Below are 43,738 nucleotides of genomic sequence, written 5' to 3'. Positions count from 1 at the left end.
CGCTGCTGCGGCGGCTGCGGCGGGCGCTGGCGGGCGTGCTCGGGGCCCTGGGCAGCCCGGCCGGGGACCTGACCGTTAGGGACCTGGCCGTTGGGGACCTGGTTGCTGCTGACGTCGCGGCGGTGGTCCATCTCGTCCTCTTCTTCTTCCTCGTCGTCGACGGGGACCGAGCGGTCCGCGCCGAACCAGATGAGTCCGGCGGCCGCCGCCATCCCGACGACCTTGAGCAGCCCCGGCAGGAACCCGGCGGCCACGACGTCCAGGACGCCCGCGCCGGCCGCGATCGCGATCGGCTGCGGCTCGAGCTCCTTGCGGTTCAGCACCAGGACGGTACCGACCAGCAAGGTCAGGATGACGACGCCACTCGCGGCGTTCAACAAGGCGCCCGGCAGGCTGCCGTACATGTCGCCCGGGTTGGGGAGGGTCTTGCCGAGTTTGCCGGTGAGCGGATCCCAGGCCAGGACGACCACCGCGACCAGCGTGAAGGAGATCCCGATCAGCCGTCCGGCGAACCGCGCCTGCACCGACTTGGCGATCAGTTCGACCGCGCCCATCGCCAACGCGACGGGTGCCAGCAGCGCCGCGCCGATCATGGTGACCCGGAAGGTGAGGGGGCCGAACCCCGCGAGCAGGCCCACCCCGGCGGACGCCAGCGCCAGGCCGAGCGCCCCGACCGACACCGCCCAGAGCCAGAGATGGAGTTTGCGCTGGTGGAGGGCGGCCTGAACCAGCAACCCGGCGCCCACCAGGGCTGCCAGGGTCGCTACGAGAGCCACCATTCCTTCCACCATCGCGCCCCCATGGTGCCTGATGAAGCGGAGTGAGTCGTACCGCCGGGGTAACTTCTCACGGTTTTCCGACCAAATCCCTATTGTCCCGCTTCTTTGCGGATACCTAGAGTGAGGCTCCGTGCCCTAGGTCACACCCCTCCGCGGGAGGCCCCATGCCATCGGCGAACGCCCCCGAAGCCGCGCTCCTCGTCGAACGCGCCCGGGCGGGCTGCCGTGAGGCCTTCGGAGAGTTGTACGCGCAGCACGCCGGATCGGTTTACCGCTACCTCCACGTCAAGACCGGCTCCCCCACCCTCGCCGAAGACCTCACCAGCGAGACCTTCCTGCGGGCCCTGCGCAGGATCGAGCACTTCACCTGGACGGGCCGCGACTTCGGCGCCTGGCTGGTGACCATCGCCAGGAACCTGGCCGCCGACCACTACCGGTCGAGCCGGTTCCGGCTGGAGACGATCACCGCGAGCCCGCCCGAAGAGGCCGTGGACGGGCCCGAGCACGACGTCCTGAACGCGCAGCGGCGGCTGCTGGTCGTCCTGGCCGTCCGGGAACTGGGCGAGGAGCAGCGGCGCTGCCTGGAACTGCGGTTCTTCCAGGAGCGGACCGTCGCCGAGACCGCGACCCTGATGGGACGGCGGGCCGGGGCCGTCAAAGCGCTCCAGCACCGGGCCGTCCGTTCACTGGCCCGCCTTCTGGCCGCCGATCCGCGTTCCGTCGCGTAACCGAAAATGACCGGACGGCCACTGTGAGAACGGTCGCGATTCGCGGCGAATCGGGAGATCGTGGCCCTGTGAAGATTAGGCTCGTACCATGCGTCGATTCTGGCAACGGCAGGCGGAGGACCCGGTGAGCGCCGGAAAGGCGGCCGCCGAGGCGGCCCAATCACGGCCCTGGCCCGAGCACGACACGACGGCCGCGGCCTTCTTCGACGTCGACAACACCATGATGCGCGGCGCGTCGATCTACTACTTCGCGCGCGGCCTGGCCAAGCGGAAGCTGTTCACGACCCGCGATCTGACCATGTTCGCGCTCGGGCAGGCCGCCTTCCGGGTCCGCGGCACCGAGAACGCCGACCACATCGGCACGGCACGCGAAGCGGCCCTGTCGTTCGTGGCGGGCAAGAGCGTCGACGAGCTCGTCCGGCTCTGCGAAGAGATCTACGACGACGTCATGGAAGACCGGATCTGGCACGGCACCCGCACCATCGCCCAGGCCCACATCGACGCGGGCCAGCAGGTCTGGCTGGTCACCGCCACGCCCGTCGAGATCGCCAGGGTGATGGCCAGCCGGCTCGGGCTGACCGGCGCGCTCGGCACCGTCGCCGAGACCGTCGACGGGCACTACACGGGCCGGCTCGTCGGCAATCTGCTGCACGGGCCCGCGAAGGCCGAGGCCGTCCGGGCGCTCGCCGAACGCGAAGGGCTGTCGTTGGAGCGGTGCAGCGCCTACAGCGACTCCGCCAACGACCTGCCGATGCTGTCGATCGTCGGGCATCCGAACGCCGTCAACCCCGACGGCGAGCTCCGCGAGCACGCCAGGTCCAACAGCTGGCCGATCCACGACTTCCGGACGGGCCGGAAGGTCGCGATCGTGGCGCTGCCCGCGGCGGCGGGCGCGGGCGCCCTGGCCGGCGGGGTCGCGGCGGGGATCGCGCTGCGCCGCCACTACCGCGGCGCGTCCTGAGCCGGACCGGAAGCTAGAAGAAGGCCGGGCCGCGGCGGAGCAGCAGGTCGTAGAGCATCTGCTGGATGGTCTCGCGGACCTGGTCGGTCAGGTTGAAGACCGTCATCGGGTCGTCGGCGTGGTCGGCGGAGTACTCGTCCAGGGTGATCGGCTCGCCGAACTGGATCATCCATTTGGACGGCAGCGGAACCAGGCCCAGCGGGCCGAACAGCGGCCAGGTGGGAGTCACCGGGAAGTACGGCAGGCCCAGCAGCCGGGCCAGCGGCTGAAGGTCGGCGATCTTGGGGTAGATCTCCTCGGCGCCGACGATCGCGCACGGGATGATCGGCACACCCGCCTCCAGGGCGGTGGCGACGAACCCGCCGCGGCCGAACCGCTGGAGCCGGTAGCGCTCGGCGAACGGCTTGCCGACCCCCTTGAAGCCCTCGGGGAAGACGCCGACGAGCTCGCCCTTCTCCAGCAGGCGCTGCGCGTCGGAGTTGCAGGCGAGCGTGTGGCCCGACCGGCGGGACAGCTCGCCCAGGAACGGCACCTGGTAGACCAGATCGGCGCCCAGCAGCCGCAGATCGCGGCCCAGCGCGTCGTGTACGCCGACCTGCAGCATCCCGGCGTCCATCGGGATCGTGCCCGAATGGTTCGCCACGACCAGCGCCCCGCCCCGCTCGGGAAGGTTGTCCAGACCGTGCAGCTCCACCCGGAACCAGTGCTGGTAGAGCAGCCGGGCGACCGGCATGACGACCGACTCGACCAGATCGCGGTCGAAACCGAACTCGTCGATCTCGTACTCGCCCGACAGCCGCCGCCGCAGGAACGCCAGCCCCGACGCGACCACCCGCTCGACGGGGTTGCGCTCCGGCTCCATGACGCGGGGGGCGTTGAGCGGGATGACCTGCGCGAAGCTCTCGTAGTCGTCGCGCCCGGCGTTCATCAACGCAGACCTCCGGTCAACCGGTCGAAGACGGCCAGCGGAAGGCTGTTGCCGAGGCCGTGGGCGTGGAGGAACTCGGTGTAGGCGGCCTCGGTGGAGTACTTGGGCCGCCACGACAGCTCGTCGACGAGCCGTGCGGTGTCCAGGGCGCGGCCGTAGGTCAGCCAGCGCTGGAGTTCGCTGGAGAAGCCGGGCAGGCCGCCGAACCGTTTGCCGGTGTCACCGAGCGTCGAGAACGCCGGTGCGGGCAGCCGCAGCGCCGGACGGCCCGCACGGCGGACGCACTGGCTGAGCAGGAGCACGCCGTCACCGGCCACGTTGAAGACGCCCGGATGATCCTCGACGGTCATCCGGCGCAGCACCTCGACCCCGTCGTCACTGTGGACGAACTGGAGCCGCGGATCGAACCCGAGGACGGTCGGCACCACCGGCATCCGCAGATACCGGGTGACCGGCGAGTCGACGTCGGGCCCGAGGAAGTTCGCGAAGCGCAGCACCGACACCGTCAGATCGGAGCGGCGGCGCTTCAGCCCCCGCACGTACCCCTCGACCTCGACGGCGTCCTTGGCGTAGCCGGAGGTCGGGGGTTCGGCGGGCTCGTCGTCCTCCGCGAAGACGGCGGGATCCATCGCTGAAGAGCCGTAGACGGCGGCGGAGGACCGCACCACCAGCTTCCGCATGTGCGGCGAGCGCTGGCAGGCGCCGAGCAACTGCATCGTCCCGATGACGTTGATCTCCTTCATCGGGACCCGGCCACCGCTCGAGGCGGTCACCAGGTTGAGATGCACGACGGTGTCGACCTCGGCAGAGGCGATCACCTTCGCGATGCTCGGGGTGCGGATGTCCACCCGCACGAACTCCGTGCGTCCGAGGGGAACGGTCGGCGGGACGGTGTCCACGCCGATGACCCGTTCGATTCCCGGATCCGCCTGAAGGGTGTTCGCGACCCGTGCGCCGAGAAACCGGGACACCCCGGTGACCAGCACGACACGGGCCGCGCTTGCGGAGGCGCGCATAGAAGACACTGTGCGGCCCACCCCTTACGGCTACTAGAGCAACGTGTTTACTTCTTGTTACGCCGCTGAACGCGCGTCTTCTTGAGCAGCTTGCGGTGCTTCTTCTTGGCCATACGCTTACGGCGCTTCTTGATGACGGAGCCCACGAAACCTCACTATTACGATCCCCGGCCACCACGGGGATGACCGTCAAAGGGCGTGCACGAAAACGGGCTCATAACGCAGCCCAGCGGCTAAGACTACCGCCGCCCGCCCCATGACGAGTACCGGCGGCCTTCCGGCCGCCGGTGTGGATCTCGTTCACCTTCGGGAGGCAGACCCCGATGCCGGGCTACCCGGCCTCGATGTAGGCCTCTCGGAGGTAGTCGTGCACGGCCTGCTCGGGAACCCGGAACGAACGGCCGACCCGGATGGCCGGAAGTTCGCCCGAATGCACGAGCCGGTAGACGGTCATCTTGGAGACCCGCATTACCGAAGCCACCTCGGCGACGGTCAGGAACCTCACCTCGCTGAGAGGTCGCTCACCTGAGCCCATGGGACGCCCTCTTCCACACGCGATGCGCCACCTGCCCTTTGGGTGACTTTGATCACCGGCGTGTACTTCATCCAGCGTAAATCGTGTCCCCAGAGTCGCAAGAGGGTTCTTTACGCCAACAGGCCCGCACGACCCAGCAGGTAGCCCGTCAGCGGCGTGTAGTGCCGCGGCAGCACGTTGTCGTCCAGGGGCACGGCGACCTCGATTTTCCCCACGACATGCCCGGCGAACAGGGCGGGGTCGTTGCAGTCGGCGAATCCGACCGTCGGGATTCCGGCCTCTCCGGCGGCTCCGGCCCAGCCGTGGTCGGCGATGACCAGATCCGGCCGATGCCGGGATTCGGCTGCGAGGTTTGCCAGCATCGCCTCCATCGGCGCGCTGTCGTGGGTGTGGTGGAGCGACCCACCACCGGACAGGACGGCGACGTCCTCGAAGTACCGGACGCTGCGTTTCTTCGGCCCGTCGTAGGTGTCGACCTCGTAGGACCAGCCCTCGGCCGGGGTGAGGACGGTGCAGCCGGCGGCCTTCAGGGCGGCCGCCAGGGCGACGTGGACGGGCAGCAGGCCCGTCGGGTGGCCCGTCGCCAGCAGGACGCTGCCCTTCGCCTCCGCGGTGCGGGCGACGCGGTCGGCCATGGCGTCGAGGCCGTCGAGGGTGAGGTCGACGTCGATGGTGTCGTCGCCGTAGAAGTGGTTCGGGTCGGGGTTGACGCCGACGAGGCGGTGCATCATGGCCAGGCCGCGGTCGAACGTCCACTCGCCCAGGTCCAGGCCGAACTGGTAGTACGGGTCGCCCGAGACCATCTTGCGGAGATTGCGGAGGTTCGACTGGCGGGGCGTCGCGACCTCGCCGGCGATCGCCGTCGCCAGCAGGTGGTCGCGGAGCGCTAGTCGAGCAGCGGGTCCAGGCCGTGCTCCGGGAAGACCGCCCGGCGGGTCGCCAGGATCGCCTGATCGATCGGATTGGCCGGGTCGAATCCCTTGTCCCATGTCCGCACCTCCGCGCTCGAACCGTCCGTCATGACTTTGGGGGCGATCTCGCCGGTCCGGTTCCTGGCGAAGTCGCGCCATTTCTCGGGGCAGGGGGTCGGGGGGTCGATCGGACGGTGCGCGGCGATCGCCAGCAGATGCGTCCAGGCCCTGGGAACCACCTGGACGAGCTCGTAGCCGCCACCCCCGGTCAGCACCCACTTGCCGTCGCAGAGCTCGTGGGCGAGGTCGTGGAGGGCCGCGTAGGCGGCGCGCTGGCCGTCGATCGTCAGGGAGAGGTGGGCGAGCGGGTCGTCGCGGTGGCCGTCACAGCCCTGCTGGGTGACCAGGATCTGCGGGCGGAACGCGCGCAGCAGCGGCGGGACCACGCCGTTGAAGGCGCGCAGCCAGGCGTCGTCGGTGGTGCCGGGGGGCAGGGCGACGTTCACGGCGGTGCCCTCGGCGCCCGTCTCGTGCGGGTAGCCGGTGCCGGGGAACAGGGTGCGCGGCGACTCGTGGAGGCTGATCGTCAGGACGCGCGGGTCGTCGTAGAACGCCTCCTGGACTCCGTCGCCGTGGTGGACGTCCACATCGACGTAGGCGACGCGCTGGGCGCCGTGGTCGAGCAGCCAGGCGATCGCCACGGCCGGATCGTTGTAGATGCAGAAACCGGCGGCCGAAGCCGGCATGGCGTGGTGGAGGCCGCCCGCGATGTTGGCGGCGTGCTCGGTCTCGCCCGCCCAGACGGCCTTCGCGGCGGCGACGCTCGCGCCGACCACGAGGGCGGCGGCGTCGTGCATCCCGGTGAACAGCGGGTCGTCGGCGGTGCCGAGGCCGTGGCCGTGATCGGGGCGCAGGGACTCCCCCGCCCGTTTGACGGCCTCGAGGTAGGAGCGGTCGTGGACCAGCTCCAGCAGCCCGTCGCCGGCGGCTTCGAACGAGCTGAGCTCGACCTCGTCCAGGACGCCCAGTTCGCGCGCCAGCTCCATGGTCAGCTCGACCCGCACCGGATTGAGGGGGTGCGAGGGCCCGAAGTCGTAGGACAGGAGCTTGTCATCCCAGTAGACCCGCATAGATCAACCGTAGCGCGTCACTCAGAGTCACATGGAACGTACTAGATTGACCCCTTTTGTGATGTGAACCACTAGGGCAATCTGGGCATCTAGTTAACAGAGCAGAAACACACGGGGTATCCCCCGGAGCTCAGTGACCCCGAGGGGTGGCCATGATCGAGGACAGTGCGGCGGCTTCACTGGCGACGGCGCTCCTGCCGTCGGCGCCCAGCCCCTGGGAGCGGAACCCCTCCTGGCAGAGCCTTGTCGTGGGCCTGGCCCTGCGGCACACCGTCCGGCCGATCCTGCACCGGGTGCCGGGGCGTCCGCTGCCGATCCGCGCGGCCCGCACCGCGATCGACCGGGCGGCGTCGCTGCTGCCGTCGGACAAGCGGGTCCGGATCGAACGGGTCCGCGACCCGCATCTCGCGACGGGCAAGGTGCTGAAGGGCGAGTGGATCCTGCCCGAGGCGCCCGCGGACGGCGCGATCCTCTACCTGCACGGCGGCGGCTACGTGGTCTGCTCCCCCGCCACCCACCGCCCCATCACCACCCGGCTGGCCCTGGACACCAGCCTCCCCGTCCTTGCGCCGAAGTACCGGCTGGCGCCCGAGCACCCCTTCCCGGCGGCTCTGGAAGATGCCCTGGACGCCTACCGCTGGCTCCTCGCCAAGGGCATCACCCGGATCATCGTCGCCGGCGACTCGGCGGGCGGCCATCTCGCCGCCTCACTGGCCGGCGAGATCTCCCGCACGGGCCTGCCCGCGCCCCTGGGCATCGTCCTGTACTCCCCTTGGGCGGACCTGACCTGCGAACTGTCCACCCAGATCGACCGCGTCACCCGCGACCCCTACATCTCCCCGTACACGGCGCGCCGGGTCGGCCGTCTCGTCGCCGGCAAGGACATCGACCCCCGCCTGGCCCTCCTGTCCTGCGACTGGGGCGCTCTCCCCCCGGTCCTCATCCAGGTCGGCGGCGCGGAGGTCCTCCGCCCCGACTCCGAAGCCCTCGCCTCCATCCTCGCCGACGCGGGCGCCGACGTCCGCCTCCAAGTCTGGCCAGGCCAAATGCACGTCTTCCAAATCCTCAACCGCCTCCTCCCCGACGCCAACGAAGCCATGCACGAAACCACCGCCTTCATCACCGAAGCCCTCTCCCCCACCCACCCCACCCTCACCGTCGTCGCCTAACCGGCTCCGAACCAGGCGATCGCGGCGAGCGCGGCCTCGGCGGCGGCGCGGTGGGCCGTGCCGTGGCCCGCGCCGCCGAACAGCAGCAGCTCGGCGGCCGGCCACCCTTGGGCCAGCCGGTAGGCGGTCTCGGCCGGGGAACTGACGTCCAGCGCGCCATGGATCAGCACGGCCGGGACATGCGCGATCCGGTGGACGCCGTCCAGCAGCGGCCTGCCCTCCCCGAGGAACCCGGCGTTCGCCCAGTAGTGCGTGACGAGCCGGGCGAAGACCAGCCGGAATGCCGGATCGTCGAACGCGGGATCGGGCTCATGGCCCGGCACGGTCGCGACATGCGTGTCCTCCCACCGGCACCACTCCCGTGCGGCGGCCGCGACCACGGCGGGGTCGGGATCGTGGAGGAGCCGCGCGTACCCGGCCGCCAGATCGCCGTCGCGGTCCGCGGCCGGAAGATGGTTCCGGAACCGGTCCCAAGCCTCGGGGAAGACCCGCCCCATCGCGCGGGTGACCCAGGCGACCTCCTCCCGCGAGGTCGTCACGATGCTGTGCAGCACCAGCTCGGTGACGCGCTCCGGGTGCGCCTGCGCGTAGGCCAGGGCGAGGGTCGCGCCCCAGGAGCCGCCGAACAGCAACCACGCGTCGACGCCCAGTAGCTCACGGAGCCGCTCCAGGTCGCCGATCAGATGCGGTGTCGTGTTCGCCGACAGGTCGACGGCCGGTTCCGCGGCGCTCGGCAGGCTCCGCCCGCAGTTCCGCTGATCGAACAGCACGACCCGGTACACCTCCGGATCGAAGAACCGCCGCCACCCCTCGTCACAGCCCGAACCAGGCCCGCCGTGCACGCAGACCGCGGGCTTCCCGTCCGGGTTCCCGCAGACCTCCCAGTACACGCGGTGCCCGTCTCCCACGTCGAGGAAGCCCTGATCGTCAGGCTCTGCCGGGGGGAACATCAGGCGCCGGTGGTGCCGTCTAGGGATTCGCGGAGGAGGTCGGCGTGGCCGTTGTGGCGGGCGTATTCGTGGATGAGGTGGAGCATGATCATGCGGAGGTTGACGTCGGAGTGGGTGCGGGGGTTGTGGAAGATGGCGTCTAGGGAGGGGGTGGCGGCTTCGATGCGGCGGGAGTGCTCGATCTCTGCTTGCCAGGCGGTGAAGGCTTCGGCGCGGGTGGAGGCGGAGGCGTCGTAGGCGGTCTGGTAGTCGTCGGCGTGGGACCAGACGTTGGGGAGGTCGCGTTCGGCGGCGGCCGTCTTACGGAACCAGGTGCGCTCCACCTCCGCCATATGGCGGACCAGGGCCAGCAGCGACAGCGTCGACGGGGGTGAAGCCTGGCGGCGGAGCTGCTCGTCGTCCAGGCCGTCGCACTTCCACGCGAGGGTCGCCCGATGGTGGTCGAGGTGGGCGCGGAGCGAAGTCCGCTCGTCGGCGATCAGCGGCACCCCAGGCCGTTCAGTAGACATCACAAAACCCTAGCCGTCGCCACACCGTCCGCACGCTGGGACCGATCGGCACCCGCCTGACCGCAGGCCCCGACCACATCGAGCTGGACACTTCCCTCGGCGAGTGGCCGATGCCGACGACACCATCTCGCCGCACCTGCTGACCTCACCCAGGCCGCGTGATCATGGTCCGATCCCCGGGATAGATCTCCCGGTCCCCACCCGCCCGCTCCACGACGGGCACCCCAGGCGGAACGTCCAAGCGCCGCTGCTCTTCCTGAGTGGCGGCGCGCGCCCGCACACTGTCCCCCGGATACAGCGCGATGACCGTCACGGGCATCTGCGACCGCTTGAACGTCCCCAGCCCATGCTCGGTGAGGATCAACCCCTCCCCCCGCAGCACCCCGGTGCCTGTCGCACCAAACTCACGTCCACCCCGTACTCGTCAGCGAGCCGTCGCGACGGCGGCAACAACTCCCCGTAAATCAACATCACAAGCCGCTCCCGCAACTCATCCGCGATCCAGAGGTACTTAAGCCCTCGGGCCCTCTCCGGACCCCCGCACCGTCGCACACCCACCACCAACTGTTCCCCACAAGCGTTCGACCCAGTTCGGGTCCCTCCTAAGCGTCGGCACACCACGCGCCTATACCGCTACCGAAGTAGTGCTTTCTGAAGATCCGGGCGGCGGAGGATGTTCACGATGTCGGGCTCGAAGATCAGATCGGCGTTGACGTTGTGCGCCTGTCGGAGCATGGACTGACACACATCAGCGAGCGGCTGGTCCTGGACTCGTCTAACCAGAGTGTTCTTGGCAGCGTGGTCGGCCCGCAGATCGGCTCTTGCCCAGTCCCGGAGCATTGTTTGCAGGTGGTAGACGGCGTCTGCCCTGCCGCGCGCGAGCAGTTCATTGTTGAGATCACAGATCTCGATCGTGGCCTGACCCTTATCGGTAAGCGCGTCGTACTCACCAAGGGTGAAAGTCAGCATCAGGTGCTCGAAAGGATCTTCAGCGGTCGGGTCGATCAGCAGTGGTCTGCCAGCGGCGTCGAGTGGGAACCTGCCCCGCTTCTGATGGCTGTTGCAGCCCGAACAGGCGAGAAGGTGGTTAAGCCAGTCGAAGGTCCGCAGCGGGTTCCGGGCGACAGGTTCGAAATGATCGATATCGGTGCCACGATTGTCCCCGCAGTACATGCAGTACTCGCGGCCGGGCGCCATCCTACGAAGCGCCTCGTCGAGCTGCGAGCGCACTCGCCTGCGGACCGTGCTGTGCTTCCAGAGCCCTTGAGCGTGCTTCTGCCGCTCAGCGGACGCGCTGATCTCCGCGGTGTACTTGACCATCTCGGCCGTGACCGCTTCGGGCAAGGGCTCCCGAACGATCCGGATCATTCCTCGCGCGCCCCCCGGTCCAACAGACCAGCACCGATCTCCCGGCTCCGTGTGATCGCGGAGCTGGTCAGTTTGTCCTTGAGCTCCCGATAACGCGCGATCTCCGCCGCGTCGGCGGTCCCCTTCATGACCTTCACCTCGAGCGCCACCAGCTCCCCACGCAGCCGTCGCGCGGCGTCTGAAAACGTGGTCTCGATCCCGAACAGCTCCGACACGACCGCGTCATCACCACTCCCGTAGACCACACGCTCCCACAAGTCCTCGGCAACAACATGGGGTTTCATTTGCTCTGCGGGGCCAGGCAGCCGGACTAGCCCACCAGGGTCAGCATCCTGACAGATGTACGGGCTGTGCGTGGTGACGATGAACTGGACACGAGGGAAACGAGCCTTGAGCCAGGAACCGATCCGCTTCTGCCACGCGATGTGCAGGTGCGCCTCAACCTCGTCGATCATGACGACGCCCGGTGCGGTGACGACGGTCCGGCCTTCAGCGTCCTCGGCACAGGGAAGGCTCCCGTAGGCGGCGACCATCTGGCGCAGAATGTCAACGACGAGCGCGGAGACCGTCCGATATCCGTCGCTCATCTCGCGCAGCGGGAACTCCCTGCCCTGGCTGACGACCCAGAGACCGTCGGAATCCACTCTGCTGAGCACGTGGTCGTCGGGGAGCAGGCCGTCCGAGAGGACTTGCAGCACGGTCTGCTTCAACTCGGCGGCCCCGGGCTCCCCTTCCAGCTCGCGCAGATGCTGTTCGATCAACCAGCCGACACCCTCGGTGAGCGGGACGTCCTCATGGAAGAGGCTCGCCATCCGGTCCTCGAGACGCGGATTACGCGCCGGACCCAACCTCCCGGCAGCGGCGCCGGGGAGCCTGCGGAAAGCCCCATACGCCGCACAGAACCAACCTCGTCGATTCAGATACCAGGGCCCGCTCGCGGCTCCGACGCGGATGGACATCCTCGCCTCCTCGTCATCAAGGTGAAGATTCGATTGAAACCGATCTCCCGTCATGCGAGGTTGGACCTCCCGAGGCCACTGCGAGGAAGTCGCCAAGTGCGGCGGGATCGACCAAGACAGACCTAGGTCGATCTCCACCAGGCCCCGTGCCGCCAGACGTGAGGCATATCTGTCCGGGAGGTGCCAAATGTCCTCGGGCTCCGTCCCGATACTGACCATGGCACGGGCCGAGCCGCTGTCCGAACTCACCCAGTTACCGAAGTCGAGCATGAGATTGCGTGCCACCTCAGGCCCCGCGACCGCGAGAGCGATGGCGCGGAGCATGGTCGTCTTACCCGAACCATTACGACCCGCCAGAACCGTCCAACCAGCGTGAGAGCCGTCGGGACGGGTGAGACTCAGCTCGACGGTGCGCTCCCCGGAGAACCCCTTGATGTTGCTCAACCGCACCCGGGTGATGTACATGAGGCGACTCTACGAGACGTCTCGATAGGCTGACGGTATGGACGGGCAGGATGGTGTGACCCTCGGAGAGTTCGACAACGGGATCCTCGTCGAGGTGGAGGACGACGTCCTCACCTACGGCGTCGAACTCGAACCGCTTCCTCCCGTCACGACCGTGCCGTTCAACCCGGCGGACGTGCGGATCCACACCGAGCCGCGAAGCGTGGGCCCGCTTCTCCGCAAGCTCAAGCGAGATGAACTCGATCTCCAGCCCGACTTCCAACGGGCGGCGGGCATCTGGGACGTCCCCCGGCAGAGCCGCCTTATCGAGTCCCTGCTGCTGAAGATCCCGATTCCGACCTTCTACATGGCGGAGATGCCCGGAGGCCGTCTCGCGGTCGTGGACGGCGTCCAGCGGCTCACCACTATCGCGCGCTTCGTCTACCCGGAGTACATCGGCGCCGACCCCCTCAAGCTGAACGGCCTCCAGTATCTCCACCATCTGAACGGCAGAACCTTCCCCGAGCTGCCCGAGGACGATCAAGATCAGATCCTTGACTCGCCTCTCACGGTGAACTTCATTCTCGACGGCACGCCCGAAGCGGTGATGTTCGAGATCTTCACGAGGATCAACACCGGTGGCCAACCCCTCAGCCCACAGGAGTTGCGGCACGCACTCATCCCCGGGCAGTCACGCGAGCTACTGAAGAAGCTGGCGTCTAGCAAGCCCTTTCTGGACGCCACCCTCCGCACGGTTAACCCGCTCCGCATGGCTGACCGGGAGATGGTCCTGCGGTTCCTCGCCTTCCGCATCACCGATCCGAACGACTACAAGAGCGATGATCTCGACGCGTTCCTACGGCTCTCCACGCGTAAGGTCAATGACCTTGACCCCGCTGAGATCGAGCGGCTCACGGTGGAGTTCACCCGTGCGATGAACGCGGCGAGCGCGATCTTCGGTGAGCACGCCTTCCGGAAGGTCGTCCGTGATCAAACCCGGCGGCTGCCCATCAACAAGGCGATCTTCGAGGCCACTGCCGTGAGCCTGGCGAAGCTCGACGACGACGATCTGTACGACCTCATCGACCTGCGCTTCGAGGTCCAAGAGCGCTACCTGGACCTGCTGGGAGACATCGAGTTCTTCCAGTCTGTATCCGTGGGCATCGGCGACGTGGCCCGCGTCCACCGCCGCTTCAACGCCATGTACGCCATGCTACGGAATGTAGCGGACGACGCCGGAGCGACGATCGACTGAGGGACGTGGTCGAACCTCGCCCGCTGGAAGCAGCGGTCGGGACAGCGGAGAGGCTGACGTTGTCGGAGCCCGGGAACGGGTGGGGCTAGTCGGTGCGCAGGGCCGTGACGGGGTCGAGCCGGCCGGCGCGGCGGGCCGGGACGACGCCGAAGAAGACGCCGACGCCCGCCGAGACGAAGAACGCCAGGAGCGGCGACCACCAGGAGACGACGGCGGGGACCGGGGTGATCTGGGCGATGGCGACGGCCGTCCCGACGCCCAGGGCGATGCCGATGACACCGCCGATCGTCGTCAGCAGGATCGCCTCGACCAGGAACTGGACGAGGATGTCGCGCTGCCGCGCCCCCATCGCCTTGCGGAGCCCGATCTCCTTGGTCCGCTCCCGGACGCTGACCAGCATGATGTTCGAGACCCCCACCCCGCCCACCAGCAGCGAGATCGCCGCGATCGCCGCCAGCACCCCGGTGAGCGCGCCGAGCACCTTGCCGATGGTGCCGAGGAGCTGGGTCTGGGTGACGGCCGAGAACTTGTCCTCGGGATGCCGGGCCGACAGGGTGTCGACGAGGGAGGTCTGCAGCCCGTCCACGGCGGCGGCGGTCGGCGCCCGGACGGCCATGAAGTCGACCCGTCCGGTGTTGAGGAGCCGCTGCGCGGTCGTCAACGGGATCTGCACCTCGGTGTCGCGCGACTGCCCGAACGTCTGCCCGACCTGCGCGTACACGCCGACGACCCGGAACCGGCCGCCGGAGATCGCGACCTGCCGGCCGAGCGGGTCGACGTCGCCGAACAGGTTCTCGGCGGTCTGCGAGCCGAGCACCACGACCCGCCGCCGCGTCTCCACGTCGATCTTCGACAGGTAGCGGCCTCGGGCGAGGGGCCGCGCGAACACCTTCGCGACGTTCTCGTCGGTTCCGGCGAGGGTCGCGTACACCTCTTCGCGGCCGGCCCGGACGGTGGCGCTGGACGTCAGGGTCGAGGTGACCCGAGTGTCGCCGACGAGCCGCCGGAGCGCGGCGGCGTCGTCGAGGTCCATCGTGCTGACGGCCGGAGCCGAGCCGAATCCGATCTCGCCCGGCACCACGAAGATGATGTTGGAGCCGAGCCCTTCGATCTCGTCCTGCACCATCTGCTTGGCGCCGCCGCCGATGGAGACCAGCGCGACCACCGCCCAGACCCCGATGATCACGCCGAGCATGGTGAGCAGGGACCGCATCCGGTTGACGCGGAGCGCTTCGGCGGCGATCCGGAAGAGTTCGGCGGGTTTCACCCGGTCACGTCCCGTTCGATCAGTCCGTCGCGGATGTGGATCTGGCGCCGGGCCCGTTCGGCGACGTCCGGTTCGTGGGTCACCAGGATGATCGCCACGCCTTCTTCGCCGTTGAGCCGTTCGAGGAGGTCCATCACCTCGTGTCCGGTCTTGGTGTCGAGGTTGCCGGTCGGTTCGTCGGCGAGCACCACTTTCGGTTCGCCGACGAGCGCCCGCGCGATGGCGACGCGCTGCTGCTCGCCGCCGGACATCTGGTTGGGCCGGTGGTCGAGCCGGTGCCCGAGCCCGACGGTCTCCAGCGCCGCGACGGCGCGTTCGCGGCATTCGGCGCGGCCGAGCCCCCGGTACTGCAGCGGCATCGCGACGTTCCCGACCGCCGAGGTGCGCGCCAGCAGGTGGAACGACTGGAACACGAACCCGATGTGGGCGTTGCGGAGTTCGGCGAGCTCGGCGTCGTTGAGCTCGGCGACGTCGCGGCCGCCGACGAGCAGGGTGCCGGTGCTGGGCCGGTCGAGCGCCCCCAGCAGATGCATCAGGGTGGATTTGCCGGAGCCGGACGGCCCGAGGATCGCCGCGTACTCGCCGTCGCCGATGATCAGGCTGACGCCTTTCAACGCCGTGACCTCGACCCCTTCCATCCGGTAGGTCCTGGTGACGTCGACGGCCTGGAGCGCCGTCATTTCAGTTCCTGGCCCGTCTCGACGGAGTCGGCGTTGGCGATGACGATCCGGTCGCCGTCCTTGAGCCCCGACTTGATCTCGACGGTGCTGTCGCCTTCGGCGCCGGTCTGCACGGTGCGCCGTTCGGCTCTGCCGCCGACGAGCACCCAGACGGTGCTGTCCTGCCCGCTGGTGACGATCGCGGCGACGGGCACGGTCAGTACGCCCGTCACCTCCCTGACCTTGATCCGTACGACGGCGCTCATCCCGGGCTTGGGGGTGGGCGCGGCCGAACCGTCGCCGAATTCGCCCTGCTTGAGGGTGAGTTGCACCCGGTAGGTGACGCCGCCGCCGGTCGCCTGCCCGGGGGTCACCCCGACGCTGTAGACGACGGCGTCGTAGCGGGCTTCGGGCAGCGCGTCGAAGTCGGCTTCGGCGGAGGCGCCCCGCCGGATCTGGAGGATGTCCGATTCGTCGATGTCGGCGGAGAGCCGGAGCTGCGACACGTCGGTGACGGTCACGATCGCGGTGCCCGCGCTGACGGGCGCGCCGACGGCGATCTGCGCGGCTTCGCTGGCGGCGCCCGGCAGGCTCGCGCCGCTGCCGACCAGATTCTGGAGCTGGGCGGGGAGCGCGCCGGTGGCGCTGCCGCCGGCCGGTCCGCCGAGCGAGACCACCCCGTCGAACGGGGCTTTGATCACCAGGGCGTCGACGGTCCGCTGGGCGGTCTTCACCGCGGCCCTGGTCTGGACGCGGCTGGCCGCGCCGATCGACGCCATCGCGCTGGAGATGCTGCCGATCCCGGCGTTGAGCCTGCTCACGGCGGCGACGGCGGCGTTGGCCGCGCTGTTGTACTGGCCTTCGGCCTTCGTGATCTCGGCGAGGACCCGGGCGCGGTCCTTCTTGTCGGGGATCTTCTTGGCGATCTCCCGCGCCTTCTTGAACCCCGACTTGGCGATCTTGTCGGACTGGGAGCGGAACGAGCCCAGCGAGATCCCCGACGGGACCGCGCCGCCGCCCGCGGCGGCCTGCCGGTCGGCGTCCTTGGCCTGGGCGAGCTGCTCTCTGGCCACGGGAGCGGAGATCGTCGCCAGGACGTCGCCCTGCTCGACCTCGTCGCCGTCGCGCACCTTGAGCTGCTTGATCACGCCTTCGGCGGGGCTGCGGAGGGTGGCGTCGGCGCGGGCGGCGAGGGTCGCGGGGGCCTCCACCACCTCCGCGACGCTCCCGATCGAGACCGTGCCGAGCCTGGCCTTGTCCTTGCCGTCGCCGCCTGAGCAGGCGCTCAGCAGGACCGAGACCAGGATGAGGGCGAGCGCTGGGGGGGTATAACGCCTTATAGCCACCTGGGCATAGTAGGAGCCGACCTAGCCGCCCGACAGTGACACCTGTCACCTCCTGTGACATTTCAGCCAAAGGTCGGACGGGCCTCTCCCCCGCGGGTATGACTCAGCCGCCGGCCAGTTCCCTGCCCCGGTTGCGGGCCGCTTCGATCGCCTCCAGGACGGCCGCCCGCACCCCGTGCCGCTCCAGTTCACGGATCGCGGCGATGGTCGTCCCGGCCGGTGAGGTGACGGCCTCGCGCAGCAGCACCGGGTGCTCGCCGGAGTCGCGCAGCATGACGGCCGCGCCGACCGCCGACTGGATGACCATGTCGAGGGCGGCGGCGCGCGGCATCCCGAGCAGGATCCCGGCGTCGACCATGGCCTCGACCAGGTAGTAGAAGTAGGCGGGGCCCGAGCCGGACAGCGCGGTGGCGGCGTCCTGGAGCGATTCGGGGATCCGCGACACCTTCCCGACGGGCGTCAGCAGCTCCTCGGTGAGCTTCAGATGCGCTTCGGCGGCGTGCGACCCCGCCGAGATCACGCTCATCGCCTCGTCGACGAGGACGGGCGTGTTCGACATGACCCGGACGACCGGAACGTCCGCGTTCAGGCGTTCCTCGATGAACCCGGTGGTGATGCCCGCCGCCATCGAGATGACCAGGGTGTCGGCCTTGATGTGCGGCCCGACCTCGGCGAGCAGCTTCGCCATGTCCTGCGGCTTCACCGCGAGCACCAGCACCGACGCCCGCTCGGCCGCCTCGACGTTCCCGGCGACCTCGACGCCGTACCGGTCGCGCAGCAGCGCCGCCCGGTCCTCGCGCCGCGCCGTCACCAGCAGCTCGCCGGGACGCCGCCCGGCCCGCAGCACGCCCGACAGCAGCGCCTCGCCCATCTTCCCGGCACCGAGAATCGCGATCATCACACACACCTTGACCTGGTAGGAGGGTGCTCAGCCTACGACGCGAGCGCGCGGAGGAAGAACAGCAGGTTGGCGGGGCGCTCGGCCAGCCGCCGCACCAGATAGCCGTACCATTCGCCCCCGTACGGGACATAGATCCGGACCTGGGCGCCGGTCGCGGCCAGCCGGTGCTGCTCGTCCACGCGGACCCCGAACAGCATCTGGTACTCGAACGAGCCGAGCTCGCGTCCGTGGATCAGCCGCAGCGCCTCGGCGATCTCGATCAGCCGCGGGTCGTGGGTGGCGAACATCGGGTAGCCGGCGCCCGCCATCAGCACCTTCATACAGCGGACGTACGCCTTGTCGACCTCGGCCGGGGCCGGGAACGCGACGTCCGGCGGCGCCGCGTACGCCCCCTTGCAGAGCCGGACCCGCGATCCCGCGTACGCCAGCTCCGCGCAGTACTCCTCGGACCGCCGCAGCGACGCCTGGATCACCGCGCCCGTCTCGGGGTACTCGGCGCGCAGCTCGGCGAGGATCCGCAGCGTCGAGGCGACGGTCGTGTGGTCCTCCATATCGAGGGTAACCGTGGTCCCGGCCAGCAGCGCCGCCGCGCAGATCCGGCGGGCGCAGGCCAGGGCCAGCGCCTCGTCGAAGGACTGGCCGAGCGCCGTCAGCTTGACGCTCACCTCGGCGCCCGGTTCGAGCCGGGCGATCAGCTCCTCGTACGCCTGGACGGTCCGTTCGGCCTGGCGGACGTCCAGGGTGTCCTCGCCGAGATGGTCTAGCGTGACGAGCAGCCCGTCGGCCAGCAGGTTCCGGGCGACGGCCAGGGCGTCGTCGGTGGTCTCCCCGGCGACGAAGCGCCGGACCACCCCGCGGGTGACCGGCGCCGACTCGATGAGCCCGCGCAGCCCCGCGCTGCGCGAGGCGGCCAGAAGTGTTCGGCGAAGCATCGTTGATCCCCTCCCACCTCCAGAGTAGAACTCAGGGGGTTCGCCTTGGGAGGGTGGCCGCCCCGAGGACCAGCGCGGCGACCGTGCAGCCTACGATGATCAGCATGTCGGCGGCCAGCGCGCCGCCTGCTCCGGCGGTCGTGGTGAGGCGCTGCATGGCGTCGACGGCGTAGGAGAGCGGCAGGACGTCGGAGATCCACGACAGCACCCCGGCCATGCTGTCGCGGGGCGTGAACAGCCCGCAGAGCAGGAGCTGCGGCAGCACGACCAGCGGCAGGAGCTGGACGGCCTGGAACTCGGTCTTGGCGAACGCGCTGCCCAGCAGGCCGAGCGCCACCCCGAGCAGGGCGTCCAGCAGCGCGACCAGGACCAGCCCCCAGACCGGTCCCTGGACGTCCAGCCCCAGCCAGGTCAGGGAGATCGCCAGGATCAGCGCGACCTGCGCGAGGGCGGTCAGCCCGAAGGCCAGGGCGTAGCCGAGCAGCAGGTCGAGCTTGCCGAGCGGGGTGGTCATCAGCCGTTCCAGGGTGCCGCCGGTCCGTTCTCTGAGCGTCCCGATGCTGGTCACCAGGAACATGATCACGAAGGGGAAGATCCCGAGGAGCATCGGGCCGATCCGGTCGAACATCCGCGCGTCGTCGAACACGTAGCGGAGCAGGACCATCAGCACGGTCGGCACGACGACGATCAGCGCGATGGTCCGCTTGTCGTGCCGGAGCTGGTCGAGGATCCGTCGTGCGGTCGCCAGGGTCACCCGGGGGTTCATGCCGCCACCTCCGTGATCAGTCGCAGGAACGCCGTTTCGAGGTCGTCGGTGCCGGTCCGTTCGCGCAGCTCGTCGGGGCTCTGGTCGGCGAGGAGCCGGCCGTCCCGCAGGAGCAGCAGCCGTTCGCACCGGGCCGCCTCGTCCATCACATGACTGGACACGATCATGGTGGTGCCGTCGGCGGCCAGCTCGTGGAAGAGCTTCCACAGCTCCTGCCGCAGCACCGGGTCGAGCCCCACGGTCGGCTCGTCCAGGACCACCAGCTCCGGCTTCCCGAGCAGCGCCACAGCCAGGTTCAGCCGGTTCTTCTGCCCGCCGGACAGCGATCCGGCCACCTGCCCCGCCTGCCCGCCGAGGTCCACCCGCTCGATCACCCGTGCGACGTCGTCCTCCGACGCCCCGATGACCGCCGCGAAGTACCGCAGGTTCTCCCGGACGGTCAGATCCAGGTACACGGCCGGGTTCTGGGTGGCGTACCCGACCTTCCGGCGCAGCCCCTTGCTCCCGGCGGGCTCGCCGAGCACGGTCACCTCGCCGCTCGCGACGGTCTGCACCCCGACCAGCGCCCGCATCAGGGTCGTCTTCCCGCATCCGCTGGGCCCGAGGAGGCCCACCACCCGTCCGGGCGGCAGGTCGAACGACAGGCCGTGCAGCACCTCCCGCCGTCCCCGCACCACCCTCAGCTCCCGTACGCTCACCGCAAAATTCATCATGTGATGAATTTATGTCGGCGCGCGAGCACGGTCAAGGAGGCCGCGAGACCGGAGGGGATAAGGGACCGCCGAAAACCGTCAGCCGAGGTACTGCTGGAGCGTGGGGGCCAGCAGGGCGATCAGCTCCTCGTCCGAGGCGGCCACGAGATCGTCGACCTCGATGACGTAGCGCAGCAGGACCAGCCCGACCATCTGGGCGGCGGCGGCGACCATGTTGAGGCGGGGGACGTCCAGGGCGTCCGCGATCCTGGTCAGCAGGGCCGCGGTGACGAACTCGCGGAGCATCGCGGCGCCCTGGTCCGTGGTGACGGCCGAACGGACGATCGCCAGCAGGCGCGGCCGCATCTCCGGATGCGACCAGACCCCCAGAAAAGTGCGGGCCAGGCGCTCGCCGAGCTCGTCACGGGGGCCGTCGAGGATCGCGGCGACCAGCAGCGACGGATCGACGGGAAACTCCATCGCCTCGACGAACAGGGCTTCCTTGCCGTCGAAGAAATGGTGGACGAGGGCCGGATCGACCCCGGCGGAGCGGGCGATCGCCCGCAGCGAAGTCCCGGCGAAGCCCTTCTCGGCGAACAGCTCACGCGCCGCCTTCAAGATCAGCGGACGGGTCTCCGACGGGCCCCTGCGACGGCCCGGACGTGCGGTCTCGGCCACGGCGTCAGTGGCCGCGCTGCCGGGTGACCTCGCCCGACGTGGTGACCTCCCAGGTGCGGCTGGCCGCCAGATGGAGCCGCGCGAACGCCAGCGCCTCGGCCAGATCCTCGACCCGCTCCGACCGCGAAGTGGCCTTCCGGGTGTTCACCTCCAGCACCACATGGCCGCTGAACCCCTGCGTGGCGAGGCGTTCCAGCATCTCGGCGCACGGCTGGGTGCCCCGGCCCGGCACGAGGTGCTCGTCCTTGTTGGGGATGCCGTTGCCGTCGGCCAGATGGAGGTGGCGAAGGCGTTCGCCCATCCCGTCGGCCATCAGCAGGGCGTCGCTGCCGGAGACGGCCGTGTGCGACAGGTCGAGGGTGAGGTGCGGGAAGTCGTAGCCGGTCGGGTCCCAGTTGGGGGAGTACATCCCCAGTTCGGTGCCGCGGGCCTTGGCAGGGAACATGTTCTCGACCGCGAAGATCACGTCGGTCTCGTCCTGCATCCGGGCGAGGCCGCGCTCGAACTCGCGGGCGTACTCGCGCTGCCAGCGGAACGGCGGGTGCACCACCACGACGTCCGCGCCCAGCTCCTCGGCGACCTCCTTGGAGCGGAGCAGCTTCCCCCACGGGTCACGGCCCCAGACCATCTGGGTGAAGATCAGGCAGGGCGCGTGGATCGACTTGATCGGCATCTGGTGGTAGTCGGAGAGCCGGCGCAGCACATTGAGGTCCTGCGACGCCGCGTCGAGCGCGACCATCACCTCGACGCCGTCGTAACCCAGCCAGGCGGCCATCTCGAACGCGCTCGGCACCTTCTCGGGGTAGACCGACGCGGTCGAGAGGGTGATCGGGGCGTCCGGCACCCTGATCGACCGGGCGACATCGTTGCGGGACAAGGCTCCTCGCTCTCTGGCCGTACTACCCGGAAAGCCTATGCGTTCCGCATCGTGACGCGAGCAGTCGACGGGCAGAAAAGAGCGATTCAGGCACGGGGTTGGTTACCCTTTGTGATGTGGTCGAAGTAGCCCCCGGCGCCATCCCGAGCCCGAACATCTGGCGCACCCCGCAGATCTATGAGCTGGAGAACCGCGCCGTCGACCCCGACGGCCTGATCGCCGAGGCGATGCGGGCGATCCGTCCGTGGGACGGCCAGACCGTCCTGGACGTCGGCTGCGGGACGGGCTTCCACCTCCCGTTCTTCGCCGAGAAGGCCGAACGGGTGATCGGTGCGGAACCCCATGCCGGGCTGGCCGCGACAGCCCGCCGCCGCTGCGCCGGCCTGCCGAACGTGACGGTCCGTACGGCGGCCGCGCAGGCGTTGCCGCTTCCGGACTCCTCGGTGGACTTCGTGCATGCTCGGTGGGCGTATTTCTTCGGTCCTGGCTGCGAACCGGGGCTGCGTGAGATTGGTCGCGTTCTGCGGCGCGGCGGCACGATGGTCGTGATCGACAACGACGCGACCCGTTCGACGTTCGGCCGCTGGTTCCGCGAATGGCTGCCCAAGTACGATCCGCAGTCCGTCGAACGGTTCTGGGCGTCCCAGGGGTTCAGCCGGGAACCGTTGACCATCCGCTGGTCGTTCCCTGACCGGACGGCCCTGGCGAGCGTGTTGAAGATCGAGTTTCCGGCGGCGCTGGCGGAGCGTTTCTTGGCCGAGACGCGCGGAACCGAGGTCGACTATGCCGTCTCGCTCTGGTACAAGACCTTTCGCTAGCTGGACATTTTGTATAACAATGCCGGGAACAGGAGGTTACTCATGAGTCGTCGCAATCTGGTCCTGGCCGCCACCGCACTCGGCCTCAGCGCCGCGGGCGCGGGTGTGGCGGGTGTCGCCGCCCAGCGGCACGCCGTCCGGCGTCTGGACCTGCGCCCCGATCCGCACGCCGGCGAGGCGTTCGGTTCGCTGCGCGGCCGTCCCACCCCGGTCTTCGCCGAAGACGGCACCCGCCTCTACGCCGAGATCGACAACGACGACCGCTCCGACCTGGCCATTGTCTTCTGCCACGGCTGGACCTGCACCCAGGACACCTGGCACTTCCAGCGCAAGGCGCTGCGCGGCCTCGGCCGGCTCGTCTTCTGGGACCAGCGCGGCCACGGCAGGTCCGACTCGGCCAAGCGCCACTCCTACGGGCTGCCGACCCTGTCGCACGACCTCAAGGCCGTCATCGACCAGACCGTCCCCGAGGGCACCCCGGTGATCCTCGTCGGGCACTCCATGGGCGGTATGACGATCATGCGGTTCGCGGACGACTACCCCGAACTGATCGGCACCAAGGTCATCGCCGCGGCCCTGCTCAACACCAGCAGCGGCGCGCTCGACGAGGTCACCCTCGGGCTGCCCGCCGCGATCGCCCGGATCAACAAGAAGGTGCTGCCGCGCGGGATCAAGGCCGCCGGGTTCGGCGCCGGCTACCTGGAGCGGCTCCGCCACCTCAGCAAGGAGACCAGCCTCCTCATCGAGGACCTGATCGCCTTCGGCCCGGACGCCAGCCCCGCCGCCGTCCGGTTCGCCGGGGAGATGCTGGAATCGACCAGGCTGGAAGCGCTCACCGACTTCTTCCTGTCGATGATCACCCACCCGGAGATCGCGACGTGCGCGCCGCTCACCGGGATCGAGACCCTGATCATCGCCGCGGAGAACGACACCCTCACCCCCGTCGACCACAGCCTGACGATCGCGACGCGCTGCCCGCAGGCCAGGCTCGAAGTGATCCCGACCGCCGGGCACATGGCGATGCTGGAACGTCCGTCGCTCGTCTCCGACCACCTCGGCGACCTCATCGAACGCACCCGCAAGAACCTCTGACGCGACCGGGCCGTGATCGCGGGGCGTTAGGCTGCCGCGCGACGCCCCCGGCTTCTCGTGAGGTCCCCCTGTGCGAGTACTGCGTTCGACAGCGGCCGTTCTCGTCGCCGCCGCTGCCCTGGCCGGCTGTTCCGACGGCCCGCCGCCGCCGACGGCCACCCCTTCCGGTCCGTCGGCGGGCCCGGTCGCGACCCCGCAGGAGACTCCGGGCGCGGCCGCCGGCGGCTCGGACGGGTTCTACGTCCGGTCCGATTACCGGCCTGTCCGGATCAGGACCGAGATGGTGCGGGTCGAGCGGTACGCCGACCACGCGGTGCTGCGGATCGGGTTTCTGAGCCTGGAGCCGGAACCCGTCACCACGGTGTTCCTGTTCGGCTCCGGGCTGCTGGACGCCGGGATGGGCGGGTTCCGGCTGGTCGATCCGGTGGGCCGCAAGTACTATCCGCCGCTCCAGGAGCACGGCGACACGTTCGGCAGCAGGCAGAACGGCGAGTTCCGGCCGGGCGTCCGGTATCTGGGGGCCGTCTACTATCCGCCGATCCCGCCGGAGGTGTCGGTGGTGACGGTCGTCAGCTCCGGGAACAGCCCCGGGCTGTACGCGGGCGTCCCCGTCGTGGACGGCACGGAGCCCGCCGCGGCCGTCCCGCGCCCGACCGGCATGCCCGCGCCCGGCGACACCGTCGAACTGGAGGCGGACACCCCGCCGCCCGGTTTCCCGGGGAGCGCCGTCGACCTGTTCGGCATCGCTGAGTCGCCTGAGCGGGAGACGTCGTCGAGCTCGACCGAGGAGCGGATCGGGCTGCGCACCGACGTCCTGTTCGCCTTCGACAAGGCCACCCTGACCGCGAAGGCCGCCGCGATCCTCGACCAGGTCGCGCAGGAGACCCGCGCCAAGGCCGATCCGGCGAAGCCGCCGATCCGGATCGTCGGGCACACCGACTCCCACGGCGCCGACGCCTACAACCTGGCGTTGTCCCGGCGCCGCGCCGCGACCATCCACCGGGAGCTGGCGCGCCGGCTCGGCACCGGCTACCGCTATGCGCCGTCCGGGGTGGGCGAGGCCCACCCGATCGCGAAGGAGGGCGGCGCGGGCGACGCCCAGGCTCGTGCCCGCAACCGTCGCGTCGAGATCTCCTACCGGCTCAAACAGACCACGACCACGACCTCTGCGACGGCCGCGCCCGGCACGGCCCGTCCCGTCGCGGGCCCGGACGGCCCCGCGGCCACCCCGCATCCCGATCCCGAGTTCGTCGCCGAGCGCACCGCGACGGTCGAGGGCGTCGGCTACCGGCTGCGGGTCGCCGCGCCGTTCCGCGACGGCGCGTTCCTGGTCCTGCCGCTGGAGTTCACCCGCGACAAGAAACTGTCCGCTTCGGCCTTGGCCTTCAGCCGTTTCAGCACCACCCGCTGGTCCTGCCTCGGCAACTACAACGACTTCACCCTCCACGACCCGGCGACCGCCACCACCTACCTGACGGCCCGCATCGCCCCCACCTCGCCCGCCACCGGATCCACCCCACGCTGCCTGGACGGCACCACCGGCGGCAGCCAACCGAACCTCCCGGTCCTCACCTACCTCTACCTGACCGCCCCACCCCGCACCACGACGACCGCCACCCTCTCCGCCGGCCCCTTCGGCCCCCTCCCCAACCTCCCCCTGCCCCCCTGACCTTCTCGGGGCTCGGGTGGGGTGGGTTAGACGTAGCGTTCGAGGATGCTGGATTCGGCTAGGCGGGAGAGGCCCTCGCGGACGGAGCGGGCTCGGGATTCGCCGACGCCGCCTACGGCCTGGAGGTCGTCGATGGAGGCGGCGAGGAGTTTCTGCAGGCCGCCGAAGTGGTCGACGAGGCGGTCGACGACCAGGCCCGGCAGGCGCGGGACCTTCGCCAGGAGGCGGTAGCCCTTCGGGCTGACGGGCAGGTCGAGGGAGTCGGCGCCGCTGAAGTCCATGGTGCGGGCGACGGCGCCCAGATCGAGCAGGCCGGTCGCGGTGAGCTCGTCCAGCGCCGCGAGCACCGACTCGGCGGGACGCTCGCCCGCCTGGTAGTCGCGGACGATCAGCTCGCGCTCCTCCTCGACCCCCGACACCAGCTCGTCGAGCTGCAGCGACAGCAGCCGCCCGTCGGTGCCCAGCTCGACCACGTACCCGTCGATCTCGTCGGCGATCCGCCGGACCATCTCGAGCCGCTGGACGACGGCCGTGACATCGCGGACCGTCACCAGATCCTCGATCTCGAGCGCCGAGAGCGTGCCCGACACCTCGTCCAGCCGGAGCTTGTACCGCTCCAGCGTGGCGAGCGCCTGGTTGGCCTTGGACAGTATGGCCGCCGAGTCCTCGAGGACGTACCGGCCGTCCACGTACAGCGCGATGATCCGCATCGACTGGCTGACCGAGATGACCGGGTAGCCCGTCTGCTTGGCGACCCGTTCGGCCGTCCGATGCCGGGTGCCGGACTCCTCGGTGGGGATCCCCGGATCGGGCACGAGGTGCACCGCCGCCCGGAGGATCTTGGTGGCGTTGCCGTCGAGGACGATCGCGCCGTCCATCTTGGCGAGCTCCCGCAGCCGGGTGGCCGAGAACTCGACGTCGAGTTCGAACCCGCCGCTGCAGAGCTCCTCGACGGTCGCGTCATAGCCGAGGACGATCAGCCCGCCGGTGTGGCCTCGCAGAATGCGTTCCAGACCGTCGCGCAGATGGGTGCCCGGCGCCACCGCTGCCAGGGTGGCGCGGCGTCGCTCATCGACGGTTTTCTCCTGTGCTGGCACATGACCCCCGCAGGTCGCCGGTGTTGACTACAAGCACTCCCCGAACAAACGAAAGCGCCCCGGAACCTCAAATTCAGGCGCCCCCAGCTTACCGAGCCCATCTCCTTCCTCGTTCGGACGCTCCGCGCGCGCCCGCAGTTCCCGTGCGACGGCCGTTCCCGTCAGGGAGCGACGAAGGCGACACGGGACGCTTCCTCCAATGTGTCCACTTCGATGACCTTCATTCCTTCGAACTCGACCGCCCCGAGCTTCTTGAGCGGCCCGCTCTTGCCCAGCTCCAGCGCACCGCGCGGCACGACGGCGCTGCGGAACCCGAGCCGTGCGGCCTCGCTGAGCCGCCGCTGCGCGCCCGGCACGGCCCGCACCTCCCCCGCCAGCCCGACCTCGCCGACCGCGATGAGGGTCGGCGACAGCGACTGCTCCAGGTTCGATCCGGCGACGGCCAGCGCCACCGCCAGGTCGACGGAGGTCTCGGTGAGCCGCACCCCGCCGACGGTCGACACGTACACGTCGCGTTCGTGCATCTTCACTCCGGCACGCTGCTGGAGCACCGCCAGCACCATCGCCACGCGCGCTGAATCGAGCCCGGAGGTCGCCCGCCGCGGCGACGGCAGGAACGACTGCGCCACCAGCGCCTGCACCTCGGCGACCAGCGGCCGCCGCCCCTCCAGCGTGACCGTCACACAGGTGCCGGGGACGGGCTCCTCGCGCCGGGTCAAGAACAGCCCGGACGGGTCGGCGAGCCCGACGATCCCGACCTCGGACAGGTCGAAGCAGCCCAGTTCGTCGGTCGGCCCGTACCGGTTCTTCACGGCGCGGATCATCCGCAGCCTGCTGTGCCGATCGCCCTCGAAGTACAGCACCACGTCGACGAGGTGCTCGAGCAGCCGCGGCCCGGCGATCGCGCCCTCCTTGGTGACATGGCCCACCAGGACGGTCGTGATCCCCTTCTCCTTCGCCACCCGGATCAGGTTGGCCGTCACCTCGCGGATCTGGGTGATCCCGCCGGGCGCCCCGTCGGCCTCGGCGGAGGCGACGGTCTGGATCGAGTCGACGATCAGCAGTTTCGGTTCGACGGCCTCGATCTGGCCGAGGATCACCGACAGCTCGGTCTCGGCGGCCAGATACAGCTCGTCGGCGACCGCGCCCACCCGGTCGGCCCGCAGCCGCACCTGCTCGGCCGACTCCTCGCCCGTCACATAGAGCACCCGGCCGCGCTGCGCGGCGAGCGCCGCGACCTCCAGCAGCAGGGTGGACTTGCCGACGCCGGGCTCCCCCGACACCAGCAGCACCGCGTCCGGCACCAGCCCGCCGCCGAGGACGCGGTCGAGCTCGTCCATCCCGGTCGGCTTGGTCTGCGACGACCGCACGTCGACCTGGCCGATGGGCCGCGCGGGCGACTGCACCGGCGAAGCCGCGACGGTACGCGCCGGCGCGGCCACGCCCGCCTCACCGACGGTGCCCCACGCCTGACACTCACCGCAGCGCCCCACCCATTTGGAGGTCTGCCATCCGCACTCGCCGCATCGGAACGCGGCCTTCACAGCCCTTGCCATGCCCGCCAAGCTAACGGCCCCCACCGACAGAATCGAATGAGCTGCGGACAGTATCGATCCGGCCGCGCATCCCGACCCGTGTCGGCTGACACACTCAGCGCAGCACGAAAACGGACTTCTCAGTCCGGACTCCGCCGCCCTCGGTCTGCACGGTGTAGGTGCCGGGCCGCGCCTTGGCCCGCGGCTCCTGGCAGCCCTGCGCGGACCGCCTGCGGTCCCAGCCGACGGCCGTGCTGAACGGCACCCCGCGCCGCAGGAGCTGGATCGAGGTGGCGGGCGCGCAGTGCGCCGACGACCACACCCGGTCGGAGCCCGAGCGCACCTTGGTGACGAAGGTCGCGCCGCCGGCGTCGAACGTGCAGTCCAGTTTTCCGGTGTTGACCACGGTGAGCTGGAACTGCGGCGCGTCGCCCTTCGCGAATTCGGGCCGGACGGGTGTGAGCGTCGCGACGACGTCGGCGGGCGCACACGCGTCGCCGGGACGTCGCGGCGCGGGGACCGTCACCTGCTGGGTGACGGTCGCGGTGACCGTGGGCAGCGGAGGGGGCGGGGCGAAGGTCGTGGCCAGCGCGGTCGGGGTGGGCGTCGCGGACGCGGTGGACGTCGCGACGACCGCCGCGTTCTCGATCGGGGTCTTGTCGTCGCCGCCGCTGCACGCGTAGACGACCCCGCCGACGGCCAGCAGCGCCGCGCCCAGCGCGATCGCCCGCCGCCGCCAGTAGGTGTCGTCGAAGTCCTCGTCCTCGTAACCAACCGTGCCCGAATCCATGCGCACAGTATGCGTTTTGGATCTCGCTGGAGCGGGCAGACACGCGGGCCCCTACCCTGGACGTGTGCCGATCCGACCCATCCTCGACTGGTATGCCGAACATCAGCGTGACCTGCCGTGGCGTACCCCCGAAGCGTCTCCCTGGTCGATCCTGGTCAGCGAGATCATGCTGCAGCAGACCCCGGTCGTCCGGGTCCTCCCGGTCTGGCGGGAGTGGATGGAGCGCTGGCCGACCGCGGCCGCTCTGGCGAAGGAACCGTCCGGTGAGGCGGTGCGGGCGTGGGGGCGGCTCGGGTATCCGCGCCGTGCGCTGCGGCTGCACGCCTGCGCGGTGGCGATCACCGAGCGGCATGACGGCCGGGTGCCGACCTCCCACGCGGAGCTGCTCGAACTCCCCGGAATCGGGGCGTACACGGCGGCCGCGGTGGCGAGTTTCGCGTTCCGGCAGCGGCACGCCGTCCTCGACACGAACGTCCGGCGGGTGCTGGCGCGGCTGAAGAACGGCGAGGAGTACCCGCCGAAGGCGCAGACCGTCGCCGAGGTGCGGCTGGCCGAATCGCTGCTGCCGGAGTCACCCGAGACGGCCGCGACCTGGGCCGTCGCGGTGATGGAGCTGGGCGCGCTGATCTGCACGGCGCGTTCGCCGCGCTGCGCCGACTGCCCGGTGATCTCCGACTGCCGCTGGTACCTCGACGGCAAGCCCGCCTACGACGGCCCGCCCCGCAAGGGCCAGAGCTACGCGGGCACGGACCGGCAGTGCCGGGGCCGTCTTCTGGCCGTCCTGCGCGACAGCCGCGGCCCCGTCGACAAGCCCGCGCTCGACATCGTCTGGTCGGACGCCGTCCAGCGTGAGCGGGCCCTGGACGGCCTCATCGCCGACGGCCTCGTGGACCCCCTCGATGACGGCCGCTACGCACTCCCCCACTGAACGACCTTCGGTATTTGTCAATAAGCGACGCATCCTGGCCATTTTCGGTCAGCACGACAACCCCCTCTGGATCGTTCCATAACTCTTTTCCCGAGCCATATTCCCCGGGGAGCGTTTACGGTTTCCTGATGTGCCCATCTTTCGCCTGCTAGGGCCGATGGAGATCACATACGGGGAAGTAAGCACACCGGCGTTCCCTAATCGTCTTCGCGCCCTTCTGTCCGTGCTGCTCCTGGCCCGAGGAACCGCGCTCTCGCAGGAGTACATCGCTTCAATGATCTGGGAGGTAGCGCCCAAGTCCTATCTGCAGAACATTCGCCAGCACGTCTCTCGGCTGCGCATAGCGCTCGGCGACCATGATCCGGACCTGGGGGCCCGGCTGGAAACGTCCGATTCCACCTCTCAAAAGGTCGCGTATTCCTTCAGAGCGGAAAGAGACGAGGTCGACTTCGCGCTTTTCCACAGAGAGACCGAAGCCGGGCGGACCGCCTCGACGGAGACCGAGGCCGCCTTCCACTTCGAGCGTGCGCTCGATCTGTGGCGGGGCCCCGCCGGGCAGGACGTGACGGGATCGTCCCTGCTCAGCTCGGAGTTCGAGGCGCTGAACGAGACCCGGCTGACCGTCAGGGAGGATCTCATCGAATTGCGTCTGCGCCTTCTACCAGCCCACCATGTCCTGCATGAGGCCCGTGAGGTGGCGCGTATTCATCCATTGCGTGAACGGGCGCACGCACTGCTGATGCGCTCGCTGTACCTGTCGGGCGACCAGGTGGGCGCGCTCCGGGTCCACTCGGAACTCTGCACCCGTCTCGACGACGAACTCGGCGTCTATCCGGGGCCGGAACTCGCGGCCCTCCATCTGGCGATCCTCCAGCACGACCTTCCGGCTATACAGCGTTTATGCAGGCTCTATGCGGCCTCCTTCCTAGAGTTCCCATCGTCAGGAATCCACGGAAGGGGAACCTCATGGCCCGCATGACCTCCAGGCTCCGCAAGACCGGTGTCGCCCTGCTCATCGGGGCGGCCACCACCTCCGGCGCCATCGCCCTCACCTCGGCCCCGGCCGAGGCGTCCTGCAAGTACTCCTACCTGCAGGGCGGGGCGGAGTACGGCGCCTACGCCTACGCCGAGACCAACGACTGCTCGTGGATCAGCAACTCCTACGCCCGCCACGGCGGCACCTCGATCAGCTCCGGCTGGTACACGGGCTCCTCGTGGGCGCGGGTCGACATCGGCTACAACACCTCGTGGCAGGCGACGAACTACTTCGCGTAATTTCTCGCCGCATTCCGGTGTGGGCACGGTCCGTTTTCGGGCCGTGCCCATCGGCGCGTCCCCGACCCGTCTCTTTATCGCGCCCATATTGATGCTGAATTAATCCCCCGGCTCCGATGATCGGAAGCCTGACGACGAACGGGAAATGACCATGTGGCTCAGGGCTCTCACCGCGATCACGATCAGCGGGCTCCTCGTGACCGGCTGCTCGTCGGGCGACCCGGAGCCCGAGCCGGCCAAGAAGGGCGGCCGGATCTCGCTGGTCGCCGAGTTCAAGAAGGCCAGGGACCGCGCGACCTCCGACACCGAACGCGCGGTCTGGGATCGGGCGATCAAGGACGGGAAGCTCCAGCCGTCCGACTACGAGGACGCCTTCGCCAAGTACCGGCAGTGCGCGCAGGACGCCGGGATCAAGGACACCTACGCCAAGCAGGCCAACGGTATCTACAAGGTCACCCCGGCGCTCATGACGGAGAAGTCCGCGGTCGACGCCTGGGCGAAGACCACCGGAGGCTGCGCCGACAGCACCGGGCTGATGCGGCTGGAGGCGCTGTACCGCACCCAGGTCGACAACCCCGAGGGCATCGCCGACCAGCGGGAACTGGTCGTCTCCTGTCTGCTGAAGGAGGGTCTGGTCACCGGCGCCTACACAGCCGAGCAGTTCGACAAGGACGCCAGGGCCGGCATGGTGGACACGCCCTTCGACACCACGGATCCGAAGGCGCGCGCCTGCCTGGAGAAGGGCGGCTACGCCATGGGCGGCGGCAAGCCCGAAGGCGACGATGCCAAGCCCGGCTCCGGCCCGGGAAACTGACGTGCGGGGAACGGCGGCGCTCGCCGCGATCGTGATGCTGGGGGCCGGGGCGGTCGGCGGGTTCCTGGTGCGGGGTTCGGATCCGCCGGACGGGCTGCCGCAGGCGGCGGAGGCGGAGTCCGCGCCGGTGACCACGGAGAAGTTCAGCGACGAACGGTCGGTGAAACTGGCGATGAGCGTCGCGCCGCCGTCACCGCTGACGGTCACCGCACGCGGCCGCGTCACCTCGACGAAGTGCGCTCCCCGACGGCCGATCAGATCGGGCTCGGTGGTCGCCCGGATCAACGAGGCGCCGCTGGTGGCGCTGGCCACGACCGTCCCGCTCTACCGCGATCTGACCTCCCGCGACAGAGGCCGGGACGTGCTCGGGCTCCAGTACGAGCTGCGCCGACTCGGCCACTCCACCGGCCTCGACGGCGTGTTCGGCACCGCGACCAGGGCCGCCGTCAAAGCGCTGTTCAAGGAGTCCGGCGACCCCAAGGCGGACGGGTCGCTGAAGCTCGCGCAGGTGCTCTGGCTGCCCGCGCCCCGCGTCACGCCCGACAAGTGCTCGCTGGTCCTCGGCGGCCAGGTCAACGCCGGAACCGAGATCGCGACCATCCCCAAGCGGCTGTCCGGGCTCCGGATCAGGCCGCTGCCGAGCTATCCCGCGCCGGGCCGCCGCACGCTGCGCGTGTTCGGGATCGCCGGGCCGGTCGCCGCGGACGGCACCGTGACCAGCAGGACCTTCCTCGCGAAGATCTCGGCGAGCCGGGAGTTCCGCGACGTGAAGTCGGCCGACGAGGAACTGTCGGGCACCTACACGCTGGCCAGGGCCGTGACGGCCGTGAAGATCCCGCCGTCGGCGGTGTTCGGCATCGACGGGAACAAGGGCTGCGTCCAGAGCGGCGGCCGGCGGATCCCCGTCCAGATCGTCGGGTCGAAACTGGGCACCAGCCTGGTCACGCTGAAGGGCGCGCCGCCCGCGGCCGTCGATCTGGGTCCCGCGCTGACGGCGGAGACGTGCGATGGCTGAGAAACTCGTCCGCGCGGCCGGGCTCGCGCACAGCTTCCCCGGCACCGCCGATCTGTTCACCGATCTGACCTTCGAGCTGCGTCCCGGCGAGGTGACGGGGCTGTGCGGGCCGTCCGGCTCCGGGAAGTCGACCCTGCTGTCGATCCTCGCCGGCTGGGTGGCGCCGCGCTCCGGCACGCTCGAACTTCTCGGGATCACCAGGACGGGCTGGGTGTTCCAGAACCCCTACGGCGTGCCGGGCCGATCGGCGCTCGACCATGTGGTCCTGCCGCTGCTCGCCAAAGGCGCGACCAGGCCCGCCGCCACCGAACGGGCGCGGGAGGTGATGGCGCTGTTCCGGCTCGAACCCGTCGCCGACCGGCCGTTCCGCGCGCTGTCCGGCGGGGAGGCGCAGCGGCTGATGCTGGCGCGCGCCGTCTGCTCGGCGCCCGATCTGCTGCTGGTCGACGAGCCGACCGCCCAGCTCGACCTGCGCACCGCCCACTCCGTCAACGAGACCCTCGGCTCGATCGCCCAGGACGGCACCGTCGTGGTCGTCGCCACCCATGATCCCGACACCCGGGCGGCGTGCACGACCGTCCTCGATCTGGCGGCGGCGTGAGGATCCGCGCGATCGTCTCCGAAGCGTGGCGGAACACCCTGGCCGGGACGAGCGGAGCCGTCCTGTTCGGTCTGGCGCTCGCGTTCGTGGTCGGCGCGCTCGCCTGCACGGACGCCCGGTCCGTCATCGACCTGCAGAAACGGGCCGACGCGTTCGCGGCGTCCGGCGCGTCGGTGCAGGCGCTGGTGGCGAAGAAGCAGACCGACGCTGTGTACTGCGAGGCGCTGTCCAGGATCGCCGGGATCCGGGCGTCCGGCGCGCTGCGTCCCGCCGATCCGGTGGTGCTGCGGGCCATGGTCGCCAACGCGATCCCCGCCTACGCGGTGACGCCCGGATTCGTCGCGCTGCTGGCGTCCGGGGACTCCGCACGGCCCGGGGTCTGGCTGCCCGAACAGCTCGCCGCGACCCTCAAGGTGAAGGCGGGCGGGCAGCTCGTCACCACGGCGGGCACGCTGACCGTCGCGGGCACCTACCGCTACCCCGACGACGGCCGCGACAGCCGGCTCGCCTACGCCGTGCTCCTGCCCCAGCCCGTCACCGGCACGTTCGACGAGTGCTGGGCCGACGTCTGGCCGAGCTCGCCGTCGGCCGAGGGGCTCCTCTACGCCGCCGTCAAGGTCGACGGCTCCGACGAGTCCGGCGAACCGGTCAATCAGGGGCAGCTCAATCCGAGTCTCGGCACCGCGTTCGACGGGGCCGCCGAGTTCGCGGCCCGGCCTTCCCGGCTGGCGCTGCCCGCCTGCGCGATCGTCGGCTTCGTCCTCGGGTTCGGCGCGGTGCGACGCCGCCGCCTCGAACTGGCGGGGGCGCTCCACATCGGGATGCCGAAGCACGCGATCCTCGCGATGACCCTGCTGGAGACGGCCGTCTGGGCGGTCGCGGGCGCGTTCCTCGGCGGCTGCGCGCTGGTCTTCGCGACGTCCCTGGGCAACCCCGCCGATGCCCTCGACCTGTTCCTCATCGACCTGCGCGGGCCCCTGGCGGCCGTCTTCACGGCCGTGGCCGGTGCGGCGGCCGCCGCGACGACCGTCCGGGAAAAGCACCTGTTCCGCTACTTCAAAGATCGCAACTGAGGAGAGACCCATGCGTCTGACCATCGCCATCCTCGCTCTGGCGCTGCCGTTGAGCCTGGCCGGATGCGGCGACGACGAGCCCCCGGCCGCCGTGCCGCCGCCCGTCTCCGCGACGGCCGGCAACGGCGCGAACGACGCCGCGTCCGATCCGGGCGCGATCGCCGTGAAATGTCTGGCCGAGGCGGGCCTCGTCCCGGCGACCTACACCGCCGGCTCCTTCCGCACCGACCTGGCCGACGGCTTCAAGAAGGCCCCCTTCAAGATCACTGACGCCAAGGCCGTCGCCTGCTTCGACAGCGCCCAGATCCCCGTCCCCGATCCCCAGAGCACGGGCAAGGTCTCCACCGACGCCCCCGACAACGACTCCATCGGCAGCGGCTGATGGCAGGATGGTGACATAGATCATGTGAGACCCTTGTCTCATGGAGCGCGGGGGCGTAGCGTGCGGGCACCGATGGACTTCCCACCCCCGAGGTGTCCGATGGACGTTGCCGCCAAACTCCCCCTAGGACTCGACGCCCAAGGCGACATGACACGCACATCCGTCATCGCCGCCTTCATCCTGGGGACGCTCGCCGTCTTCACCGCCTTTCCGCTCGGCATCCTCGCGATCGTCCTGTCCAACATGGGCATGGAACGCGTGCGGACCGATCTCCCCAAGGCCAGGAAGCTCGTCGCCTGGTCCTGGGGGATCTTCGCCGTGACGGACCTGGCCGTGATCATCACGATCGTCACCCTGCTGGCCCTGAACTAGACCGACCGAAAAGGCGGCCCCGCCCGCGCCGGCGAGGCCGCCGGCTCATCAGAGACGGAACTTCAGCACCTGGCCGCGGTGCGGTTTCCCGCCGCCCTCACCCGGCACGCCCGCGTTGACGATGTAGGCGTGACGGCCGCTGACGGCCAGCCCCGTCGGGCCGGTCAGGCCCTTGGTCAGCAGCGTGGTGCGCTTGCCGCCCTTGACGGCGATCAGCGCGCCCCGGCTGCTGCCGCTGACCAGGCCCTGGTGGCTGAACTCCAGGACCAGGAGCCGCCCCCTGGCGTCGAAGGCCAGGTCGATGATGTTGGTGAAGCCGTCCGCGACGACCTTCTTCCGGCCGTCCCTGGTGACCCGCCAGATCCGCGCGGAGCCCTTCACGAACGGGAAACCGGTCAGCTCGCCGACGTAGTACGCGCCGTCCGGGCCCTTCACCACCGAGGTCGGCACCGACTCGGCGGGCACCTGGCCCTTCTTACACTTGCCGGGCGGCGGCGCCTGGTCCTCGGGGATGCCCGGCGGCAGCGTCGCGCAGCGGGGCGGGAACAGCGCCAGCAGCTTGATCCTGCCGTTCTTGGCGACCTTGAGCAGGTCGTTCGCGCCGCCGTCGGCGACGACCACGCTGCCGTCCTTCTCGACGACCAGCGACTGCGGGTTGCTGTTGGTCCCGTCCAGCGCGACGGGCGTCTTGTCCGGGTTGTACTTCGCCTCGAACTTCGCGAAATCGGCGCGGACCTTGCGGGACGGCAGCGAGACCAGCGTGCTGAGCTTGCGCGCGCCCGGCCCGAGCGCCTTCCTGCCGGACGCCGACATTCCCGAGAGGATCATGACGAGCCGGCCGTTCCGGTCGAACGCCAGGTCCTGCGGGCCGCCCGCGCTCCCGCCCGGAATCCCCGTCGACGGGAACCCCGTCATGATCCGCTTCTTCTTACCGTTCTTGATCGCGACGACGGCCCCGGTGTGGCCGACGCACACCCTCTCCTGGCCTTTGCCGACGCATTTCTTCCCGGCATTGCCGCCTTCGGCGACGTAGACCGTCCCGTCCGGGCCGACGAAGATCCCCCGCGGATTGTCCAGCCCCTTCGCGATCACCTGGGTTCTGGGCGCGGCCTCCGCCGCCATGCCCGGCACCAGTCCGAGCGCCGCGACCCCCGCGACCACCACAGCCCTGCGCATCGTGCTCCCTCTCGTCCGGAATCCCCCGACGAGCACGACGCTCCCAGCCCGGCTGTCCCCCCGCCCTGAGGCGGGAGTCCCGGGTATGTCCCGCCCGGTCTACGGCTTGCGGGCGACACCGCCGACGATCAGCCGCTCGATCCCGCTGAGGTCCTGCGCGGAGTCGCGGAGCTGGACGGGGATGTCCGGCCACAGCTCACGGTCGTACCCGGGGTCGGGACGCCATGTGCTGACGGGCACCACACCCGGCTCGATCAGCTCGGTCGCGCCGAAGTACGACTCGACCTGCTCGGTGGTCCTGAACCAGCCGCTGCCGATCGCCGCGACGAACTTCTCCTCCAGCACGGCCGCTTCGGGCGTCCCGCGGTGGAAGTGGGTGATGAACAGGTGGCTGCCGGACGGCACGGCGTCCAGGTAGCGGGCGGCGATCTCGGCGGGCTTCTCCTCGTCGGAGAAGTGGTGCAGGATCCCCACCATCATGACCGCGACGGGCTGGTCGAAATCGATCAGCCGCTGGGTGTCGGGGTGGTTGAGGACGGCGTCGACGTCCCGCAGATCGGAGGTGATCACGGCGGTCCGGTCGTCGGCGGCCAGCAGCGCCCGTCCGTGCGCGAGGACGATCGGATCGTTGTCGACGTACACGACGCGGGCGTCGGCGATCTCGCGCTGCGCCACCTGGTGGGTGTTGTCGCGGGCCGGCAGCCCCGAGCCGAGGTCGAGGAACTGCCGGATCCCCAGCTCTCCGGCCAGATACCGGACGGCCCGCCGCAGCATCGCCCGGTTCAGCACGGCGACCCCGCTCGACTCCGGCATCGACTTCTCGACCTGATCGCTCACCGCCCGATCGATCGCGAAGTTGTCCTTCCCACCGAGCGCATAGTCATAAATCCGCGCCACACTCGGCTTGCTGACGTCCACGCCCTGCGGCCCGACCTCACCCATCCCAACCCCTAACCCCACGTCTCATCCCAACACCCGCACCCTACGCCCCCAACCCCCCAAAAGATCATCAATCCCACCAATCCCACCGCTCAACCTCGCGACGGACCAGGCTCAGGACCGCTTGACGCCTCCCGCGAACCGGGCGAACTCCCGCCGCCCGAACACCAGGACAGGCCCACCCTCAGGCCGCTTGCTGTCCCGAACACCGACCCGACCGGACCCCACCGCCACCTCGACGCACGCACTCCCGATCCCGTCATCGCTGTAACTGCTCTTCCGCCAGCCCTCACCCGAGAACTCCGCCATAACCTGTCCGACCTCCTCACCAGCCGCTCACCACGGCACCAAAGACAAATCAGGAGCGCTTGATACGTGCGGCGAAGCGAACGAACTCGCGTCGCCCGAACACCAGAACAGCATCGGACGGGGGGCTCTTGCTGTCGCGAACGCCGATCAGACCGAGTGCTGACGCCAGCTCGACGCACTGATCAACGTCACCGACGCTGAAACTGCTCTTGCGCCAGCGTGCGTTCGTGAATGCCGTCATAGGGAACCCAGGGCTTCTTTGATCAGTGCTGCGGAATCCGGCGCGGAAAGCGCCGCGGCACGGGTGCGGTCGAACGCCTGCGCTATGCCGCCGACCGTGTCGTCTGTGTAGAACTGGCCCAGTCCGGAAGAAACGCCCTCGGCATAGACGGATGCGCCTCCGCCTTCGTCGAAGAGGAGGCTGCAAGTGCACCTCACGCCTCCGGCAGGCAGGGCCCCGAACGGGATCACCTGGATCGTGACGTACCAGCGCCGCCCGATCTCCAGGAGCCATTCGAGCTGCCCCCTGAACATCGCCGCGTCACCCAGCACGCTCCGTAGAACCGCTTCCTCGAAAATGGCGACGATCTGAGGTGGTTTGGCGCGGTTGAACACTGCGTCCTGTCGCCCTCTTCGCGCCTCGACCACCTGGTCCACTTCCTCCGCGAAGGAACCCGAAGCGGCCAGTGCGCGCGTGTAGCCCTCGGTCTGCAGGAGCCCCGTCACCAGCTTCGGCTCGTAGATATGAATCCGCGCCGCGGCGCCTTCCGCGGCGTAGAAGGCCCGCGCAGCGTCGAAATTCCGCTCTTTCCTCACGAAACACGCATGAGAGGTGAAGTAGCCGTCGGTGCCGAACACCGCGTCCAAAAGCTCGCCGGTGCGGTCTGCGGGCACCGCCTTGCCGAGTTCCAGTTTGGAGACGGCGTCCAAACTCATCGCAGTGCGCTTGCCGAGCTCGGCGAGAGTCCAGCCCCTTTCCTCCCGGAGTGTCCGCACGCGCCAGCCGTAGTGAGAGGCGAGGGAAGCCTTGGGGTCCAGGGGGTTGGCGGGGCGGCCCATGGAGGTCCTTTTCGTCGGGTGGCGCGCGCGAAAAAACTCTCTGTACCAAGGTAGCCACGCATCACGACGATGGAGGAAATTCCCACACGAAACTCGATTGGTGCGTCATGCGACAGGGACAGCAGGGGGATGGCGGGCGGGTCTTCTCGCGGGAGTACAAGGCGGCGCCGGAGTCCGTCGGGGAAGCGCGCAGGTGGCTGCGGACGGTACTGGAGAGGTGGGGAGCCCAGGACGGCTACCACGAGGCGGCGCTAGTGCTGTCGGAGCTGATGACGAACGCGCTCGGCTCGGACGGCTCCGTCACGGTGACGGTCACGGAGATGGACGGCGGGCTGCGGATCGAGGTGGCCGACGAAGCGCCAGGCGTGCCCGTCCCGCGCGCTTCGGGCAACGACGACGAGGACGGCCGGGGCCTGCTGCTCGTCTCCGCCCTCGCGACTTGGGGCTGGCGGCGGACACGGACGGGCAAGATCGTCCACGCATTCCTCCCGGGCGCGCGCCCTTGATCGTGTCGAGCTGCGGCAAGTGGACCGTTTGAGGCCCGCGAAAGGGCGACACGCCGCAGCTCGACGCGATCAAGGGACGCGCGATCAAGGCACGGGCAAGGCCGTCCACGCGTTCCTCCCCCATGGGGGGGCTTGATCGTGTCGAGCTGCGGCAAGTGGACCGTTTGAGGCCCGCAAACGGGCGACACGCCGCAGCTCGACACGATCAAGGGACGCACGATCAAGGCACGCGCGAGCAAAGCACGGGCAAGGCCGTCCACGCGTTCCTCCCCCATGGGGGGCTTGATCGTGTCGAGCTGCGGCAAGTGGACCGTTTGAGGCCCGCGAAAGGGCGACACGCCGCAGCTCGACACGATCAAGGAAAGGCGCGATCGAGGGAGGCGCGATCGAGGAGAGGGACGTGGGGAAAGGAAATGCCCGCACCGGGGGGTGCGGGCATTTCGGAAGGGGTGGGGTTAGTCCTTGTTGAGGTTGAGGGGGGAGTCGCCGGAACCGACGGCGACGACCTCGTGCTCAGCGGCCGGAGCGGCCTTCGGGACGCCGACGAAGGTGAACTTGGCGGTCTCGCCCGCCCCTTCGACGTCCACGAGGATCTTCTCGCCGGCCTTGATGTGGCCGTAGAGGATCTTCTCCGACAGCATGTCCTCGATCTCGCGCTGGATCGTCCGGCGGAGCGGACGGGCACCCAGGACGGGGTCGTAGCCGCGCACCGCCAGCAGGTCCTTCGCGGCCTGCGACAGCTCGATCGCCATGTCGCGGTCGCGGAGCCGCTCGTCCAGCCGGGCGATCATCAGATCGACGATCTGGATGATCTCCTTCGGGGTGAGCTGGTGGAAGACCACGATGTCGTCGACACGGTTGAGGAACTCGGGGCGGAAGTGCTGCTTGAGCTCCTCGCCGACCTTGCCCTTCATCCGCTCGTAGTCGCTCTTCGCGTCGTCCGCCCGGCCGAAACCGATGGACAGGCCCTTGGAGATGTCACGGCTGCCGAGGTTCGTCGTCATGATGATGACGGTGTTCTTGAAGTCGACGACCCGGCCCTGGGCGTCGGTCAGGCGACCGTCTTCCAGGATCTGCAGCAGCGAGTTGAAGATGTCCGGGTGGGCCTTCTCGATCTCGTCGAACAGGACCACCGAGAACGGCTTGCGCCGCACCTTCTCCGTCAGCTGGCCGCCCTCTTCGTACCCGACGTAGCCGGGAGGCGAGCCGAACAGCCGCGAAACGGTGTGCTTCTCCATGTACTCGGACATGTCGAGGGCGATCAGCGCGTCCTCGTCGCCGAACAGGAACTCCGCGACCGTCTTGGAGAGCTCGGTCTTACCGACACCGGACGGGCCGGCGAAGATGAACGAGCCACCGGGACGCTTCGGGTCCTTCAGACCGGCGCGGGTGCGGCGGATCGACTGGGAGAGCGCGCGGATGGCGTCCTCCTGGCCGATGACGCGGCGGTGCAGCTCGTCCTCCATGCGGAGCAGACGCTGCGACTCCTCCTCGGTCAGCTTGAAGACCGGGATGCCGGTGGCCGTCGCCAGCACTTCGGCGATCAGCTCCTCGGTCACCTCGGCGACGACGTCCATGTCGCCGGCCTTCCACTCCTTCTCGCGCTGCGCCTTGGCGGCGAGGAGCTGCTTCTCCTTGTCGCGCAGGGCGGCGGCCTTCTCGAAGTCCTGCGCGTCGATCGCGCTTTCCTTCTCGCGGCGCACGTCGGCGATCTTCTCGTCGAACTCGCGGAGGTCCGGCGGCGCGGTCATCCGGCGGATGCGCATCCGGGAGCCGGCCTCGTCGATCAGGTCGATCGCCTTGTCCGGCAGGAAGCGGTCGGAGATGTAGCGGTCGGCGAGCTGGGCGGCGGCCACGAGGGCGCCGTCCGTGATCGACACGCGGTGGTGGGCCTCGTAGCGGTCGCGCAGGCCCTTGAGGATCTCGATGGTGTGGCTGAGCGACGGCTCGGCGACCTGGATCGGCTGGAAGCGGCGCTCGAGCGCGGCGTCCTTCTCCAGGTGCTTGCGGTACTCGTCCAGCGTGGTGGCGCCGATGGTCTGCAGCTCGCCTCGCGCCAGCATCGGCTTGAGGATGGAGGCCGCGTCGATCGCGCCTTCGGCGGCGCCCGCACCCACCAGGGTGTGGAGCTCGTCGATGAACAGGATGATGTCGCCGCGGGTGCGGATCTCCTTGAGGACCTTCTTCAGCCGCTCTTCGAAGTCACCGCGGTAACGCGAACCGGCGACCAGCGCGCCCAGGTCGAGCGTGTAGAGCTGCTTGTCCTTGAGGGTCTCGGGCACCTCGCCCTTGACGATCTTCTGGGACAGCCCCTCGACGACGGCGGTCTTGCCGACGCCCGGCTCGCCCACGAGCACGGGGTTGTTCTTGGTGCGGCGGGACAGCACCTGCATGACCCGCTCGATCTCCTTGTCCCGGCCGATGACCGGGTCGAGCTTGCCCTCGCGCGCGGCCTGGGTGAGGTTCCGGCCGAACTGGTCGAGAACGAGGGAGGTGGAGGGGGCCGACTCGGTGGAAGTGCCGGTGGCCGTCGCCTCCTTGCCGCCCTGGTAGCCGTGGAGCAACTGGATGACCTGCTGGCGGACCCGGTTGAGGTCGGCGCCCAGCTTCACGAGCACCTGGGCGGCGACGCCCTCGCCCTCGCGGATCAAGCCCAGGAGAATGTGCTCCGTGCCGATGTAGTTGTGGCCGAGCTGAAGCGCTTCGCGCAGCGACAGCTCAAGGACCTTCTTGGCGCGCGGCGTGAAGGGAATGTGCCCGGACGGCGCCTGCTGGCCCTGACCAATGATCTCTTCGACCTGCTGCCGCACGGCTTCGAGACTGATCCCCAGGCTCTCAAGGGCCTTGGCGGCGACACCCTCACCCTCGTGAATCAGACCCAGAAGGATGTGCTCGGTGCCGATGTAGTTGTGGTTGAGCATCCTGGCTTCTTCCTGAGCCAGGACGACAACCCGCCGCGCACGGTCGGTGAACCTTTCGAACATCTCGTCGCTCCTCACAGAGCGGTCGGTCAGGGACCGGAATGTCCGGACGCCTTCCTTCCGCATACTAGCCCGCCCCGTGGAGGCCTCCCTCTGTAGACCTTCCCCGGGCCGTGCCTGTTCATCCTCATCCAACTACCGCTAACGAGTGCCATGTTCCCGATACGCCACAGGCGAACGACCCTCGCTTCACCACTACCCATAGGACGGCCGTAAACCCTGCGGAGATGGCAGATCGGGATACGCCACAAGCGAACGGCCCGCCCTCCCGATGCACGGGAGAGCGGGCCGTCCGGAAGATGCCGCTTAGTGCGCGGCCTCGTACTGCTCGACCACGGAGGCCGGAATACGACCGCGCTCGTTGACCTTGATTCCCTGGCCCTTGGCCCAGGCGCGGATGTCCGCGCTGCGCTCACGGGAGGAGGTGCCGCGCGCCGGACGGCCGACACCGCGGCCCGCGCGCTTCACGGAACCGGCCTTACGCGAGTGCTCCACGAACTGCGCGAGGGAATCACGCAGCTTCTTGGCGTTCTCGGTGGAGAGGTCGATCTCATAGGCGACGCCGTCAAGGGCGAACGACACGGCCTCGTCCGCCGCACCGCCGTCGAGATCGTCGACCAGACGGACAATAGTTTCCCGTGCCATGGGGCCAGGCCTTTCGCAATCGTGAGGTGCTCGAACCAAGCCATCGTGCTAGGCCAGAGCAAACGTCATTCGGTTGACAAACATATACCCACTGTCAGAGGTTGACAATTCGAGGCGCGTAGAAGTTTTTCACGGCCGCGCCGTAACGCACCGTAATCGACGTGTCGAAAGTCTCGATTCAGGGCCGTGGAAGTGGATCTTGCATTGGATTCCAGCTCCAAAGAGCACCAAATCCCTGGGAATTGCGCGATCATGGACCTTCCGGACACGGCAACGGCCCCCCGCGGAACGCGAGGGGCCGCCTGTGATGCAGATCTCTATTCGGCCAGGTCGTCGACCACAACGGTGCCCGCGTATCGGTCATGGATCGCCTGGAACAACGGCCTGTCCCAGATGGCCCACAGGTAAGCCATGAGGATCCCGCCGACAACGACGAAGTCGAGCACCAGGAACGGCTTCCATACCTTCACGCCGAGCAGCAGGAAGAAGAAAATGCCGAGCTGGTAACCGAGATTGTTGATCGCCGAACGCCACACGGCCGTCGTGAGGGGCAGCGGATCACCCGCGGGATCGGCGAGCACGACGCGCAGCCCGATCCACCGCTTGCCCAGGGTACGGCCCCAGAGCGCGAGCTGGACGGCCTCGTACAGGAACGGGATGACGGCCATCACGAAGAAGGTCGTCCAGAGCACCGGGGTCGACCAGCCGGACGACCCGTCGTCCTTGGCCGGCGCGCCGATCGCGCCCAGCACGATCGGGAAGAGCACCGCGAAGCCCGCCGCCCAGACCAGGCCGGCGTCGATCAGCCGGGCCTTGGCACGCTGGAACGGCGCGGCCAGCGCCAAGTCCTCGGCGGGGTGCGGTCCGGCCGGCACGGGCGCCCTGTGCGTCCGCTGGGGTGC

At 69.4% G+C, this 43,738-nt stretch carries 47 protein-coding genes and 1 pseudogene; 17 read left to right on the top strand and 31 right to left on the bottom strand.

The window, feature by feature from the left end:
- Positions 1-779: pseudogene (locus ACYVE7_RS02160) on the bottom strand (putative quinol monooxygenase); the annotation flags it as partial.
- Between the two features lie 164 nt (positions 780-943).
- Between ACYVE7_RS02160 and ACYVE7_RS02155 the strand changes: the two are divergent.
- Both ACYVE7_RS02155 and ACYVE7_RS02150 read left to right on the top strand, forming a co-directional pair.
- Complete coding sequence (locus ACYVE7_RS02155; protein WP_460362702.1) at positions 944-1,507, top strand: sigma-70 family RNA polymerase sigma factor; 564 nt, start codon at positions 944-946, stop codon at positions 1,505-1,507.
- 88 nt (positions 1,508-1,595) lie between these two features.
- On the top strand, positions 1,596-2,468 hold the full coding sequence (locus ACYVE7_RS02150; protein ID WP_460362700.1) for an HAD family hydrolase: 873 nt from the start codon (positions 1,596-1,598) through the stop codon (positions 2,466-2,468).
- A gap of 13 nt (positions 2,469-2,481) precedes the next feature.
- On the opposite strand, the gene ACYVE7_RS02145 is transcribed toward ACYVE7_RS02150, so the two are convergent.
- The 6 genes from ACYVE7_RS02145 to ACYVE7_RS02120 form a co-directional block, all read right to left on the bottom strand.
- Positions 2,482-3,396 (bottom strand): lysophospholipid acyltransferase family protein, encoded by a 915-nt coding sequence (locus ACYVE7_RS02145; RefSeq protein WP_460362698.1) that lies wholly within the window; start codon positions 3,394-3,396, stop codon positions 2,482-2,484.
- Positions 3,396-4,412, bottom strand: a complete 1,017-nt coding sequence (locus ACYVE7_RS02140; protein ID WP_460362696.1) for an NAD-dependent epimerase/dehydratase family protein — start codon at positions 4,410-4,412, stop codon at positions 3,396-3,398. Before ACYVE7_RS02140 ends, ACYVE7_RS02145 begins: the two co-directional genes overlap by 1 nt.
- Positions 4,413-4,459: 47 nt before the next feature.
- Positions 4,460-4,558: a 30S ribosomal protein bS22 gene (locus ACYVE7_RS02135; protein ID WP_012854759.1), complete on the bottom strand. Its 99-nt coding sequence runs from the start codon at positions 4,556-4,558 to the stop codon at positions 4,460-4,462.
- 185 nt (positions 4,559-4,743) lie between these two features.
- Positions 4,744-4,947 carry a helix-turn-helix domain-containing protein gene (locus tag ACYVE7_RS02130; protein WP_460302746.1) on the bottom strand — a complete coding sequence of 68 codons (204 nt, stop codon included), beginning with the start codon at positions 4,945-4,947 and terminating at the stop codon, positions 4,744-4,746.
- A gap of 110 nt (positions 4,948-5,057) precedes the next feature.
- Positions 5,058-5,819 (bottom strand): phosphatase, encoded by a 762-nt coding sequence (locus ACYVE7_RS02125; protein WP_460362704.1) that lies wholly within the window; start codon positions 5,817-5,819, stop codon positions 5,058-5,060.
- A gap of 14 nt (positions 5,820-5,833) precedes the next feature.
- Positions 5,834-6,988: an acetoin utilization protein AcuC gene (locus ACYVE7_RS02120; RefSeq protein WP_460362694.1), complete on the bottom strand. Its 1,155-nt coding sequence runs from the start codon at positions 6,986-6,988 to the stop codon at positions 5,834-5,836.
- 152 nt (positions 6,989-7,140) lie between these two features.
- Between ACYVE7_RS02120 and ACYVE7_RS02115 the strand changes: the two genes are divergently transcribed.
- On the top strand, positions 7,141-8,157 hold the full coding sequence (locus ACYVE7_RS02115) for an alpha/beta hydrolase (protein ID WP_460362692.1): 1,017 nt from the start codon (positions 7,141-7,143) through the stop codon (positions 8,155-8,157).
- Here ACYVE7_RS02115 and pip read toward each other — a convergent pair.
- From pip to ACYVE7_RS02095, 4 genes are all read right to left on the bottom strand, one after another.
- Entirely contained in the window at positions 8,154-9,107 is a 954-nt protein-coding gene (gene pip, locus ACYVE7_RS02110; protein ID WP_460362690.1) for a prolyl aminopeptidase, read from the bottom strand. The two genes, ACYVE7_RS02115 and pip, sit on opposite strands and share 4 nt — an antisense overlap.
- A complete protein-coding gene (locus tag ACYVE7_RS02105; RefSeq protein ID WP_460362688.1) occupies positions 9,107-9,616 on the bottom strand; it encodes a DinB family protein in 510 nt (169 codons plus the stop codon). The genes pip and ACYVE7_RS02105 overlap by 1 nt, the downstream gene beginning before the upstream one ends.
- 633 nt (positions 9,617-10,249) lie before the next feature.
- Entirely contained in the window at positions 10,250-10,984 is a 735-nt protein-coding gene (locus ACYVE7_RS02100) for an HNH endonuclease family protein (protein WP_460362686.1), read from the bottom strand.
- A complete protein-coding gene (locus tag ACYVE7_RS02095) occupies positions 10,981-12,408 on the bottom strand; it encodes an AAA family ATPase (protein ID WP_460362684.1) in 1,428 nt (475 codons plus the stop codon). Before ACYVE7_RS02095 ends, ACYVE7_RS02100 begins: the two co-directional genes overlap by 4 nt.
- 94 nt (positions 12,409-12,502) lie before the next feature.
- Here ACYVE7_RS02095 and ACYVE7_RS02090 point away from each other — a divergent pair, with 94 nt between their 5' ends.
- Complete coding sequence (locus tag ACYVE7_RS02090; protein WP_460362682.1) at positions 12,503-13,642, top strand: GmrSD restriction endonuclease domain-containing protein; 1,140 nt, start codon at positions 12,503-12,505, stop codon at positions 13,640-13,642.
- A gap of 85 nt (positions 13,643-13,727) precedes the next feature.
- Here ACYVE7_RS02090 and ACYVE7_RS02085 read toward each other — a convergent pair whose 3' ends face one another.
- From ACYVE7_RS02085 to ACYVE7_RS02045, 9 genes are all read right to left on the bottom strand, one after another.
- On the bottom strand, positions 13,728-14,909 hold the full coding sequence (locus ACYVE7_RS02085; protein ID WP_460362680.1) for an ABC transporter permease: 1,182 nt from the start codon (positions 14,907-14,909) through the stop codon (positions 13,728-13,730).
- Positions 14,906-15,589 carry an ABC transporter ATP-binding protein gene (locus ACYVE7_RS02080; RefSeq protein ID WP_460362678.1) on the bottom strand — a complete coding sequence of 228 codons (684 nt, stop codon included), beginning with the start codon at positions 15,587-15,589 and terminating at the stop codon, positions 14,906-14,908. Before ACYVE7_RS02080 ends, ACYVE7_RS02085 begins: the two co-directional genes overlap by 4 nt.
- Complete coding sequence (locus ACYVE7_RS02075; RefSeq protein WP_460362677.1) at positions 15,586-16,914, bottom strand: efflux RND transporter periplasmic adaptor subunit; 1,329 nt, start codon at positions 16,912-16,914, stop codon at positions 15,586-15,588. Before ACYVE7_RS02075 ends, ACYVE7_RS02080 begins: the two co-directional genes overlap by 4 nt.
- Before the next feature lie 103 nt (positions 16,915-17,017).
- Entirely contained in the window at positions 17,018-17,812 is a 795-nt protein-coding gene (gene proC / locus ACYVE7_RS02070) for a pyrroline-5-carboxylate reductase (protein WP_460362675.1), read from the bottom strand.
- Positions 17,813-17,847: 35 nt separating this feature from the next.
- On the bottom strand, positions 17,848-18,747 hold the full coding sequence (locus ACYVE7_RS02065; RefSeq protein WP_460362673.1) for a proline dehydrogenase family protein: 900 nt from the start codon (positions 18,745-18,747) through the stop codon (positions 17,848-17,850).
- 31 nt (positions 18,748-18,778) lie between these two features.
- Entirely contained in the window at positions 18,779-19,513 is a 735-nt protein-coding gene (locus tag ACYVE7_RS02060; protein ID WP_460362671.1) for an ABC transporter permease, read from the bottom strand.
- Positions 19,510-20,211 carry an ABC transporter ATP-binding protein gene (locus tag ACYVE7_RS02055; RefSeq protein ID WP_460362669.1) on the bottom strand — a complete coding sequence of 234 codons (702 nt, stop codon included), beginning with the start codon at positions 20,209-20,211 and terminating at the stop codon, positions 19,510-19,512. Before ACYVE7_RS02055 ends, ACYVE7_RS02060 begins: the two co-directional genes overlap by 4 nt.
- A 93-nt stretch (positions 20,212-20,304) precedes the next feature.
- The gene (locus tag ACYVE7_RS02050; RefSeq protein ID WP_460362667.1) at positions 20,305-20,883 is read right to left on the bottom strand and encodes a TetR/AcrR family transcriptional regulator; all 579 of its coding nucleotides are present in this window, start codon (positions 20,881-20,883) and stop codon (positions 20,305-20,307) included.
- Between the two features lie 4 nt (positions 20,884-20,887).
- Complete coding sequence (locus tag ACYVE7_RS02045; protein WP_460362666.1) at positions 20,888-21,760, bottom strand: sugar phosphate isomerase/epimerase family protein; 873 nt, start codon at positions 21,758-21,760, stop codon at positions 20,888-20,890.
- A gap of 116 nt (positions 21,761-21,876) precedes the next feature.
- On the opposite strand from ACYVE7_RS02045, the gene ACYVE7_RS02040 reads away from it, so the two are divergent.
- The 3 genes from ACYVE7_RS02040 to ACYVE7_RS02030 all read left to right on the top strand — a co-directional run bounded on the left by ACYVE7_RS02040 (position 21,877) and on the right by ACYVE7_RS02030 (position 25,339).
- On the top strand, positions 21,877-22,578 hold the full coding sequence (locus ACYVE7_RS02040; protein ID WP_460362664.1) for a class I SAM-dependent methyltransferase: 702 nt from the start codon (positions 21,877-21,879) through the stop codon (positions 22,576-22,578).
- Positions 22,579-22,620: 42 nt separating this feature from the next.
- Entirely contained in the window at positions 22,621-23,670 is a 1,050-nt protein-coding gene (locus tag ACYVE7_RS02035) for an alpha/beta fold hydrolase (RefSeq protein ID WP_460362662.1), read from the top strand.
- Positions 23,671-23,740: 70 nt separating this feature from the next.
- Positions 23,741-25,339, top strand: coding sequence for an OmpA family protein (locus tag ACYVE7_RS02030; protein ID WP_460362660.1), 1,599 nt, complete (start codon positions 23,741-23,743; stop codon positions 25,337-25,339).
- A 26-nt stretch (positions 25,340-25,365) separates the two neighbouring features.
- Here ACYVE7_RS02030 and disA read toward each other — a convergent pair whose 3' ends face one another.
- The 3 genes from disA to ACYVE7_RS02015 form a co-directional block, all read right to left on the bottom strand.
- Positions 25,366-26,436, bottom strand: coding sequence for a DNA integrity scanning diadenylate cyclase DisA (gene disA / locus ACYVE7_RS02025; RefSeq protein ID WP_460362658.1), 1,071 nt, complete (start codon positions 26,434-26,436; stop codon positions 25,366-25,368).
- Positions 26,437-26,597: 161 nt separating this feature from the next.
- Positions 26,598-27,992, bottom strand: coding sequence for a DNA repair protein RadA (gene radA / locus ACYVE7_RS02020; protein WP_460362656.1), 1,395 nt, complete (start codon positions 27,990-27,992; stop codon positions 26,598-26,600).
- Positions 27,993-28,086: 94 nt separating this feature from the next.
- Complete coding sequence (locus ACYVE7_RS02015; protein ID WP_460362654.1) at positions 28,087-28,761, bottom strand: hypothetical protein; 675 nt, start codon at positions 28,759-28,761, stop codon at positions 28,087-28,089.
- A 64-nt stretch (positions 28,762-28,825) separates the two neighbouring features.
- Between ACYVE7_RS02015 and ACYVE7_RS02010 the strand changes: the two genes are divergently transcribed.
- The 9 genes from ACYVE7_RS02010 (at position 28,826) to ACYVE7_RS01970 (ending at position 35,221) form a co-directional block, all read left to right on the top strand.
- Positions 28,826-29,689 (top strand): HhH-GPD family protein, encoded by an 864-nt coding sequence (locus tag ACYVE7_RS02010; protein ID WP_460362652.1) that lies wholly within the window; start codon positions 28,826-28,828, stop codon positions 29,687-29,689.
- Between the two features lie 157 nt (positions 29,690-29,846).
- Positions 29,847-30,668, top strand: a complete 822-nt coding sequence (locus ACYVE7_RS02005; RefSeq protein ID WP_460362650.1) for an AfsR/SARP family transcriptional regulator — start codon at positions 29,847-29,849, stop codon at positions 30,666-30,668.
- Positions 30,656-30,964, top strand: a complete 309-nt coding sequence (locus ACYVE7_RS02000) for a hypothetical protein (protein ID WP_460362648.1) — start codon at positions 30,656-30,658, stop codon at positions 30,962-30,964. The genes ACYVE7_RS02005 and ACYVE7_RS02000 overlap by 13 nt, the downstream gene beginning before the upstream one ends.
- Positions 30,965-31,115: 151 nt before the next feature.
- Positions 31,116-31,778, top strand: a complete 663-nt coding sequence (locus tag ACYVE7_RS01995) for a hypothetical protein (RefSeq protein WP_460362646.1) — start codon at positions 31,116-31,118, stop codon at positions 31,776-31,778.
- Position 31,779: 1 nt separating this feature from the next.
- The gene (locus tag ACYVE7_RS01990) at positions 31,780-32,793 is read left to right on the top strand and encodes a peptidoglycan-binding domain-containing protein (RefSeq protein WP_460362644.1); all 1,014 of its coding nucleotides are present in this window, start codon (positions 31,780-31,782) and stop codon (positions 32,791-32,793) included.
- On the top strand, positions 32,786-33,394 hold the full coding sequence (locus tag ACYVE7_RS01985) for an ATP-binding cassette domain-containing protein (RefSeq protein WP_460362642.1): 609 nt from the start codon (positions 32,786-32,788) through the stop codon (positions 33,392-33,394). Before ACYVE7_RS01990 ends, ACYVE7_RS01985 begins: the two co-directional genes overlap by 8 nt.
- Complete coding sequence (locus ACYVE7_RS01980; RefSeq protein WP_460362640.1) at positions 33,391-34,467, top strand: hypothetical protein; 1,077 nt, start codon at positions 33,391-33,393, stop codon at positions 34,465-34,467. Before ACYVE7_RS01985 ends, ACYVE7_RS01980 begins: the two co-directional genes overlap by 4 nt.
- Before the next feature lie 10 nt (positions 34,468-34,477).
- Positions 34,478-34,849: a hypothetical protein gene (locus tag ACYVE7_RS01975; RefSeq protein WP_460362638.1), complete on the top strand. Its 372-nt coding sequence runs from the start codon at positions 34,478-34,480 to the stop codon at positions 34,847-34,849.
- Between the two features lie 147 nt (positions 34,850-34,996).
- On the top strand, positions 34,997-35,221 hold the full coding sequence (locus ACYVE7_RS01970; RefSeq protein ID WP_460362636.1) for a hypothetical protein: 225 nt from the start codon (positions 34,997-34,999) through the stop codon (positions 35,219-35,221).
- Positions 35,222-35,269: 48 nt separating this feature from the next.
- Here the strand turns inward: ACYVE7_RS01970 and ACYVE7_RS01965 are convergent, their stop codons facing one another.
- From ACYVE7_RS01965 to ACYVE7_RS01945, 5 genes are all read right to left on the bottom strand, one after another.
- Positions 35,270-36,397 (bottom strand): ScyD/ScyE family protein, encoded by a 1,128-nt coding sequence (locus ACYVE7_RS01965; RefSeq protein ID WP_460362634.1) that lies wholly within the window; start codon positions 36,395-36,397, stop codon positions 35,270-35,272.
- Between the two features lie 99 nt (positions 36,398-36,496).
- Positions 36,497-37,339: an SAM-dependent methyltransferase gene (locus ACYVE7_RS01960; RefSeq protein WP_460362633.1), complete on the bottom strand. Its 843-nt coding sequence runs from the start codon at positions 37,337-37,339 to the stop codon at positions 36,497-36,499.
- Between the two features lie 111 nt (positions 37,340-37,450).
- Entirely contained in the window at positions 37,451-37,645 is a 195-nt protein-coding gene (locus ACYVE7_RS01955; RefSeq protein ID WP_460362631.1) for a DUF397 domain-containing protein, read from the bottom strand.
- Between the two features lie 49 nt (positions 37,646-37,694).
- Positions 37,695-37,886: a DUF397 domain-containing protein gene (locus ACYVE7_RS01950; RefSeq protein ID WP_460362629.1), complete on the bottom strand. Its 192-nt coding sequence runs from the start codon at positions 37,884-37,886 to the stop codon at positions 37,695-37,697.
- Complete coding sequence (locus ACYVE7_RS01945; RefSeq protein ID WP_460362627.1) at positions 37,883-38,704, bottom strand: helix-turn-helix domain-containing protein; 822 nt, start codon at positions 38,702-38,704, stop codon at positions 37,883-37,885. Before ACYVE7_RS01945 ends, ACYVE7_RS01950 begins: the two co-directional genes overlap by 4 nt.
- A 107-nt stretch (positions 38,705-38,811) precedes the next feature.
- Here ACYVE7_RS01945 and ACYVE7_RS01940 point away from each other — a divergent pair, with 107 nt between their 5' ends.
- A complete protein-coding gene (locus tag ACYVE7_RS01940) occupies positions 38,812-39,210 on the top strand; it encodes an ATP-binding protein (protein WP_460362625.1) in 399 nt (132 codons plus the stop codon).
- Between the two features lie 455 nt (positions 39,211-39,665).
- Here ACYVE7_RS01940 and ACYVE7_RS01935 read toward each other — a convergent pair whose 3' ends face one another.
- The 3 genes from ACYVE7_RS01935 to ACYVE7_RS01925 form a co-directional block, all read right to left on the bottom strand.
- Positions 39,666-42,194 (bottom strand): ATP-dependent Clp protease ATP-binding subunit, encoded by a 2,529-nt coding sequence (locus ACYVE7_RS01935; protein WP_460362624.1) that lies wholly within the window; start codon positions 42,192-42,194, stop codon positions 39,666-39,668.
- A gap of 303 nt (positions 42,195-42,497) precedes the next feature.
- Positions 42,498-42,836, bottom strand: a complete 339-nt coding sequence (locus tag ACYVE7_RS01930; protein WP_460362622.1) for a histone-like nucleoid-structuring protein Lsr2 — start codon at positions 42,834-42,836, stop codon at positions 42,498-42,500.
- Positions 42,837-43,153: 317 nt separating this feature from the next.
- Positions 43,154-43,738: RDD family protein (locus ACYVE7_RS01925; protein ID WP_460362620.1), on the bottom strand; the 585-nt coding region annotated here is incomplete at its 5' end.

It is taken from the genome of Actinocorallia lasiicapitis (genome assembly GCF_054778695.1).
This window is presented reverse-complemented; position numbering and strand designations above follow the sequence as displayed.

Excerpts from the sequence above, each read along its gene's own strand:
- ACYVE7_RS02060 (WP_460362671.1), bottom strand. The coding sequence starts at position 19,513 with ATGAACCCCCGGGTGACCCTGGCGACCGCACGACGGATCCTCGACCAG.
- ACYVE7_RS01960 (WP_460362633.1), bottom strand. The coding sequence starts at position 37,339 with ATGGGTGAGGTCGGGCCGCAGGGCGTGGACGTCAGCAAGCCGAGTGTG.
- ACYVE7_RS02140 (WP_460362696.1), bottom strand. The coding sequence starts at position 4,412 with ATGCGCGCCTCCGCAAGCGCGGCCCGTGTCGTGCTGGTCACCGGGGTG.
- ACYVE7_RS01930 (WP_460362622.1), bottom strand. The coding sequence starts at position 42,836 with ATGGCACGGGAAACTATTGTCCGTCTGGTCGACGATCTCGACGGCGGT.
- ACYVE7_RS01940 (WP_460362625.1), top strand. The coding sequence starts at position 38,812 with ATGCGACAGGGACAGCAGGGGGATGGCGGGCGGGTCTTCTCGCGGGAG.
- ACYVE7_RS02105 (WP_460362688.1), bottom strand. The coding sequence starts at position 9,616 with ATGTCTACTGAACGGCCTGGGGTGCCGCTGATCGCCGACGAGCGGACT.
- ACYVE7_RS02015 (WP_460362654.1), bottom strand. The coding sequence starts at position 28,761 with ATGGATTCGGGCACGGTTGGTTACGAGGACGAGGACTTCGACGACACC.
- ACYVE7_RS02100 (WP_460362686.1), bottom strand. The coding sequence starts at position 10,984 with ATGATCCGGATCGTTCGGGAGCCCTTGCCCGAAGCGGTCACGGCCGAG.
- ACYVE7_RS02155 (WP_460362702.1), top strand. The coding sequence starts at position 944 with ATGCCATCGGCGAACGCCCCCGAAGCCGCGCTCCTCGTCGAACGCGCC.
- ACYVE7_RS02130 (WP_460302746.1), bottom strand. The coding sequence starts at position 4,947 with ATGGGCTCAGGTGAGCGACCTCTCAGCGAGGTGAGGTTCCTGACCGTC.
- ACYVE7_RS02095 (WP_460362684.1), bottom strand. The coding sequence starts at position 12,408 with ATGTACATCACCCGGGTGCGGTTGAGCAACATCAAGGGGTTCTCCGGG.
- ACYVE7_RS02150 (WP_460362700.1), top strand. The coding sequence starts at position 1,596 with ATGCGTCGATTCTGGCAACGGCAGGCGGAGGACCCGGTGAGCGCCGGA.
- ACYVE7_RS01935 (WP_460362624.1), bottom strand. The coding sequence starts at position 42,194 with ATGTTCGAAAGGTTCACCGACCGTGCGCGGCGGGTTGTCGTCCTGGCT.
- ACYVE7_RS02005 (WP_460362650.1), top strand. The coding sequence starts at position 29,847 with ATGGAGATCACATACGGGGAAGTAAGCACACCGGCGTTCCCTAATCGT.
- ACYVE7_RS01970 (WP_460362636.1), top strand. The coding sequence starts at position 34,997 with ATGACACGCACATCCGTCATCGCCGCCTTCATCCTGGGGACGCTCGCC.
- ACYVE7_RS02115 (WP_460362692.1), top strand. The coding sequence starts at position 7,141 with ATGATCGAGGACAGTGCGGCGGCTTCACTGGCGACGGCGCTCCTGCCG.
- radA (WP_460362656.1), bottom strand. The coding sequence starts at position 27,992 with ATGGCAAGGGCTGTGAAGGCCGCGTTCCGATGCGGCGAGTGCGGATGG.
- ACYVE7_RS01965 (WP_460362634.1), bottom strand. The coding sequence starts at position 36,397 with ATGCGCAGGGCTGTGGTGGTCGCGGGGGTCGCGGCGCTCGGACTGGTG.
- ACYVE7_RS02120 (WP_460362694.1), bottom strand. The coding sequence starts at position 6,988 with ATGCGGGTCTACTGGGATGACAAGCTCCTGTCCTACGACTTCGGGCCC.
- ACYVE7_RS01945 (WP_460362627.1), bottom strand. The coding sequence starts at position 38,704 with ATGGGCCGCCCCGCCAACCCCCTGGACCCCAAGGCTTCCCTCGCCTCT.
- ACYVE7_RS02145 (WP_460362698.1), bottom strand. The coding sequence starts at position 3,396 with ATGAACGCCGGGCGCGACGACTACGAGAGCTTCGCGCAGGTCATCCCG.
- ACYVE7_RS02035 (WP_460362662.1), top strand. The coding sequence starts at position 22,621 with ATGAGTCGTCGCAATCTGGTCCTGGCCGCCACCGCACTCGGCCTCAGC.
- ACYVE7_RS01955 (WP_460362631.1), bottom strand. The coding sequence starts at position 37,645 with ATGGCGGAGTTCTCGGGTGAGGGCTGGCGGAAGAGCAGTTACAGCGAT.
- ACYVE7_RS02080 (WP_460362678.1), bottom strand. The coding sequence starts at position 15,589 with ATGACGGCGCTCCAGGCCGTCGACGTCACCAGGACCTACCGGATGGAA.
- ACYVE7_RS02000 (WP_460362648.1), top strand. The coding sequence starts at position 30,656 with ATGGCCCGCATGACCTCCAGGCTCCGCAAGACCGGTGTCGCCCTGCTC.
- proC (WP_460362675.1), bottom strand. The coding sequence starts at position 17,812 with ATGATCGCGATTCTCGGTGCCGGGAAGATGGGCGAGGCGCTGCTGTCG.
- ACYVE7_RS01995 (WP_460362646.1), top strand. The coding sequence starts at position 31,116 with ATGTGGCTCAGGGCTCTCACCGCGATCACGATCAGCGGGCTCCTCGTG.
- ACYVE7_RS01985 (WP_460362642.1), top strand. The coding sequence starts at position 32,786 with ATGGCTGAGAAACTCGTCCGCGCGGCCGGGCTCGCGCACAGCTTCCCC.
- ACYVE7_RS01975 (WP_460362638.1), top strand. The coding sequence starts at position 34,478 with ATGCGTCTGACCATCGCCATCCTCGCTCTGGCGCTGCCGTTGAGCCTG.
- pip (WP_460362690.1), bottom strand. The coding sequence starts at position 9,107 with ATGTTCCCCCCGGCAGAGCCTGACGATCAGGGCTTCCTCGACGTGGGA.
- ACYVE7_RS01950 (WP_460362629.1), bottom strand. The coding sequence starts at position 37,886 with ATGACGGCATTCACGAACGCACGCTGGCGCAAGAGCAGTTTCAGCGTC.
- ACYVE7_RS02065 (WP_460362673.1), bottom strand. The coding sequence starts at position 18,747 with ATGCTTCGCCGAACACTTCTGGCCGCCTCGCGCAGCGCGGGGCTGCGC.